Annotated in this window: 51 protein-coding genes and 1 pseudogene (1 of these 52 only partly in view); 29 read left to right on the plus strand and 23 right to left on the minus strand. The window is 72.0% G+C overall.

What is annotated here, in order from left to right; all coding sequences use genetic code 11:
• On the plus strand, positions 1-786 hold a 786-nt coding region (locus tag C8K30_RS28910; RefSeq protein ID WP_146197637.1), incomplete at its 5' end, for an HNH endonuclease signature motif containing protein.
• Between the two features lie 228 nt (positions 787-1,014).
• Here the strand turns inward: C8K30_RS28910 and C8K30_RS30850 are convergent.
• Positions 1,015-1,224, minus strand: coding sequence for an EF-hand domain-containing protein (locus tag C8K30_RS30850; protein WP_158281161.1), 210 nt, complete (start codon positions 1,222-1,224; stop codon positions 1,015-1,017).
• Between the two features lie 131 nt (positions 1,225-1,355).
• On the opposite strand from C8K30_RS30850, the gene C8K30_RS28920 reads away from it, so the two are divergent.
• Entirely contained in the window at positions 1,356-1,949 is a 594-nt protein-coding gene (locus C8K30_RS28920) for a hypothetical protein (protein ID WP_108496370.1), read from the plus strand.
• A gap of 13 nt (positions 1,950-1,962) precedes the next feature.
• Here C8K30_RS28920 and C8K30_RS28925 read toward each other — a convergent pair whose 3' ends face one another.
• A complete protein-coding gene (locus tag C8K30_RS28925; RefSeq protein WP_108496371.1) occupies positions 1,963-2,589 on the minus strand; it encodes an antibiotic biosynthesis monooxygenase in 627 nt (208 codons plus the stop codon).
• 113 nt (positions 2,590-2,702) lie between these two features.
• A complete protein-coding gene (locus tag C8K30_RS28930; protein ID WP_369941648.1) occupies positions 2,703-3,671 on the minus strand; it encodes a S1C family serine protease in 969 nt (322 codons plus the stop codon).
• Positions 3,672-3,812: 141 nt separating this feature from the next.
• On the opposite strand from C8K30_RS28930, the gene C8K30_RS28935 reads away from it, so the two are divergent.
• A complete protein-coding gene (locus C8K30_RS28935; RefSeq protein ID WP_108496372.1) occupies positions 3,813-5,138 on the plus strand; it encodes an FAD-binding oxidoreductase in 1,326 nt (441 codons plus the stop codon).
• A 211-nt stretch (positions 5,139-5,349) separates the two neighbouring features.
• Complete coding sequence (locus tag C8K30_RS28940; protein ID WP_108496373.1) at positions 5,350-6,612, plus strand: alpha-hydroxy acid oxidase; 1,263 nt, start codon at positions 5,350-5,352, stop codon at positions 6,610-6,612.
• Between the two features lie 118 nt (positions 6,613-6,730).
• Here C8K30_RS28940 and C8K30_RS28945 read toward each other — a convergent pair whose 3' ends face one another.
• From C8K30_RS28945 to C8K30_RS28960, 4 genes are all read right to left on the minus strand, one after another.
• Complete coding sequence (locus tag C8K30_RS28945) at positions 6,731-8,395, minus strand: thiamine pyrophosphate-binding protein (RefSeq protein WP_108496374.1); 1,665 nt, start codon at positions 8,393-8,395, stop codon at positions 6,731-6,733.
• Positions 8,396-8,572: 177 nt separating this feature from the next.
• Complete coding sequence (locus tag C8K30_RS28950; RefSeq protein ID WP_108496375.1) at positions 8,573-10,036, minus strand: NAD-dependent succinate-semialdehyde dehydrogenase; 1,464 nt, start codon at positions 10,034-10,036, stop codon at positions 8,573-8,575.
• Positions 10,033-12,009: an FAD-binding monooxygenase gene (locus C8K30_RS28955; protein ID WP_108496376.1), complete on the minus strand. Its 1,977-nt coding sequence runs from the start codon at positions 12,007-12,009 to the stop codon at positions 10,033-10,035. Before C8K30_RS28955 ends, C8K30_RS28950 begins: the two co-directional genes overlap by 4 nt.
• 45 nt (positions 12,010-12,054) lie before the next feature.
• Positions 12,055-13,434, minus strand: a complete 1,380-nt coding sequence (locus C8K30_RS28960) for an MFS transporter (protein ID WP_108496377.1) — start codon at positions 13,432-13,434, stop codon at positions 12,055-12,057.
• A gap of 196 nt (positions 13,435-13,630) precedes the next feature.
• Here C8K30_RS28960 and C8K30_RS28965 point away from each other — a divergent pair, with 196 nt between their 5' ends.
• Genes C8K30_RS28965 through C8K30_RS28990 form a run of 6 tightly spaced genes read left to right on the plus strand, consistent with a single transcriptional unit; the run spans position 13,631 to position 20,153 of the window.
• Positions 13,631-15,175 carry a fumarylacetoacetate hydrolase family protein gene (locus C8K30_RS28965; RefSeq protein WP_108496378.1) on the plus strand — a complete coding sequence of 515 codons (1,545 nt, stop codon included), beginning with the start codon at positions 13,631-13,633 and terminating at the stop codon, positions 15,173-15,175.
• The gene (locus C8K30_RS28970) at positions 15,172-15,939 is read left to right on the plus strand and encodes a GntR family transcriptional regulator (RefSeq protein WP_108496379.1); all 768 of its coding nucleotides are present in this window, start codon (positions 15,172-15,174) and stop codon (positions 15,937-15,939) included. The genes C8K30_RS28965 and C8K30_RS28970 overlap by 4 nt, the downstream gene beginning before the upstream one ends.
• Positions 15,936-17,444, plus strand: a complete 1,509-nt coding sequence (gene hpaE / locus C8K30_RS28975) for a 5-carboxymethyl-2-hydroxymuconate semialdehyde dehydrogenase (RefSeq protein ID WP_108496380.1) — start codon at positions 15,936-15,938, stop codon at positions 17,442-17,444. The genes C8K30_RS28970 and hpaE overlap by 4 nt, the downstream gene beginning before the upstream one ends.
• 2 nt (positions 17,445-17,446) lie before the next feature.
• Positions 17,447-18,562 (plus strand): 3,4-dihydroxyphenylacetate 2,3-dioxygenase, encoded by a 1,116-nt coding sequence (hpaD, locus tag C8K30_RS28980; protein ID WP_108496381.1) that lies wholly within the window; start codon positions 17,447-17,449, stop codon positions 18,560-18,562.
• Between the two features lie 23 nt (positions 18,563-18,585).
• Positions 18,586-19,371, plus strand: a complete 786-nt coding sequence (gene hpaH, locus C8K30_RS28985) for a 2-oxo-hept-4-ene-1,7-dioate hydratase (RefSeq protein ID WP_108496382.1) — start codon at positions 18,586-18,588, stop codon at positions 19,369-19,371.
• On the plus strand, positions 19,356-20,153 hold the full coding sequence (locus tag C8K30_RS28990; RefSeq protein ID WP_199230753.1) for an aldolase/citrate lyase family protein: 798 nt from the start codon (positions 19,356-19,358) through the stop codon (positions 20,151-20,153). The genes hpaH and C8K30_RS28990 overlap by 16 nt, the downstream gene beginning before the upstream one ends.
• Before the next feature lie 119 nt (positions 20,154-20,272).
• Here C8K30_RS28990 and C8K30_RS28995 read toward each other — a convergent pair whose 3' ends face one another.
• Complete coding sequence (locus tag C8K30_RS28995; RefSeq protein WP_108496383.1) at positions 20,273-21,694, minus strand: ricin-type beta-trefoil lectin domain protein; 1,422 nt, start codon at positions 21,692-21,694, stop codon at positions 20,273-20,275.
• Between the two features lie 178 nt (positions 21,695-21,872).
• Positions 21,873-22,307 carry a nuclear transport factor 2 family protein gene (locus C8K30_RS29000; RefSeq protein ID WP_108496384.1) on the minus strand — a complete coding sequence of 145 codons (435 nt, stop codon included), beginning with the start codon at positions 22,305-22,307 and terminating at the stop codon, positions 21,873-21,875.
• A 188-nt stretch (positions 22,308-22,495) separates the two neighbouring features.
• Here C8K30_RS29000 and C8K30_RS29005 point away from each other — a divergent pair, with 188 nt between their 5' ends.
• The 3 genes and pseudogenes from C8K30_RS29005 to C8K30_RS31525 form a co-directional block, all read left to right on the plus strand.
• Positions 22,496-23,512, plus strand: coding sequence for an NAD-dependent epimerase/dehydratase family protein (locus tag C8K30_RS29005; RefSeq protein ID WP_108496385.1), 1,017 nt, complete (start codon positions 22,496-22,498; stop codon positions 23,510-23,512).
• Positions 23,513-23,542: 30 nt separating this feature from the next.
• Positions 23,543-24,190 (plus strand): TetR/AcrR family transcriptional regulator, encoded by a 648-nt coding sequence (locus tag C8K30_RS29010; protein WP_108496386.1) that lies wholly within the window; start codon positions 23,543-23,545, stop codon positions 24,188-24,190.
• Positions 24,191-24,215: 25 nt separating this feature from the next.
• Positions 24,216-24,329 (plus strand): annotated as a pseudogene (locus tag C8K30_RS31525) (2-dehydro-3-deoxyglucarate aldolase); the annotation flags it as partial.
• Positions 24,330-24,340: 11 nt separating this feature from the next.
• On the opposite strand, the gene C8K30_RS29020 reads toward C8K30_RS31525, so the two are convergent.
• Positions 24,341-25,453, minus strand: coding sequence for an epoxide hydrolase family protein (locus C8K30_RS29020; RefSeq protein ID WP_108496387.1), 1,113 nt, complete (start codon positions 25,451-25,453; stop codon positions 24,341-24,343).
• Between the two features lie 62 nt (positions 25,454-25,515).
• On the opposite strand from C8K30_RS29020, the gene C8K30_RS31080 reads away from it, so the two are divergent.
• The 6 genes from C8K30_RS31080 (at position 25,516) to C8K30_RS29055 (ending at position 31,652) form a co-directional block, all read left to right on the plus strand.
• Positions 25,516-26,469 carry a YafY family protein gene (locus tag C8K30_RS31080; RefSeq protein WP_199230754.1) on the plus strand — a complete coding sequence of 318 codons (954 nt, stop codon included), beginning with the start codon at positions 25,516-25,518 and terminating at the stop codon, positions 26,467-26,469.
• A 164-nt stretch (positions 26,470-26,633) separates the two neighbouring features.
• Positions 26,634-27,509: a phosphatidylinositol-specific phospholipase C/glycerophosphodiester phosphodiesterase family protein gene (locus C8K30_RS29035; RefSeq protein ID WP_108496389.1), complete on the plus strand. Its 876-nt coding sequence runs from the start codon at positions 26,634-26,636 to the stop codon at positions 27,507-27,509.
• Between the two features lie 168 nt (positions 27,510-27,677).
• Positions 27,678-28,949 (plus strand): glycoside hydrolase family 71/99-like protein, encoded by a 1,272-nt coding sequence (locus tag C8K30_RS29040; RefSeq protein WP_108496390.1) that lies wholly within the window; start codon positions 27,678-27,680, stop codon positions 28,947-28,949.
• Positions 28,950-29,031: 82 nt separating this feature from the next.
• Positions 29,032-30,246, plus strand: coding sequence for a macrolide family glycosyltransferase (locus C8K30_RS29045; RefSeq protein WP_108496391.1), 1,215 nt, complete (start codon positions 29,032-29,034; stop codon positions 30,244-30,246).
• A 3-nt stretch (positions 30,247-30,249) separates the two neighbouring features.
• Positions 30,250-30,750: a hypothetical protein gene (locus C8K30_RS29050; RefSeq protein ID WP_108496392.1), complete on the plus strand. Its 501-nt coding sequence runs from the start codon at positions 30,250-30,252 to the stop codon at positions 30,748-30,750.
• Positions 30,747-31,652, plus strand: coding sequence for a hypothetical protein (locus C8K30_RS29055; protein WP_108496393.1), 906 nt, complete (start codon positions 30,747-30,749; stop codon positions 31,650-31,652). Before C8K30_RS29050 ends, C8K30_RS29055 begins: the two co-directional genes overlap by 4 nt.
• Here C8K30_RS29055 and C8K30_RS29060 read toward each other — a convergent pair.
• Positions 31,649-32,335, minus strand: a complete 687-nt coding sequence (locus tag C8K30_RS29060; RefSeq protein WP_108496394.1) for an alpha/beta fold hydrolase — start codon at positions 32,333-32,335, stop codon at positions 31,649-31,651. The two genes, C8K30_RS29055 and C8K30_RS29060, sit on opposite strands and share 4 nt — an antisense overlap.
• Before the next feature lie 186 nt (positions 32,336-32,521).
• On the opposite strand from C8K30_RS29060, the gene C8K30_RS29065 reads away from it, so the two are divergent.
• Both C8K30_RS29065 and C8K30_RS29070 read left to right on the plus strand, forming a co-directional pair.
• A complete protein-coding gene (locus tag C8K30_RS29065) occupies positions 32,522-33,094 on the plus strand; it encodes a dihydrofolate reductase family protein (protein WP_108496395.1) in 573 nt (190 codons plus the stop codon).
• A 14-nt stretch (positions 33,095-33,108) separates the two neighbouring features.
• Positions 33,109-34,059: a YafY family protein gene (locus C8K30_RS29070; protein ID WP_108496396.1), complete on the plus strand. Its 951-nt coding sequence runs from the start codon at positions 33,109-33,111 to the stop codon at positions 34,057-34,059.
• Between the two features lie 61 nt (positions 34,060-34,120).
• Here the strand turns inward: C8K30_RS29070 and C8K30_RS29075 are convergent, their stop codons facing one another.
• A complete protein-coding gene (locus C8K30_RS29075; protein WP_158281163.1) occupies positions 34,121-34,909 on the minus strand; it encodes a CHAD domain-containing protein in 789 nt (262 codons plus the stop codon).
• 172 nt (positions 34,910-35,081) lie between these two features.
• Between C8K30_RS29075 and C8K30_RS29080 the strand changes: the two genes are divergently transcribed.
• The gene (locus C8K30_RS29080; RefSeq protein ID WP_108496398.1) at positions 35,082-35,732 is read left to right on the plus strand and encodes a GntR family transcriptional regulator; all 651 of its coding nucleotides are present in this window, start codon (positions 35,082-35,084) and stop codon (positions 35,730-35,732) included.
• A gap of 2 nt (positions 35,733-35,734) precedes the next feature.
• Positions 35,735-36,754 carry a 1-aminocyclopropane-1-carboxylate deaminase gene (locus tag C8K30_RS29085; RefSeq protein ID WP_108496399.1) on the plus strand — a complete coding sequence of 340 codons (1,020 nt, stop codon included), beginning with the start codon at positions 35,735-35,737 and terminating at the stop codon, positions 36,752-36,754.
• A gap of 274 nt (positions 36,755-37,028) precedes the next feature.
• On the opposite strand, the gene C8K30_RS29090 is transcribed toward C8K30_RS29085, so the two are convergent.
• From C8K30_RS29090 to C8K30_RS29105, 4 genes are all read right to left on the minus strand, one after another.
• Entirely contained in the window at positions 37,029-38,885 is a 1,857-nt protein-coding gene (locus C8K30_RS29090; RefSeq protein ID WP_108496400.1) for a zf-HC2 domain-containing protein, read from the minus strand.
• A gap of 97 nt (positions 38,886-38,982) precedes the next feature.
• Positions 38,983-39,495: a DUF664 domain-containing protein gene (locus C8K30_RS29095; protein WP_108496401.1), complete on the minus strand. Its 513-nt coding sequence runs from the start codon at positions 39,493-39,495 to the stop codon at positions 38,983-38,985.
• 83 nt (positions 39,496-39,578) lie between these two features.
• Complete coding sequence (locus C8K30_RS29100) at positions 39,579-40,604, minus strand: L-idonate 5-dehydrogenase (RefSeq protein ID WP_108496402.1); 1,026 nt, start codon at positions 40,602-40,604, stop codon at positions 39,579-39,581.
• Positions 40,601-41,974 carry an MFS transporter gene (locus C8K30_RS29105; protein ID WP_108496403.1) on the minus strand — a complete coding sequence of 458 codons (1,374 nt, stop codon included), beginning with the start codon at positions 41,972-41,974 and terminating at the stop codon, positions 40,601-40,603. The genes C8K30_RS29100 and C8K30_RS29105 overlap by 4 nt, the downstream gene beginning before the upstream one ends.
• Positions 41,975-42,102: 128 nt before the next feature.
• On the opposite strand from C8K30_RS29105, the gene C8K30_RS29110 reads away from it, so the two are divergent.
• Positions 42,103-42,813 carry a GntR family transcriptional regulator gene (locus C8K30_RS29110; RefSeq protein ID WP_108496404.1) on the plus strand — a complete coding sequence of 237 codons (711 nt, stop codon included), beginning with the start codon at positions 42,103-42,105 and terminating at the stop codon, positions 42,811-42,813.
• A 17-nt stretch (positions 42,814-42,830) separates the two neighbouring features.
• On the opposite strand, the gene C8K30_RS29115 is transcribed toward C8K30_RS29110, so the two are convergent.
• Together C8K30_RS29115 and C8K30_RS29120 are read right to left on the minus strand one after the other, a co-directional pair.
• Complete coding sequence (locus C8K30_RS29115; RefSeq protein WP_108496405.1) at positions 42,831-43,499, minus strand: response regulator transcription factor; 669 nt, start codon at positions 43,497-43,499, stop codon at positions 42,831-42,833.
• Positions 43,496-44,743, minus strand: coding sequence for a sensor histidine kinase (locus tag C8K30_RS29120; protein WP_108496406.1), 1,248 nt, complete (start codon positions 44,741-44,743; stop codon positions 43,496-43,498). The genes C8K30_RS29115 and C8K30_RS29120 overlap by 4 nt, the downstream gene beginning before the upstream one ends.
• Positions 44,744-44,935: 192 nt before the next feature.
• On the opposite strand from C8K30_RS29120, the gene C8K30_RS29125 reads away from it, so the two are divergent.
• From C8K30_RS29125 to C8K30_RS29145, 5 genes are all read left to right on the plus strand, one after another.
• On the plus strand, positions 44,936-45,631 hold the full coding sequence (locus tag C8K30_RS29125; protein WP_165919770.1) for an ABC transporter ATP-binding protein: 696 nt from the start codon (positions 44,936-44,938) through the stop codon (positions 45,629-45,631).
• On the plus strand, positions 45,628-46,911 hold the full coding sequence (locus C8K30_RS29130; protein WP_108496407.1) for an ABC transporter permease: 1,284 nt from the start codon (positions 45,628-45,630) through the stop codon (positions 46,909-46,911). The genes C8K30_RS29125 and C8K30_RS29130 overlap by 4 nt, the downstream gene beginning before the upstream one ends.
• A gap of 196 nt (positions 46,912-47,107) precedes the next feature.
• Positions 47,108-48,607 carry an arylsulfatase gene (locus C8K30_RS29135; RefSeq protein ID WP_108496408.1) on the plus strand — a complete coding sequence of 500 codons (1,500 nt, stop codon included), beginning with the start codon at positions 47,108-47,110 and terminating at the stop codon, positions 48,605-48,607.
• Positions 48,608-48,702: 95 nt separating this feature from the next.
• A complete protein-coding gene (locus C8K30_RS29140) occupies positions 48,703-49,620 on the plus strand; it encodes a formylglycine-generating enzyme family protein (protein ID WP_233257555.1) in 918 nt (305 codons plus the stop codon).
• Between the two features lie 10 nt (positions 49,621-49,630).
• On the plus strand, positions 49,631-50,557 hold the full coding sequence (locus C8K30_RS29145) for an HAD family phosphatase (RefSeq protein WP_108496410.1): 927 nt from the start codon (positions 49,631-49,633) through the stop codon (positions 50,555-50,557).
• A 22-nt stretch (positions 50,558-50,579) separates the two neighbouring features.
• On the opposite strand, the gene C8K30_RS29150 is transcribed toward C8K30_RS29145, so the two are convergent.
• The 5 genes from C8K30_RS29150 to C8K30_RS29170 form a co-directional block, all read right to left on the minus strand.
• On the minus strand, positions 50,580-53,321 hold the full coding sequence (locus C8K30_RS29150; protein WP_108496411.1) for a LuxR C-terminal-related transcriptional regulator: 2,742 nt from the start codon (positions 53,319-53,321) through the stop codon (positions 50,580-50,582).
• 209 nt (positions 53,322-53,530) lie between these two features.
• Positions 53,531-53,944 (minus strand): hypothetical protein, encoded by a 414-nt coding sequence (locus C8K30_RS29155; protein WP_108496412.1) that lies wholly within the window; start codon positions 53,942-53,944, stop codon positions 53,531-53,533.
• A gap of 75 nt (positions 53,945-54,019) precedes the next feature.
• A complete protein-coding gene (locus C8K30_RS29160) occupies positions 54,020-54,517 on the minus strand; it encodes a DUF1269 domain-containing protein (protein ID WP_108496413.1) in 498 nt (165 codons plus the stop codon).
• A 165-nt stretch (positions 54,518-54,682) separates the two neighbouring features.
• Entirely contained in the window at positions 54,683-55,156 is a 474-nt protein-coding gene (locus C8K30_RS29165; protein WP_108496414.1) for a DUF1269 domain-containing protein, read from the minus strand.
• 283 nt (positions 55,157-55,439) lie between these two features.
• Positions 55,440-56,025: the 3' portion of a TetR/AcrR family transcriptional regulator gene (locus tag C8K30_RS29170; RefSeq protein ID WP_108496415.1), read on the minus strand. 17 nt of this gene lie beyond the right edge of the window; the window shows 586 of its 603 coding nt (coding positions 18-603); the start codon falls outside the window, past its right edge; it ends in the stop codon at positions 55,440-55,442.

Genomic DNA, 56,025 nt, shown 5'->3' on the forward strand with positions numbered 1-56,025 from the left:
CCCCACCTGAACGTGACCGTGTCGTGGTCGGAGCTGGTCACCCAGACCACCCGCACCCGCGACGGCCTGTGCCTGACCTGCGGACACACCACCCCCGCACACGGCACCCGGACAAGCACCCCAGGCACGGCGGGCACGGCGGGCACGGCGAGCACCCCGAGCGGAGGTCTCGCGGGCACCGCAGACGTGAGCGACCCCGGCACGGCCGGCGGGAGCGCAGCGGGTACGGCCGGCGGAAGCGCGGCGGGCGCGACGGGCACGGTAGGCGGAAGCGCGGCAGGCGCGGTGGTGTCCGGGCTGCTGACCTCGGGTAGCCCGGTGTTCACCGAGACCGGTGGTCGTGCACCACGAGCCCTGCTGCGCCGCCTCGCGTGCGACAGTGCGATCACGAGGGTCGTGTTCGGGCCCGACGGCGCCGTGCTGGATGTGGGGCGCGCGCAGCGGACCGTGACCGGGCAGATGCGGCGCGCCGTCATCGCCCGCGATGAGCATTGCGTGTATCCCGGATGTGATCAGCCGCCGTCACGGTGCGAGGTCCACCACGCCGTCAGGCACTGGGCCGACGGTGGTGATACGTCCGTCGCGAACAGTGCGTTGTTGTGCTGGTTCCATCACCAGCTGGTGGACGCGCGTGGCATCGCCATGCACTGGACCGGCAAGCCCACCACCAGCACCGTCGGGGCGCTGGTGGAGACCGGGTGGGCCTTCACCGACGCCCGCGGCCACCACATCCGACTACCCCAAGCCATCGACACCCCACCACCGACCGACGCCGAAGCCGCCTAACCCGCCGGGCCGGCGGCCCCGCGGCCTGACCAGCAGACCCGACCGGCAGACCTGACCACCAGGCCGGTGGACCAGGCAAGCCCAGCAGGCCCGGTCACCTGCCGAGCCGAGCCCGGCGAAGACCAAGAAGCACACCCGGTCCGCCTTGGCAGACCGGGCGTTACGGAGACCGCGCGGCCTAGGTGTCGCGGGCGAGGCGTGTCCGGGCGCCCGCGCGTGCAGGGCGCCTCAGGCGTCCCACGCCTCCGTGAACTCGGTGAGGTCGATCCGGCCGTCCTGGTCGTGGTCGGCCTTGCCGAAGATTTCGTCGAGGTCCTTGTCGGTGACCTCCTCGCCGCGGGTGCCCATGGCCTGGCGGAACTCGTCGGCGGTGATGCGACCGTCGGCGTCGCCGTCGAACTCGACGAAGGTCCGGGTCAGCTCGTCGTCGGCAGTCATGGGCAATACCTCCGCAATGTCAGGAACAAGTCGGGGAGTATGCAACCACAGATCGGTCCGTTCGGCCCGGATTGTGGCGTAGGTCCGATACGGTGCGGCGTGCAACCCGTCGACGTCCGGAGGGCCAGACCATGAGGCTGTACGCGGCCGCACCGGCACGATGTGCCCGCCAGGTGCTCGGCGACCTGATGTTGCTCGCCTGGATCGCGGGCTGGGCATGGGTGGGCCGTCAGGTCCACGAGTCGACGCTGGAGCTTGCCGGGCCCGGCCGGGCGACGGCGTCGGCGGCCGACGACATGGCGGGCCGATTCCACGACGTCGAGGGCCGGATCGGCGGGCTTCCGGGCGTGGGGGACGACCTCGCCGCGCCCTTCAGCGGCGCGGCGGAGGCGGCGGAGAGCCTCGCCGCCGCGGGTCGTTCCCAGGTCGAGACGGTCGAGGACGTCGCGCTGCTGGCCGGGATCGCGGTGTTCCTGATCCCGGTTCTGCTGGTCGCCGTGCTCTACGTGCCGCTACGGATCAGGTTCGTGCGGCGCGCGTATGCCGCACGGCACCTCGCCGGGTCGGATCCGGCGCTGCTGGCTCTGCGCGCCCTTGCGAACCAGCCGCTGCGGGCCCTGACCCGGATCTCCGACGACCCGGTGGGTGCGTGGCGGGACGGCGACCCCGCCGTCGTGCGCAGGCTGGCGGACCTGGAGCTGCGGGACCTCGGCCTGCGACGGTGACGGTGACGGTGGGTCAGGCCATCTCGGGAACGTGCAGGTGCGCGAACGCGATCTCCATCTCCTCGACGTCGTCGACGGTAGCGCCGAGCTCGCGGACGATTCGCTCGCGGATGCCGGCGGTGGCCTCACGGCTGGCCTCGACGGCTGCGCGGCTGTCGAAGGCGGCCGTGCCGACGACCCGACCGGCCTCGCGGTCGATCATCAGGCTGGCGCTGCAGAATCCGTCGAACTCCTGGATCTGCGGCAGGATGACCATCCGGTAGATGTCTATGGCCCGGTCGACCATGCCCGGGTCACCGCTGAGCCAGGTGAGGCGGGCGCAGGCGCCGTCGGGCGCGGCGTGATCGCGGTGGACGACGGCGACCTCCCACTGGTGGACCTTGCTGCCGCCGGTGGCGCCCAGGGCTCGCTCGGCGCGGTCGCGCAGCGGCCGCACGAGGTCCGCGCTCGCCTGCATGGCGTCCTCGGTCTGCCACGACGTCGTGGCGACGCAGCGCGCGGTCTCCCGGTCGACCAGCAGCGACATCCCGACACAGCCGTCCATCTCGCTGACTGCCGGGAAGACCTCCTCACGAATGGCCCGCAACCCGTCGCCGATCCTGGTGGGATCTCCTCGGACCTCGGTGGTACGCACGTACATGACGGACTCCCTAGTGCTCGGGGCAGCGTCCGGACGGCGCTGCCGTCCCTACCCACACTCCGCCGCCGGGTGACCCTGGTCAAGTCGAGCGGCGCCCGGCTGTTCCGGGACGCTCAGGCGAGCTCGCGGGGATACGCGATGACGTCGACGAGCGCGCCGTGCCGCCACACGGTGACCTCGATGCGGCGTCCGATCGCGCCCTCGACCAGAGCCTTCTGCACCGCGGTCACGGTGACCACCGGCTCGCCGTCGAGCTCGACCACGATGTCGCCGCGGAGCAGGCCGGCGTCCGCCGCGGGGCTGCCGGGCGTCACGTCCGCGACCTGCAGGCCCGTCGGTGTGCCCAGACGCGTGGCGAGGCGAGGCGGCAGAGGCGCCTGCGCCCCGGCGATGCCGAGCCACGCGCGACGGACGCGGCCCGAGGTCATCAGGGTCGTCACGATCTCGCGCGTGGTCGCGTTGATCGGCACTGCGAGGCCGACGCCGATGCCCGCCACCGCCGTGTTCACGCCGACCATCCGCCCGGTGCTGTCGGCGAGCACGCCCCCGCTGTTGCCGGGATTGAGGGCGGCGTCGGTCTGGATGACCTCGTCGACCACTCGACCGTTGCCCGTGGGTAGTGAGCGGCCCAGCGCCGAGACGATGCCCGCCGTGACGCTTCCGGCGAGCCCGAGCGGGTTGCCCAGCGCCACGACGAGCTGGCCGACGCGCAGCCGCGCGGCGTCCCCGAGCGGCACCGGTGCGGGCACGTCGGACCGGGCGTGCAGCACGGCGAGGTCCGACAGCGGGTCGCGGCCCACGACGTCGGCCCGCATGCGGGTCCCGTCGGCGAACGCGGCGTCCGCCGTCTCGGCGCCCGCGACGACGTGCGCGGAGGTGAGCAGGAATCCGTCGCTCGTGATGACGCTCGCGCTGCCCGCGCCCTGCCCCCTGCGGGTCGTGATGGTCAGGCTCGCGACGCTGGGCAGCACGGCATCGGCGACCGCGACGACGGCGCGCGAGTACGCGTCGAGCGCTTCGGCGTCGGTGTCGTCGGGGCGCAACGGCTCGGTTCCGTCGTCCGGTGGGGTGTCGAGGGCCACACCAGTGGAGCGTTCAGGGCGCCCGCGTTGTGCCCGTGTTCGCCGACGGCGGAGGCCCTGCGATGAGTTCGGCGACGACGGGCGGTCTCTCCTGTGCCAGGGCCGGGTGCGACCGGACCCCTTATGAGGAGGAACGAGAGCATGGACACGACCGACGCTTCCGCGGTGTCAGGGCTCGATCTCCGCTATCCGGGCGACGCCGGTTTCGACGAGGCGCGCACGGTGTGGAACGCGATGGTGGACCACCGGCCGGCCCTGGTCGTCCGGTGCCGAGAGGCCGGCGACGTCGTGGCGGCGCTGGCGCTGGCGCGACGGGAGGGCCTGGAGATCGGTGTCCGGTGCGGCGGCCACAGCGTCGTCGGGCACGGCGTTCCCGACGGCGGGCTGATGATCGACCTCACCCCGATGGGTGCGGTCCGGGTCGATCCGGAGCGCAAGCGGGCGTGGGCGCAGGGCGGCGCGCTGCTCGGGGCGCTCGACAGGGCTACGCAGCCGCACGGCCTGGCCACGACGGCCGGCAACGTGTCGCACACCGGCGTGGGCGGGCTCACCCTGGGCGGCGGGATGGGCTGGCTGGCCCGCCAGTACGGGCTGGCCTGCGACAACGTCGTCTCGTACGAGGTGGTGACCGCCGCCGGGGAGGTGGTTCGCGCCTCGGCCGACGAGCGGCCCGATCTGTACTGGGCGCTGCGCGGCGGCGGCGGGAACTTCGGCGTGGTGACCGAGTTCGAGTTCCGGCTGCACGACGTCGGGACCCGCGCGCTCAGCGTCGGGCTCGACTTTCCTGTCGGTGATGCCGCGTCCGCCGCGTTCCGGTGGCGCGACCTCAGTGCGTACGCCCCGAGGCAGGCCACGTACACCGCATCCGTGCACGACGGCGTCGCGACGCTCGGCTTCGTCTGGGTGGGCGACCCGGACGAGGGCCGGGCGCACGCCAGGGAGCTCGACGCGCTCGACGCGCTCGGCAGCCCGACGGACCGCCGGATAGAGGAGCTGTCCTACCTGGACCTCCAGACCCGGGAGGACACCACCGAGGGCCACGCCCTGCGGCGCTACTGGAAGGGCCACTACTTCCGCGAGCTGCCCGATGCCGCGCTCGAGGCGCTGCTGAGCCACGGACCTGACGTGCGTGCGGGGCTCCAGGCGTACGGCGGCGCCATCGCCGAGGTGCCGGACGACGAGACCGCGTTCAGCCAGCGCGACGTGCGGTTCGAGTACGTCGTGGCCGCGTCCTGGACCGACCCGGACGACGACGAGGACCGGATCGCCGCCGCGCGGACGAGCGCGACCCTGCTGGAACCGTTCGCCAGCGGGGTCTACGTCAACGTGCTCGGCGACGACGGCGCCGACGGCGTGCGGCGGGCCTATCCGCCGGAGAAGCTGGCCCGGCTCGCCGCGGTCAAGCGCACCTACGACCCGGACAACGTGTTCCACCTGAACCAGAACATCCCGCCCGCCGCGGCGTGACAGGCCGTGGCCCCGCCTCCGCGTGCGTGTCGGACGTTCGGGTCATTCCCGCGTCTGTCGGACGCTCAAGTCATCCTGGTGGCTTGAGCGTCTGCCACCCGCGCTGGCCTGCCTTGACGGCGAGGGCTCCACGCCTTAGCGTTTGAAACGATTCATGTTCTAGCGTGCGTGCACGCCACAGCGCGATGTCGCGCGGAGAGGGGGAGCACGCATGGTCAAGCGTCAGCTACCCAAGCCGGCCGAGCTCTTCGAGCTCATGCGGTTCAAGAAGCCCGAGCTGGATGCCCGCAAGCGGCGTCTCGACGCGGCCCTGACCATCGAGGACCTGCGGGACATCGCCCGGCGTCGTACCCCGCGAGCGGTGTTCGACTACACCGAGGGCGCGGCGGAGGGGGAGATCTCGCTCGCCCGAGCGCGCCAGGCGTTCCAGGACATCGAGCTGCACCCCTCGATCCTGCGGGACGTGTCAAAGGTCGACACGTCGACGACCGTGCTCGGCGGGTCCTCCGCGATGCCGTTCGGCATCGCGCCGACGGGCTTCACGAGGCTCATGCAGACCGAGGGTGAGACCGCCGGCGCCGGCGCCGCGGGCGCCGCCGGCATCCCGTTCACGCTGTCCACCCTCGGCACCACGTCCATCGAGGGCGTGAAGGCGGCCAACCCCGGGGGGCGCAACTGGTTCCAGCTGTACGTGATGCGCGAGCGCGAGGTGTCCTACGGGCTGGTGGAACGCGCGGCCGCGGCCGGGTTCGACAGCCTGTTCTTCACCGTCGACACGCCCGTGGCGGGTGCGCGCCTGCGGGACAGGCGCAACGGGTTCTCCATCCCGCCGCAGCTGACGCTCTCCACCGTCCTGGACGCGATCCCCAGGCCGTGGTGGTGGTACGACTTCCTGACCACGCCGAAGCTCGAGTTCGCCTCCCTCACCTCCACCGGCGGCACGGTGGGTGAGCTGATCGACTCGGCGATGGACCCGTCGATCAGCTTCGCCGACCTCGACGTGATCCGCGGGATGTGGCCCGGCAAGATCGTCGTCAAGGGCGTCCAGAACGTCGAGGACTCCAAGAAGCTCGCCGACCTGGGCGTCGACGGCATCGTGCTGTCCAACCACGGCGGACGGCAGCTGGACCGGGCGCCCGTCCCGTTCCGCCTGCTGCCCGACGTCGTGCGCGAGGTCGGCGACGACCTCGAGGTCATGATCGACACCGGCATCATGAACGGCGCCGACATCGTCGCCTCCGTCGCCCTCGGGGCCCGCTTCACGCTCGTCGGCCGCGCCTACCTGTACGGGCTCATGGCCGGCGGACGTGCCGGGGTCGACCGGACCATCGCCATCCTGTCCGAGCAGGTGGTGCGCACCATGAAGCTGCTCGAGGTCGCCTCCCTCGACGAGCTCGGCCCGCAGCACGTCACCCAGCTGCAGAGGCTTCAGCCCGTCCCGCCGAGCCCAAGGAGCGTCGTCAGGGACGCGTGACGACAGCGCCTGAGGTGCCGTGCGTCGCGCCGGCGCCTCAGGCCGACCTTGCCCCGTACACCACGAGACCCCGCGTGCGCGCCCTGTCCACCTCCGTGAAACCTGCGCGCCAGAGGAATCAGCGAGCGCGGCTCGCCCGCAGGATCTCCTCCTGGTACGGGGCGACGACCGACGCCGAGATGCGGCAGTCGAGCAGCAGGAACCGGCGGTCGACGACGGGCTCGGCGGCCCACGCCGCCACGCGGTCCAGGTCGTCGAGCGAGCGCACGACGACGCCCTCCGCGCCGACCGCCGTGGCGAGGGCCCCGAAGTCGGTCTCGGGGATCAGCATCGGCTCCTTGGTAATGCCCTGCCGTCCGTACACGTGCACCTCGGCGCCGTAGGCGGCGTCGTTCCAGACGACGGCGATGCCGCGGCCCCCGGCGGTGCGGACGGCGGTCTCGAGGTCGGCCAGCGCCATGAGCCCGCCGCCGTCGCCGGTGGTGAGCACCACGGCGTCGTCCGGGCGGGCCGCGGCGGCGCCGGCGACGCTGGGGAGGCCGAGCCCGATGGACTGGTACGCGGTGCCGACCATGACCATGCGGTCGGGGGAGGCGACGGGCCAGTACATGTTCGCCCAGCCGATGAAGTGCCCGCCGTCGGAGACGACGACGCGGTCGGCGGGCAGCAGGTCGGCGAGGCGGTGCGCGACGGTGCGCGGGTCGAGGCGCCCGTCGGGCGCGATCCCGTCCGCCGGGCCGGTCTCGTAGGTGCGGGCCGCGGCGACGTCGACCGTCTCGCGCCACCCGGACGGCTTCGCCCGCAGGGTGTGCAGCTCGTCCATCAGGGCGCGCGCCACGAGCGCGGCGTCGCCCCGGATGAAGCCGCCGACGTGCCGGTGCGTCGCGGCGGGCGCGATGTCGACCTGGACCACGCGCGTCCCGGGCGCGAACAGCTCGCCGAACCGCATCGTGAACTGGTTGAGCGAGGCGCCCAGCACGACAGCGACGTCCGCCTCGCGCACGAGCGCCATAGCTCCCTCGGCGCCGAAGCCGCCGGCGACGCCGAGGTCGTACCGGCCGTCGGGGAAGATGCCGCAGCCGAGCGCCGTCGTAGCGGTGAGTGCCCCCGTCGCTTCGGCGAGCTCGCCGAGCACGTCGCCCGCGCCGGCGAGCCAGGCGCCGCGACCCGCGAGCAGGAGCGGCCGCTCGGCGTCGGCGAGGTGGCGGGCGAGGTCGGTGATGGCGGCCGCGTCGAACGGGCCGGCCGGGGCCATCGGGCTGGGCAGCACGGGCTGCGGGGCGTCCGGGATCGGCCCGGCCTCCAGCGCGGCGACGTCGTACGGGATCGCGAGCACCACGGGCACCCGGTAGGTCAGGGAGTGCTCGATCGCGATGACGCTCGTGGCCGCGGCGTCCGCGCGGCCCACCGTGTAGGTGCGGGCGCCGACGGCGGCCGCGAGCGCTATCTGGTCCACGTCCCAGGGGCGCGGGCCCGACGTCGGCTCGTCGCCCGCCAGCAGCACCAGCGGAACCCGGGCCTGCGCGGCCTCGGCGAGCGCGGTGAGCGAGTTGGTGAAGCCGGCGCCGTAGGTGGCGGTCGCGGCGGCGATGCGGCCCGACGCGCGGAAGTGGGCGTCGGCGGCCACTACGCCACCGGCCTCGTGCCGGACGGCGGTGAACCGCGCGGTGGTCGAGCGCTCGAGGGCGTCGAGGAACCAGGCGTTGCCGTTGCCCATGACACCGAAGACGTGGTCGACGTGCTGGGCGAGGGTGTGGGCGACATGGGCGGACACGGTGGGCACGGGGCCTCCAGGGAGAACAGTGACGGATGAGTGGTGCGGTCCGTATGTGTCCCGTGCGGGCGCTGGGCCCGGTGCGCGCCCCTTTTTCGAGCGCAGGCGGTGTCGTCCGCCTTGACGCCCTGAGTATATCGCCGCGGGTATGTCGCCGTGGGTCCGCCGGCCCCGTACCGGCTGCCGTCAGGCCGGGGTCAGCGTGTACTTGGTCTGGAGGTACTCGTGGATGCCCTCGGCGCCGCCCTCGCGGCCCAGGCCGGACATCTTCCAGCCACCGAACGGCGCCGCGGCGTTGGAGACGACGCCGACGTTGAGCCCCATCATCCCGGTCTCCAGGCGCTCGATCATGCGTTGGCCGCGCGACAGGCTCTCGGTGTAGACGTACGAGACGAGCCCGTACTCCGTGTCGTTGGCCAGGGCGACCGCCTCGTCCTCGGTGTCGAACGTTGCGATGGCGAGCACCGGGCCGAAGATCTCCTCCCGCAGGATGTCGCTGCCGGGCGCGACGCCGGTCAGGACCGTCGGCTCGAAGAAGCTGCCCGCACCGTCGATGCGCGAGCCGCCGGTGGCGAGCTGAGCGCCCCGGGTCACCGCGTCGTCGACCAGCGCCTCGGCCTTCGCGACGGCCTTGTCGTCGACCAGGGGGCCGATGGTCACGCCGGGCTCGGTGCCGCGGCCGATCACGAAGCCGTTCACCGCGGCGGTGACGCGGCGGGCGAACTCGTCGGCGACGGAGGTGTGCACGATGAAGCGGTTGGCGGCGGTGCAGGCCTGCCCGATGTTGCGGAACTTGGCCGCGAGCGCGCCCTTGACCGCCTCGTCCAGGTCGGCGTCCTCGAAGACCACGAACGGGGCGTTGCCACCCAGCTCCATCGACGTGCGCAGGACGCCGGGCGCGGCCTGGGCCAGCAGCCTCTGGCCCACCGGGGTGGACCCGGTGAAGGAAAGCTTGCGCAGCCGCGGGTCGGCGATGATCGGGCCGGAGACGGCGCCCGAGCTGGACGTGGTGATCACGTTGACCACGCCGTCGGGCAGGCCGGCGTCCTGCAGCAGCCTTGCGAGGTACAGGGTGGTCAGTGGCGTCAGCGCCGCGGGCTTGACGACCACGGTGCAGCCGGCAGCCAGGGCCGGCGCGATCTTGCGCGTGGCCATGGCCAGGGGGAAGTTCCACGGGGTGATGAGAAAGCAGGGCCCGACGGGGTGCTGGCTGACGATCATGCGGCCCGTGCCCTCGGGGTTCGGCCCGTAGCGGCCGGTGACCCGTACGGCCTCCTCGGCGAACCAGCGCAGGAACTCGCCGCCGTACGTCACCTCGCCGCGTGCCTCCGCGAGCGGCTTGCCCATCTCGAGGGTCATCAGGAGGGCGAAGTCCTCGCGACGCTCCTGCAGCAGGTCGAACGCGCGCCGCAGGATCTCGCCGCGCACCCGGGCGGGTGCCGCCGCCCACTCGGCTGCCGCGGCGACCGCGGCGTCCAGCGCGGCCATGCCGTCCTCGGCGCCGGCGTCGGCGATGGTCCTGATGGTCTTGCCGGTCGCCGGGTCCTCGACGGTGAGGGTGGCACCCGACGCGGCGGGACGCCACCGGCCGCCGACGAGGAGCCCGTCGGGGACGGCGGCGAGCAGGTCGGACTCGTGGGTGCTGGTCATGCGTTCTCCTCGGTGTTCGTGCTGTCCTGCGGCAGCAGCGCCCCGGCGAAGAACTCCCTGAGCTCGTCCGTCGCGGTCAGGGGAAGGACGGCGGCCACGTACTGGTCCGGGCGGACGACGACCACCGCACCGCCGCGGTCGATGCCGCGGAGCTCGAAGATGTCGTGGGCTGGGTCGGTGGCGTACACCTTCTCGTAGTCGACCAGCCCGAACGGGCCGACCCGGGGCCGGAAGACGTCGGGCACGTCGGCGAACTCGACGGCGAAGTGGTCCTGCTGGTAGACGACCTTGACGTCGAGCACGGAGTCCGGGTCGGTCCCCGCCGGGGTGTGCCGCAGCAGCGGCGAGCCGGGCGCGGTGCCCAGCCACTGCGCCCAGTCCCGCAGCGCCGACGGCTCGCCCGGCGCGGCGGCGTCTGCGAACGCGTAGACGCGCCACCGTCCGTCGGCGCGGGCGTGGTGGCCCAGATGGGCTGGGTTGCCCTCGGCGACGCGCTCCACCGGGGCCGACTTGAACCGTTTGCCGATCGGGAAGCCCGGGGCGAGGCCCTGATGGGCCTGGTCGGCCACGATCATCGACGGCTGGTACTGCGTCATGAACCCGGCGGGGAACTCCGCCGTCTTGACGTAGAAGTCTTCGAGGTAGGTCGCGTCGGGCAGGTCCTCGGGGGGCGTGGCCATGAGGCGCGACCATTCCCGGTCGAAGTCGATGAGGTTCTGGGCGACGACCTGCCGCTCGGCCGAGTAAGTGGCCAGCAGGGTCTCCGGCGCACGGCCGGTGAGCACGTGCGCCAGCTTCCAGGCGATGTTCCAGCCGTCCTGCATCGACACGTTCATGCCCTGCCCGGCCTTCGCGCTGTGGGTGTGGCAGGCGTCGCCGGTGAGGAACACCCGGGGCGTGCGGGTGCCGGTGGCCTCGGTTTGGACGTCGTCGAACCCGTCGGTGACCCGGTGGCCCACCTCGTACACGCTGTGCCAGGGCACGTCCTTCACGTCCAGCGTGTAGGGGTGGATGATCCGGTTGGCCCGGGCGGCGATCTCCTCCAGGGGGGTGGCGCGGACGCCGCCGTCGTCGTCCGGAGGGACCTCGCCGAGGTCGACGTACCAGCGTGCAAGGAACCCGCCCTCGCGCGGGATGAGCAGGATGGACCCGCCGTCGTGCGACTGGATGGCGCACTTGGTGCGCACGTCCGGGAAGTCGGTCACGGCGAGCACGTCCATCACGCCCCAGGCGTGGTTGGCCTTGTCGCCCACGGCCTTGCGGCCGATCGCCTCCCGGACGGCGCTGTGCGCCCCGTCGCAGCCGATGACGTAGGCGGCCCGTACCGTGCGGGTGCTGCCCTTCCGGGGCCCGGCCGTGTGCCGCAGCGTGACAGTTACCGGGTAACCGCCCTGCTCGCGTGTGTCCGGGTCCGGCGTGCCCTGCCCCGGCGTGCCCTGCCCCGGCGTGCCCTGGTCCGCCACCCTGAGACCCACGACCTCAAGGCCGTAGTCCGGGGTCACCCGGGCGGGCGCCTTGGCCGCCACCTCGGCGAAGTAGTCGAGTACCCGCGCCTGGTTGACGATCAGGTGCGGGAACTCGCTGACCCCGTCCGGGTCGTCCGGCGGGACGGCGGCGCGGACGATGTTCTCCGGGTTCTCGGGGTCGGGCTTCCAGAACGCCATCTCGGTGATCCGGTAGGCCTCGGTCGTGATCCGCTCGGCGAACCCGAACGCCTGGAACGTCTCGACGCTGCGCGCCTGGATGCCGTCTGCCTGGCCCATCTCGAGGCGCCCGGCCCGCCGCTCGACGACGTGCGTGCGGATGCCCGGGAACTGCGCGAGCTGAGCGGCTGCGATCATGCCCGCCGGGCCGCTGCCGACGATGAGCACGTCGACCTCGTCCGGCAGCTCGGCGGGCCGGTCGAGGCCGTACCCCGCAGCGGGCTGCAGCCATGGGTCGCCGGTCACATAGCCGTGGTGGTGGAACTGCATCGTTCGTCCGTTCTGCTCGTGGTGCCGTCGCGGGGTGTGGGCCGCTCAGGCGTTGGCCAGGCCGTAGATCGGGCTGGTGGCCTGCAGCTCCTCGTGGTCCGGGCCGAGCGGGATACCCGTACGGTCGCGCAGGATGAGCGTCGCGGCCAGCCCGAGCACGGTCATGCCGGCGAGGTAGTGGGTCACCGAGGTCGTCGTGCCGCTGGACTGGACCAACGCCGTGGCGATGGTGGGCGCGAACGCGCCGCCGAGGATCGACCCGATCGCATACGAGATCGAGACGCCGGAGAACCGGATCGACGCCGGGAACAGCTCGGCGTAGAACGCCGCCTGCGGACCGTAGGTCAACCCCAGGCCGACGGACAGGAGGACCAGGCCGAGCAGCAGCGACTCGAACGTTCCGCGGTTGACCAGCGGGAACAGCAAGAGCACACCCGCGAGCTGCACCACGAAGCCGATCACGTAGGTGGTGCGGCGGCCGAGGCGGTCGGACACGGCCCCCGCCGTCCACGTCGAGGCGAGCCAGACGACGGCGGAGACCGTCACCGCCCACAGCACCGGCCCCTGGCCGAGCCCGACGGGACCCGCCGGGTCGGACGCGTAGCGCTGGATGTAGCCGCCTGTGGTCATGTAGCCCACGGCGTTGTTGCCGGCGAAGACGAGCGCGGCGACCAGCACCAGCGGCGTGTGCTTGCGGAAGAGCTGCAGCAGCGGCTGGCGGGTGGTCTCCGCGCGCTGGGCGATCTCCACGAACACGGGGCTCTCCTCGACGCTGCGGCGCACCCAGTACCCGATGCCGATGAGCACGACGCTCAGCAGGAACGGGACGCGCCAGCCCCAGGCGAGGAACGCGTCGCCGGGCGCGACGGCGGTCATGACGGCGAGGACACCGGACGCGAGCAGCAGGCCGAGCGGGACGCCGATCTGGGGCGAGGCGCCGAAGAGCCCGCGGTGGCGCACCGGCGCGTGCTCGCAGGACATGAGCACGGCCCCGCCCCACTCGCCGCCGGCCGAGATGCCCTGGAGGATCCGCAGCAGCACCAGCAGGATCGGAGCCGCGACGCCGATCTGGGCATACGTCGGCAGCACGCCGATGAGCGCGGTCGCCATACCCATGAGCACCAGGGTCAGGACGAGCACCACGCGCCGTCCGTACTTGTCGCCGAGGTGCCCGGCGATGAACGCGCCGAGCGGGCGGAAGAGGAAGCTGACGCCCACCGAGCCGAACGCCAGGAGAGTGCCGAGGCTCGGACCCGCGGGCTCGAAGAACAGCTGGCCGAAGACGAGGCCGGCCGCGGAGGCGTAGATGAAGAAGTCGTACCACTCGACGGTCGTGCCGACGACGGTCGCGAGGACGACGCGGCGGCGCTCGCGGGACGAGGAGGTACGGGCCGCGGTGGGCCCGTCCGGGATCGGACGTGTCATCGCATGACTCCCTTGTCATCCGGGCCTGCCGTCGTCGGAAGGCGCGTCGTGGTGGTTGGGCCGGGGGCCGGCATTGCCGTACTACCGCCGACCATATACGATCTGAGATACGAAATGCCAGAGGTCGTGGAGGACTGACGAAACGACGAGCAGCACGACTGGCAGAACGACTGACGGTCGACGGGCAAGGGAGCTCATGGGTACTGAGGCGCACGGGAACGGTCCGCTCGCGGAACGGCCGGGGAAGATCGTCGCGGTCCACATCGCGTACGTCTCGCGCGCCGACCAGCGCGGACGACGGCCCGCCGCGCCGTCATACTTCCTCAAGCCGGCCAGCTCGCTCGCCGCCTCCGGGGACGTGGTCGAGCGGCCGGCCGGCACGGAGCTGCTCGCCTTCGAGGGGGAGATCGCGCTGGTCATCGGCGAGCCGGCCCGGCACGTGCCGGTCGAGGAGGCCTGGGGCCACGTCGCCGCCGTGACCGCCGGGAACGACCTCGGCGTGTACGACCTGCGGTGGGCCGACAAGGGCTCGAACGTGCGCTCCAAGGGCCGCGACGGCTACACGCCGCTCGGCCCCGCGCTCATCGACGCCCGCACGGTCGACCCGGCCGCGCTGCGGGTACGCACCTGGGTCAACGGCAAGCTCGTGCAGGAGGACACCACCGACGAGGACGCGCTGCTGTTCCCGTTCGCGCAGATCGTGGCAGACCTGTCCCAGCACCTGACGCTGGAGCGGGGCGACGTCGTCCTCACGGGCACGCCCGCCGGTTCGAGCGTCGTCGGGCCGGGCGACGTCGTCGAGGTCGAGGTGGATGCCCCGACGGCGCCCGGCGCGCCGACGTCGGGCCGCCTGGTGACCACCGTGGTCCAGGGCGAGGTGCCGTTCGGCGACGTCGGCGCGGGACCGAAGATCGACGACACGCAGCGGGCCGAGGCGTGGGGCAGCCGCGAGGCCGCGGGCCTCGCGCCCGAGCCGGAGCCGTTCGTGCTCACCGAGGCGCTCGCCGACAAGCTGCGGCGCGCGCCGGTCGCCGGGCTCTCCGCCCAGCTGCGCAAGCGCGGGCTGAACAACGTGATCATCGAGGGCGTGCGGCCGAACACGCCCGGCGCGACGATCGTCGGCCGCGCGCGGACGCTGCGCTTCGTGCCGAACCGCGAGGACCTGTTCGCCGCGCACGGCGGCGGCTACAACGCGCAGAAGCGCGCGTTCGACGCCGTCGGCGCAGGCGAGGTCATCGTCATCGAGGCGCGCGGCGAGACCGGCTCGGCGACCCTCGGCGACGTCCTCGCGCTGCGCGCCAAGGTGCGCGGGGCCGCGGGCGTCGTCACCGACGGCGGCGTGCGCGACTTCGGCGCCGTGGCCGCCACCGGGCTGGCCGTCTTCTCGAAGGGCCCGCACCCCGCGGTGCTCGGCCGCCGGCACGTGCCGTGGGACACCGGCACGGCCGTGGCCTGCGGCGGGGCGACGGTGCTGCCGGGCGACGTCGTCGTGGGCGACGCGGACGGCGTCGTCGTCATCCCGCCGCACCTGGCCGAGGAGGTCGCCGACGCGACCCTCGCCCAGGAGGACGAGGACGCCTGGGTCGCCGAGCAGGTCGCCGCCGGCCATCCGGTCGACGGGCTGTTCCCCCCGAACGCCGAGTGGCGGGCGCGCTACGAGTCGTGGAGGTCCCGGGCACAGGAGTCCCAGGCGCAGGAGTCCCGGGCGCAGAAGCTCCAGGAACAGCGGGAGTCGCGATGACAAGCGGAGACGTGACGACGTCGGCCGTCGAGGTAGCGTTCGCCGGCGCACTCAGCAAGTCCCAGCTCGCCTACGACCACCTGCACGACCGCATCGCGCGCCGCGACCTCAGCCCGGGCTACCGCCTCGTGCTGCAGAGCATCGCCGACGAGCTCGCGATGAGCGTCGTGCCCGTACGCGAGGCGATCCGGCGGCTGGAGGCCGAGGGCCTGGTGACCTACGAGCGCAACGTCGGCGCCCGGGTCGCGATGATCGACGAGCACGGGTACGTCGACGCCATGCAGGCCCTCGGTGTCGTCGAGGGAGCGGCCACCGGCCTCTCGGCACCCGGCATCTCCGCCCGGGACCTCGAGCGGGCGTCCGAGGTGAACGACCGGCTGCGCGCCCTGCTCGACCACTTCGACCCGCACGCGTTCACGGCGCTGAACCGGCAGTTCCACTCGGTGCTGTTCGAGTCGTGCCCCAACCAGCTGCTGCTCGACATGGTCCACCGCGGCTGGGCCCAGCTGTCCGGGCTGCGCGACTCCACCTTTGCCTTCGTGCCCGGCCGGGCCCACGACTCCGTGGCCGAGCACGTCCACATCCTCGACCTGATCGCACGCGGGGCCGACCCGCTCGAGATCGAGATCGCCGCGCGCAACCACCGCTGGGCGACGATGCAGGCCTTCCTGGACTCCCGCGCCGACGCTCGCACCCCCGCTCGCACTGACCCTCGCACCGACGGCGCCGCGCCCCACCAGACCCGACACCGGGAGACACGATGACCGACCAGCCGACCCGCCACGTGCCAGCCGGCTTGCCCGGCCGCATCCAGCACTACATCGGCGGCAAGTTCGTCGACTCGGCCGACGGCGGCACGTTCGACGTGCTCGACCCGGTGACCAACGAGGTCTACGTGCGGGCGGCGGCCGGAAAGGCGGCAGACGTCGACCACGCCGTGGCCGCGGCGCGCGACGCGTTCGTGAACGGTCCCTGGCCCAGGATGCTGCCGCGCGAGCGCTCGCGGATCCTGCACCGCATCGCGGACATCGTCGAGTCCCGCGACGCGCGGCTGGCCGAGCTGGAGAGCTTCGACTCCGGCCTGCCCATCACGCAGGCGCTGGGCCAGGCGCGCCGGGCGGCGGAGAACTTCCGGTTCTTCGCCGACCTGGTAGTGGCCCAGTCGGACGACGCGTTCAAGGTGCCCGGCCGCCAGCTCAACTACGTCAACCGCAAGCCGATCGGCGTCGCCGGCCTCATCACGCCGTGGAACACGCCGTTCATGCTGGAGTCGTGGAAGCTCGGCCCGGCGCTGGCGACGGGCAACACCGTGGTGCTCAAGCCCGCCGAGTTCACGCCGCTCTCGGCGTCGCTGTGGGCCGGCATCTTCGAGGAGGCAGGGCTGCCTGAGGGTGTGTTCAACCTGGTCAACGGCCTCGGCGAAGAGGCGGGGGACGCGCTGGTCAAGCATCCGGACGTCCCGCTGGTCTCGTTCACGGGGGAGAGCCGCACCGGGCAGCTCATCTTCGCCAACGCCGCCCCGTACCTCAAGGGCCTGTCGATGGAGCTGGGCGGCAAGTCCCCGGCGATAGTCTTCGCCGACGCCGACCTGGACGCCGCGATCGACGCGACGATCTTCGGCGTCTTCTCCCTGAACGGCGAGCGCTGCACCGCCGGCAGCCGGATCCTCGTCGAGCGCCCGGTCTACGACGAGTTCGTCGAGCGGTACGCCGAGCAGGCGAAGCGGGTGGTCGTGGGCGACCCGCAGGACCCGAGGACCGAGGTCGGCGCGCTCGTGCACCCCGAGCACTACGCGAAGGTCGTCTCCTACATCGAGATCGGCAGGACGGAGGGCCGGCTCGTGGCGGGCGGCGGGCGCCCGGAGGGCTTCCCGGAAGGCAACTACGTGGCGCCGACCGTCTTCGCGGACGTGCCGCCGTCGGCCCGGATCTTCCAGGAGGAGATCTTCGGCCCGGTAGTGGCGATCACGCCGTTCGACACCGACCAGGAGGCGCTCGCCCTGGCCAACGGCGTCAGGTACGGGCTGGCCGCCTACGTGTGGACAAACGACCTCAGGCGCGCGCACAACTTCGCGCAGGCGATCGAGGCGGGCATGGTCTGGCTCAACTCGAACAACGTGCGTGACCTGCGCACGCCGTTCGGCGGGGTCAAGGCCTCCGGCCTCGGGCACGAGGGCGGCTACCGCTCGATCGACTTCTACACCGACCAGCAGGCCGTGCACATCACGCTCGGTCCGGCGCACAACCCGACGTTCGGCAAGGGAGCCTGACGATGACCGACCCGATCCCCACGCCCCTGGCACCGCCACCGGACATCCTGCGGTGCGCGTACATGGAGCTGGTCGTCACCGACCTGGCGGCCTCCCGGAACTTCTACGTCGACGTGCTGGGCCTCGTGGTCACCGAGGAGGACGACGACGTCGTCTACCTGCGCAGCCTCGAGGAGTTCATCCACCACAACCTCGTGCTGCGCAAGGGGCCGACGGCGGCCGTGGCCGCCTTCTCCTACCGCGTGCGCAGCCCCGAGGAGCTCGACCGGGCAGTCGCGTTCTACACCGAGCTGGGCTGCCGGGTGGAGCGCCGCGCGGACGGCTTCACCCGGGGGATCGGCGACTCGGTGCGGGTGACCGACCCGCTCGGCTTCCCCTACGAGTTCTTCTACGACGTCGAGCACGTCGAGCGCCTCGCGTGGCGGTACGATCTGCACACCCCCGGCGCGCTCGTGCGCCTGGACCACTTCAACCAGGTCACCCCGGACGTGCCGCGCGCCGTCAAGTACATGGAGGACCTCGGCTTCCGCGTCACCGAGGACATCCAGGACGCCGAGGGCACCACCTACGCCGCGTGGATGCGCCGCAAGCCGACCGTCCACGACACGGCGATGACCGGCGGCGACGGCCCGCGCATGCACCACGTCGCCTTCGCCACGCACGAGAAGCACAACATCATCGCGATCTGCGACAAGCTCGGCGCGCTGCGCCGGAGTGACCGCATCGAGCGCGGGCCGGGCCGGCACGGCGTGTCCAACGCCTTCTACCTGTACCTGCGCGACCCGGACGGGCACCGCGTGGAGATCTACACGCAGGACTACTACACCGGCGACCCCGACAACCCCGTCGTGACCTGGGACGTGCACGACAACCAGCGCCGCGACTGGTGGGGCAACCCGGTGGTGCCGTCCTGGTACACGGAGGCGTCGCTCGTCCTGGACCTGGACGGTCACCCGCAGCCCGTGGTCGCCCGGACGGACACCTCGGAGATGGCGGTGACCATCGGCGCGGACGGGTTCTCCTACACGCGTCCCGAGGACTCCGCGCGCGCCGAGGCCGAAGCCGACGTGCTGCCGTCGTGGAAGCAGGGCGAGTACAAGCTGGGACACCAGCTGTGACCCGTTCCTCGAAAGGAGAGCGCATGCTGGACGACGCGACGATCACCACCATCGCCGACGAGCTGGCCCGCGCCGAGGCCGAGCGCAGCATGGTGCCGCTCCTGACCGCGCGGTACCCCGGCATGACGGTCGAGGACTCCTACGCCGTGCAGAACACGTGGCGCCGCCGCGGCATCGAGGCCGGACGGCGCCCGGTGGGCCGCAAGATCGGGCTCACGTCGAAGGTCATGCAGGCCGCGACGGGCATCACCGAGCCGGACTACGGGGCGATCTTCGCCGACATGGTGTTCGAGAACGGTTCCGTCATCGAGCACCGGCGATTCTCGAACGTGCGGATCGAGGTGGAGCTGGCCTTCGTGCTGTGCGAGGGCCTCAAGGGGCCGGACGTCACGGTGTTCGACGTGCTGCGCGCCACCGAGTACGTGGTGCCCGCCCTGGAGATCCTGTCGTCGCGCATCGAGATGGCCGGGCGCACCATCGTCGACACGATCAGCGACAACGCGGCGATGGGCGGCATGGTCTACGGCGGCAACCCCGTGCGGGTCGGGGAGACCGACCTGCGCTGGGTCTCGGCTCTGCTGTACCGCAACGAGGCCATCGAGGAGTCCGGCGTCGCCGCCGCCGTCCTGGGCCACCCGGCCAACGGCGTCGCCTGGCTCGCGAACAAGCTCGCCCAGCACGACGACGCGCTGGAGCCCGGCGAGATCGTCCTGGCCGGCTCCTTCACCCGGCCCGTCTGGGTGGAGCCCGGCGACACCGTGCTGGCCGACTACCGAGAGCTGGGGACCGTCTCGTGCCGATTCGTCTGACCCTCCCGCCCACGTTCCGCGACCGCATCGCCGGGTCCGACCGGCCCCAGGTCGGCATGTGGGTGTGCAGCGGCAGCCCGGTGGTGGCGGAGCTCTGCGCCGGCGCCGGGCTGGACTGGCTGCTGATCGACGGCGAGCACTCGCCGATCGGCCTGGAGACCATGACGGCCCTGCTCCAGGCGGTCGCGCCGTACCCGGTCACCCCGGTCGTGCGGGCGCCGTCGGGCGACACCGTGCTGCTCAAGCAGATCCTCGACCTGGGCGCGCAGAACGTGCTCGTGCCCATGATCGACACGGCCGACCAGGCCCGCGCCGTCGTGCGGGCCGTGCGCTACCCGCCCCGCGGCGTGCGCGGCGTGGGCAGCGCGCTGGCGCGCGGCGCGCGCTGGAACCGCGTCGAGGGCTACATGCGGGACGCCGACCGGTATGTGTCGCTGTTCGTGCAGGTCGAGTCCGCGACCGGTGTCGAGAACGCCGCCGCCGTCGCGGCGGTCGACGGGGTCGACGGTGTGTTCGTCGGGCCGTCCGACCTGGCCGCCTCGATGGGCCTGCTCGGACAGCAGACGCATCCGGACGTGACCGCCGCGGTGCGCAAGACCTTCGAGGCCGTGCGCGCCGCGGGCAAGCCCGTCGGCGTCAACGCTTTCGACCCGTCCGTGGCCCAGGCCTACCTGGATGCCGGGGCGTCCTTCGTGCTGGTCGGGGCCGACGTCGCGCTGCTCGCCCGGGGCTCGGAGGCCCTGGCGGACCGGTGGATCGGCGACGGCGGAGCGGCGGGCTGACCGCGCGCGCCCGGGGTGAGTCGCACCGCGGTGAACCGGGCGGCGGGGACACGGCGCCGTAGCCATCACGGCGGGCGGCCACTCCGGAAGTCCGGAGCAGCCGCCCGCGTCCGGCCCCGTTACGGCGTGCGCCGCCACTGCTGGGTCGTGGCCGCCGCGTCACAGCTCGCGAGGTCGAGTCCCCAGGAGTCGGCCGGGGTCGCCAGGCACAGGGTCGGGTCGGCGACACTGCTGATCGTCGCGTCGGCGTTGAGCTCCCACTGCTGCTCGGGCGTGCCCGAGCAGTCGTCGATGATGAGCGCGCCACCGACGGTGAGCGCGCCGCTCGGCGCGGCGCACATGTCGCCGTAGACCGTGAGCTGCTTGTCCGCGGTCCAGTTGAACGACTGGTTGCCGCCCCCGTTGCAGTACCAGAGGCCGAGCGTGGTGCCGGGCGTCGTCGAGAAGCCGGGCACGTCGACGCACACGTTGTGCTGGACGCTGACGAGCGGCTCACCGGGCGGTGCGGGCGGCAGGTCGTTCAGGGCCTCGTACTTGAGCAGTCCCCAGCCCCACTGGATCTGGGCCAGCCCGGAGGCGTTGGTGACCTCGAGGTCGCCGTCGCCGACGACCTCGGTCAGCGTGTAGGCGTCGCCCGTGCGCAGGCCGGGCCAGTAGACGAGCCCCATGCCCTGCTGCCGTGCGACCTCGGTGAGCGCGCCGAGGTACGAGGTGTAGACGTCGCCCTCGTGGTTGCCGTAGTTGAGGCCCGTCGTCATCGGCGAGCCGGCCTCGCTCACGACCGTGCGCCAGCCGTACTCACCGATACGCGGCAGCAGGTTCGCCTTCCACTCCGCCTCGGTGGTGCTGTTGGCCCAGAACCCGTAGAAGTGCAGCGAGAGCAGCGTCCCCTTCAGCTCCTTGGCGGCGCCGACGCCCGTGACGTTGTCGTTGTAGCCCGTCCCCGAGATGATCACGCGACCGCGGGGCACGTCGTCGTGGTCGGCGAGCCAGCCTGCGGTCAGGTCCACCCACGAGTCGAGGGAGTAGCCGAACGGCTCGTTCATGGGCTCGAAGTACACCTTCGGGTTCCGCCCGTACTCCGCGACGACCGTGTCCCACATCGCGTCGAAGGCGGCGGGGTCGTCGACCTGGCCGTCCTTGGCGTCGTTCGCCTCCCAGTAGCTGAGGATGACCTTGAACCCGTTCTCCGTGGCGGCGTCGATGGCGCCCTGGTACGAGTCCCACCAGTCCGTGCCGACGCTCGAGGGGTTGATGGGCAGCCGCACCGTGTTGGCGCGCACCTCGTGCCGAAACTCGAGGAGGGTGTCGGTCGACTTGGCGTACGTCGTTCGGTAGTCGTCCTCCGTGCTCAGGCCGGAGGGCACCACCTCGTCGTTCGCGTAGTTGTCGCGCGGGTCCGCCCAGTTGACCCCGCGGAACTCGCTGGTGCCGGACGGCCCGACCGACGGGGCGGCGACAGCGGGGCCGGGAATCACCGCCACCGCCGCCGCGAGGAGGCCGACGGCCGCCAGGGCGCCGGTCCGGAAAGCTCGTGTCATGGGGGGACTCCGATCTGGTGGCGCGTCCTTGCGCCGCCGTCCGAGGCATCGAGGCGGCCAGTGCCGGCCCGATGCCGATGTTTACGCAAACAATCGCACGAGGATCAACGGTCGCGCAAGAACACTTCGCCCCGAGATCCTGCTCGGGCGAGTGGTGTGATGACGCGGCTGGGGTCGGTCAGGGCTCGAGGTCGACCACTCCTCTGCCGCTCCGCATGTCGAACGGCACCGACACCTGGTCGTGCGTGATCAGCCAGTTCCCGTCGACCTTGCGGAAGCAGAGGGTGACCCGGACCCACATGCCGCTCGTTGCCGCTCCGCTCTCCAGCGTGCCGCTGAGGCGACCGAAGCCGTGCCCGAATGCGACGGTCCCGTCGACGGTGAGGGTCAGGTCGCGGACCTCGTAGTGCACGTCGCGGAAGAAGGCGAACACGTTCGCCCAGTTCTTCAGCTTCGCCTCCAGCCCCACGTGCTGCAGCGGCGGCTCGACGTCGAAGGACACGACGTCCGCCGCGTATATCTGCCGAAGGCCGTCAAGATCCTTGGCGTGCAATGCTTCGGCGATCCTGTCGACCTTGCGCCGGATCTCGTCGGCCTCGTGTTGCGTGGGCATCTTTACGCTTCCCTTCCATCGGATGAAGTCCCGGACTCACAGCTGTACGACGGAGCAGGCCCGTCAAACGTGATCGCCACGACCGGGGCGACAAAACGGAGGACTGATCTCCTCTTCGTGTACGCTAACTGGAGAAGCCATCTCCGGAAAGCAATACAGAGCGAACAGAGCGAACAGGAAGAGCAGCCATGGCCGAGACAGTTCTGGTGACCGGCGGCACGGGATACGTCGCCGGCTGGTGCATCGTGACCCTCCTGGAGCGCGGCTACGACGTCCGCACCACGGTGCGGAGCCTGACGAGGGCGGACGGCGTCCGGGAGGCGGTGGCGTCAGTGGTCGACCCCGGCGGGCGGCTGAGCTTCGTGGTGGCCGACCTCACCTCGGACGACGGCTGGGCGGACGCCGTGCGGGGCGTCGACCACGTGCTGCACGTGGCGTCCCCGCTCGGCGACGAGAACCCGCGGGACGCGGACGCGCTGATCGTCCCCGCGCGGGAGGGTACGCTCCGGGTGCTCCGTGCCGCCACGGCGGGCGGGGTGCGGCGGGTCGTGATGACGTCGGCCGCGAACGCCGCCTCGCCGTCGTCGTACACGGCCGAGGGGGTGACCGACGAGACGCTGTGGACGGTCGACGACCCGTCGCTCCCCGCGTACCGGCGGTCCAAGACGCTCGCAGAGCGGGCGGCGTGGGACTTCATGGCCGGCTACGACGGCCCGACCGAGCTGACGACCGTGCTCCCGGGGGCGGTGTTCGGCCCGATCCTCAGCGCGGGAAACCTGGGTTCGGTGCGAATCGTCGCCCGCATGGTCCGGGGCGACCTGCCGGGCGCGCCGCGGATCGGTCTCGAGGTGGTCGACGTCCGCGACCTGGCCGACCTCCACGTCCGCGCCATGACGGCGCCGGACGCCGCCGGTGAGCGGTTCCTCGGCACCGGCGAGTTCGTCTGGATGCGCGACATGGCCCGGACCCTTCGTGAGGGGCTGGGCGAGGCGGGCCGGAGGGTGTCCACGCGGCAGATCCCGGACGCCGTCGTGCGGCTGACCGCCATCTGGGACCGGTCGCTGCGCTCGATCACCGTCTCGCTGGGCAGGCGTAACCGGCACACGACCGAGAAGGCCCGGCGCGTCCTGGGCTGGGTTCCCCGGCCCGCCGCTGAGACCGTCCTGGGCTGTGCGCGCAGCCTCATCGAGCACGGGGCCGTCTGAGGTGAGTGCCACGGCTGAGATCATGCGGTCATGAACGAGGAGCGCGCGCGGCCGGTCCGCAAGGACTCGGCCCGCAACCGGGCCCGGCTCGTCGACGCGGCGCGCGAGGTGTTCGCCGAGCGGGGGTTCGGCGCCACGCTCGACGACATCGCCCGGCACGCGGGCGTCGGGACGGGCACCGCCTACCGGCACTTCCCGAACAAGCAGGCGATCGCTGCGGAGGTGCTGGCCGAGGCGACGGGCGCCATCGCGCAGGACGCGCGCGACGTCCTGGAGATCGAGGACTCGTGGCTCGCGCTCGTCACGTTCTGCGAGCGCACCGCGACCCGGCAGGCCGCCGACCGCGGGCTGTACGAGACGCTGACGGGGCAGGGGAACCAGGACGAGCAGGCGAAGATCTGGCCGCGGGTCGTGGCCTCGGTGAGCGAGCTGTTCGACCGGGCTCGTGCGGCCGGCGCCATCCGCCCGGACGCGGCGGCCCAGGACATCGCGGCGATCTTCGCGATGCTCGGGCCGGCGTTCGAGATGAGCCGCGCGATTACGCCCGACCTGTGGCGGCGCTACCTCGCGCTGCTGCTCGACGGGCTGCGGCCGGCGGGACAGCCGCAGCTCCCCGTGCCGCCGCCACCGGTCGAGCAGCTGGACGCGGTCCTGTTCGCGGGCAAGCGGGGCGCCTGAGAACCACTCACCTCGGTGGGGGACCTCCATGGGCCTGCTCGGACAGCAGGCGCATCCGGACGTGACCGCCGCGGTGCGCAAGACCTTCGAGGCCGTACGCACCGCGGGCAAGCCCGTCGGCGTCAACGCCTTCGACCCGTCCGGCCGAGGTCAGCGGAGCCGGCCGAAGAAGGTGCGGATGTCGTCGATCAACAGGTCCGGCGCGTCGTGCGCGGCGAAGTGGCTGCCCGTGCCGTAGGTGTTCCAGGACACGATGTTCTTGTGGTCGCGCTCGGCGAACGCGCGGATCGACTGGAAGTCCCAGGCGAAGTTCGCCAGCCCGAGGGGCACGGTCGTGGGCTCGGTCGGCTTGTCGGTGGCGTGGAAGTCCTCCCAGTAGAAGCGGGCGGACGAAGCTGCCGTGTTGGTGAGCCAGTAGATCATCGTGTTCGTCAGCACGTAGTCGGGGTCGAGGTTCGGGCCGAGCAGCTGCGCGTTCCAGCCGAGCTGGCCCACGGGCGAGTCGGCCAGCGCGTGCGCGAGGGTCTGCGGCGCGGTGGACTGCAGCTTGTCGTACGCGCCGCCGTTCTCCAGCCACCACCCCAGGAACTCGACGTTCTTCTGGTCCTGCTCGGACAGGCCTTCCAGCTCGGCCGGGTCACCGGACGGGAACGAGAAGATCTGGGTGACGTGCACGCCGATCACGTGCTCGGGGTCGTAGCGGCCGACCTCCGGCGAGATCAGCGAGCCGCCGTCGTTGCCGTGCGCGCCGTACCGCTCGTACCCGAGGCGGCTCATCAGCTCGGCCCAGGCCTTCGCGACCCGGTACCGGCTCCAGCCTCGCTCGGTCGTGTGGCCGGAGAAGCCGAAACCGGGCACCGACGGGATCACCAGGTGGAACGCGTCGGCCGGGTCGCCGCCGTGGGCCCTCGGGTCGCTCAGCCGGTCGATCACGTCCAGGTACTCGACGATTGTCGTCGGCCAGCCGTGCGTGAGCAGCAGGGGCGTGGCGTCCGGCTCGGGCGAGCGGACGTGCAGGAAGTGCACGTTCTGCCCGTCGATCGTCGTGGTGAACTGCGGGTACCGGTTGAGCTTCGCCTCCCACGCACGCCAGTCGTACTCCTCGCGCCACCGCTGGACAAGGCTCTGCAGGTACTCCAGCGAGACGCCGTAGTCGGCGCCAGCGTCGGGCAGCTCGTTGGCCCAGCGGACCCGAGACAGGCGCTGGGTCAGGTCGTCGAGGTCGGCCTGGGGGATGTCGATTCGGAACTCGTGGATGCTCATGTGACCAACTCTGTCCGCCCATTAGGAAGACTTCGTTCCTCTTGGCCTGCGAACCTTGAGCAATGTTGGAAACCTCAGCCCGCCTCCTGCGGCTGCTCTCCCTCCTGCAGCTTCCGCGCGAGTGGACGGGCGTCGATCTCGCCGACCGTCTCGGAGTGAGCGGGCGGACCGTGCGCACTGACGTCCAGCGCCTGCGCAGCCTCGGCTACCCGGTGGTGGCCACGCGCGGGAACGTCGGCGGCTACCGTCTCGGTGCCGGCGCTGCCCTCCCGCCGCTGCTGCTCGACGACGACGAGGCCGTCGCCGTCACGGTCGGTCTCCGGACGGCGACCGGCGGCGCCGTCGCAGGGATCGAGGAGGCGTCCCTGCGGGCGCTGGCCAAGCTGGAGCAGGTGCTGCCCTCCCGGCTGCGGCGCCGGGTCAACACCCTGCAGACCTTCACGGTGCCGGTTCCCAGTGACGCGGCAGGGCCGAGCGTCGAGACCTCGGTCCTGACGACTCTGGCCGCAGTCTGCCGCGACCGGGAGCGGCTCCGGTTCGACTATGAGGACCATGCGGGCGCGGCCACCGTGCGCACCGTCGAGCCGTACCGGCTGGTCAACTGGGGCCGCCGTTGGTACCTGTTCGCTTGGGACGTCGAACGCGGCGACTGGCGGACCTTCCGCGTCGACCGGATCCGGCCTCGCGTCCCGACCGGCCCCCGGTTCACGCCGCGCGACCTGCCCGACGACGTCGCTGCGTACGTGTCGAGCCGGGTGTCCGCCGCCGCCTGGCGGTACCGCGCGCGGGTCACCGTGTCTGCCCCGGCCGAGGTCGTGGCCGATCGGATCAGCCCGGCAGTGGGGACGGTCGAACGCGTCGACGAACACACGTGCGTCCTGCACACCGGCGCCGACACGGTCGAGACCCTCGGCGCCTACCTGGGCTTGCTCGGCGAGGACTTCCACGTCGCCGGGCCGCCGGAGCTCGTCACCCACCTGCGCCGGCTCGCCGGCCGGTACGCGCGATCCACCTGATCACCGCGGGCCACCGGTCGAGCCGAGGTACGCGCGACCGGGGCTCTCACGCCGTCCGCGTGGGGTTCCGTTCGTCGTCGGATCCAGGTCGTCCCCTGTTCACCTGTCGGTCAGCGCCCGACGCTTGCATGAGCTGACTCGCTCGCCGGTACAAGGAGACGACCATGCACGGAAGAACAATCGTCGGCGCGGCCCTGGCGGCCGCCACCCTGTTCGCGGGGGTGGCCATACCGACGTCGGCCGCACCGCTCGGGGCAGGTGCCACCCTCGGTGACCCACACGACGCCGCGCACGCCCACAACGACTACGAGCACGAGCGCCCGCTCTACGACGCGCTGGCCAGCGGCTTCACCAGTGTCGAGGCGGACGTGTGGCTGGTCGACGGCGAGCTGCTCGTCGCGCACGACCTTGCGGACGTGGACCCGGACCGCACCCTGGAGAGCCTGTACCTGGACCCGCTGCGCGATCTGGTACGCGACAACCGCGGGAGCGTCTACCCCGGCTGGGACGGCAGCCTCCAGCTTCTGATCGACATCAAGTCCGACGGCGAGCCCACCTACGCCGCGGTCCACGAGGCGCTCGCCGAGCACAAGCGGATCCTGGAGCGTTCGGTGCGCGGCCACGTGCGGCCGGGTCCGGTTACCGCGGTCATCAGCGGCAACCGGCCGCTGGAGACCATGCGGTCGCAGGCCGTGCGGTACGCGTTCTACGACGGGCGGTCCGGCGACCTGGGCTCGGGCCTCCCGGCGAGCCTGATGCCGCTGGTCAGCGACAACTGGACCAAGCTCTTCACCTGGCAGGGCGAGGGCGCGATGCCCGCCGCCGAGCGCGAGCGCCTGCACGCGTTCGTGGACCAGGCGCACGACGCCGGGTATCGCGTCCGCTTCTGGGCCACGCCCGACCAGGCCGGCCCGGCCCGCGACGCGGTGTGGACCGAGCTGGCCGACGCCGGGGTGGACCACATGAACACCGACGACCTGGCGGGCCTGGACGAGTTCCTGACCGAGCTGGACGCCGCCCCGGGTGGCCGGTCGAGGTGACGTTCGCGGGGCGCTCGGCGGGATTACTTGACTCAGGAAATTAGGTAGTTTCGCCGATGCGCCGGCGCCCCCGGTCACGGGATGCTCGCCCCGAACGATGCGACGCGGACCTGACCCGGGGCGCACGACGACGACGTCGTGGCGCCACCTCGACGATCGGAGAACCTCATGACCATCTCCAGGCGTTCCTTCCTCAGCCTCTCCGCAGCCGTCGCGGCGACGGCGGCCGCTGCGCCCTCGGCCGCCTCTGCCGTGCCGATGGTCCCGGACGCTTTCGGGGCGGCAGCCGTCGCCGTGAGCCCGCCCGGCGACGTCGTCGGAAAGATCACTGCCGGCTACCAGGGCTGGTTCGCCTGCCGGGGCGACGGTGCCCCGATCAACCTGTGGTGGCACTGGGCCCGCCAGGCGGACCAGCCGCCGTCGATCACGAACTCCGCGATCAAGTCGTGGCCCGACACCCGCGAGTACGCGACCACGTACGGGACGGGGTTTCCCGCGCTGAACGACGGACGCCTTGCCCACCTCTTCTCGTCGTACGACCAGCAGACCGTCGACGTCCACTTCCGCTGGATGGCGGAGAACGGGATCCACACGGCGGCGCTGCAGCGGTTCAACCCGTTCGGCGGCGAGGGGCCGACGCGCGACGCCGTCGCCGACCGGGTGCGCTCCGCGGCGGAGCGGACCGGCCGGAAGTACTACATCATGTACGACGTCAGCGACTGGCTCTCGATGCGGACGCAGATCACGCAGGACTGGGCGACGAAGATGTCGGCCCACACCGGCTCCTCCGCCTACGCACGGCAGAACGGTATGCCGGTGGTGGGGATCTGGGGCTTCGGGTTCAACGACCCGCAGCGTCCGTTCACCCCGGAGGAGTGCCAGGAGGTCATCGACTGGTTCAAGGGCCAGGGCGTCTACGTCATGGGTGGCGTGCCCACGTGGTGGCGCACGCTGGGTGAGGACTCCCGGCAGGGATTCGCGGACGTGTACCGCTCGTTCCACATGATCTCGCCGTGGCTCGTCGGCCGGATCAGCAACGTCGGCGGTGCCGACCAGTTCTACGACGTCGCGACCGTTCCCGACCTGGCGGAGTGCAACCGGCTGGGCATCGACTACCAGCCCTGCGTGCTGCCCGGTGACCTGCAGGAGCGGCACCGTGCGCACGGCGACTTCATGTGGCGGCAGTTCTACAACCACGCGCGGGCGGGGGTGGCGAGCGCCTACATCTCGATGTTCGACGAGTACAACGAGGGCAACCAGATCGCCAAGACCGCGGCGACGGCGGGGGACGTGCCGGCGGGCTCGGGCATCTGGGCGCTCGACGAGGACGGGACGGCCTGCTCGTCGGACTACTACCTGCGCCTGACGAACGACGGAGGGCGCATGCTGCGGGGCGAGCTGCCTGTCACCTCGCTGCGGCCCACGCCTCCCCAGCCGTAGTCCCGGAGCGTTGTCACAGATCCGTCCTCCGCCCGGTCTACCTAGCGACACCGACCGTCGGTGATTGCGAGGAGGGTGGGCCATGAGCACGATCGCGTTCCTCAACATCCCGCTGCACGGGCACGTCAACCCGACCCTGCCGGTCGTCGCCGAGCTGGTCCGTCGCGGCCACCGGGTCACCTATTACACGTCGCCCGCGTTCTCGAAGGAGATCGAGGCCACCGGCGCGACCGTCTTTCTCTACCCCGGCGGAGACCAGCCGCTCCCTGACCCGCCCATGCCAGTCACGATGCTGGACGGGCTGGCGGGCGCCGCCGTCGGGCTGCTGCCTGCAGTGCTCTCCGACCTGCGTCGCGAACGGCCCGACCTGATCGTCCACGGCGCCGCCTGTCCCTGGGGCGCGGTCGCGGCCCGCGAGCTGCGGGTGCCGGCGGCCTCGACCTTCACCACGTTCGCGTTCAACCGGAGCGCGCCGAGCCCCACCGGCGCGTCGTGGGCGCTCCTGGCACAGGCGGCGACCCGGCCGCGGAACGTCGGGTCCTACCTCCGGTCCCGGTGGACGCTGTCCCGCCGGTACGCGGCGCGTGGCCTGCCGCTGTTCGACCTGGCGAACGTCCGGCAGCCCCTCAACCTGGTCTTCACCTCGCGTGTGTTCCAGCCGCTGGCGGAGGTTCTCGACGAGTCGTACCGGTTCGTGGGGCCCAGCCTCGGCGCTCGCCTGCCCGACCCCGCCTTCCCCGGAGACCTGCTGCGCGACCCCGTCCTGTACGTCTCGCTGGGTACGGTGTTCGACGCCGCACCGAGCCTGCTGCGCACCTTCGCCTCAGCGCTCGCGCCGCTGGGCGGCACCACGATCATCTCCACGGGACACACCGATCCCGCCGCGCTGGGACCGTTGCCGGACAACGTGCTCGCGCACCGCTTCGTGCCCCAGACCGAGGTCCTGGCTCGCGCCGCGCTGTTCGTCACCCATGGCGGGATGAACAGCGTCAACGAGGCGATGTACGCGGGAGTCCCCATGCTGGTGGTGCCGCAGGGGGCCGACCAGCCGCTGGTCGCCGGACGCGTCGTCGAGCTCGGCGCGGGGCTGTCGATGCGCACGGGGGACGTCACCGAGGAGTCGGTCCGTGGTCTGGCCCGGAGTCTGCTGGACGAGCCGCGGTTCCAGGTCGCGTCGGCCGCCATGCAGCTCGCCCAGCGCGAGGCCGGAGGGTACGCGCGCGCCGTCGACGAGCTGGAGCAGTACCTGCACCGGATCGGCGAGGCCGCGCCGCGAGCGTCGAGACGGGAGCGCTGACCGGTGTCGCCCTCGGTGATCACCCTGCTGCTGCTCGCCGGGCTCTCCGAGTCCGCCGGGCGGATCCTGCCGTTGCTCGCCCGCCGCGCCGCAGTGTCGCGGACCCGGGTGCCGCCGCCCATCGTCTTCGGGATGCTCCTGACCGGCGCCGTGGTCGAGTGCGCCATCTTCGCGCTCTGGCCGCTGACGGCGTCGGCCCTCGCCGAGCTGGTGGCCGGACCGGTTCCGGGCACCGCGCTGACCTGGACGCCCGCCCTCGTCGCCCCGCTGGTCCTGACCGCCGTCCTCGCGTTCCCGCTGATCGGGCCGCTGCTGCACGGGCTGCTGATCGTCGGGGTCGGGCTGAGCCTGGTCGACCCGCTCGCCACGGCGTCGGGCCTGGCGTGGTGGCCCGCCGCGGCCTGCGTGGCCGGCGCGGGGCTGGGGCTGGCCGCCGTCGTCAGCCTGCTCCGGCACCTGGTCGCGCGGATCACGTCCACCATGGCGCTGGAGGTGCCGGCATGAGCGTGCTCCTGCTGCTCGTCCTGGTGCTCGGTCCGATCCTGCTCGCCGAGGGGCTGCTCGCGCGCTACGAGGTGATGGTCTACACGGCCGGCTGGCGCAGGCCGACGCCCGAGCTCCCGCAGGGCATGCCGTATGCCCGTGGCGCCGACCCGGACCGCCCGCCGGATGCCTACCTGGTCTACCTGGACGGCATCGGGAAGCGTCGCTTCACGGACACCCGCGACGGCGGCCAGCTCGTCAAGGCCGTGCTCGACGGGGCGCCCGAGCTGCGCGTCCTGGGGCAGGTGCAGCCCTACTCGCCGGTGGCCGCGCCGCTCGTCGACCGGCCCGTGTGGGAGTGGCTGCGCCATCACGTCGGGCTGCTGCTGTTCCTGCACAACGCGATGCAGACCTTCGTCGCGGCCGACAGCCGCTACCGCCCGCTGTACAACCGCGCCGTGGGCGCCCAGATCGCCGATCAGCTACGGCAGGCCGGGTACGAGCCCGACAACGGCATCCCCGTGGTGCTCCTCAGCTACAGCGGGGGCGCGCAGGTCGCCACCGGCGCGGCGGACGAGCTTTACGCCGAGCTGCGCGCCCCGCTCCTGCTCATCAGCATCGGCGGGTTCCACAACGGCGCGAACGATCTCACCCACGTAGCGCGCATGCACGTGCTCACCAGCACCCGGGACCGGATCGAGCGGGTGAGCGCCTGGATCTTCCCCGAACGCTGGCGGCTGTTCCGGCGCAGCGCGTGGAACCGCGCCGTCGACGCGGGGAAGGTCGTCGTGCACCGGCTCGAGCCGGCCACCCACGTCGGGCCGCTGAGCTACATCAGCCCGACGGCGAAGCTGCCGGACGGCCGCAGCCACCTCGACCGCACCACCGAGCTGGTGCTGGCGACCGTCCGGGCCTTCCCCTAGACGCTCTCCGCCGCCGACGCCAGCACCGCCGCGAGCTCGGCCGGCCGGCTGAACATGGGCCAGTGGCCCGAGTCGAGGTCGACGAGGTCGACGTGCTTGGCCCGGGCGAGCTCGGGTACGTCGCCGGCGTCGATCCACTCCTTGGCCTGGGCGGGCGTGAACTCCGGGCACACCACCACGACGGGGACGTCGAACCGGCGCTCGTCGGTCAGGTGCACAACGGCCCGGGCGACCCCCTCGGGGACGGGGACGGCCTTGTCGGCGAACGTGCGCCGCGCCGCGTCGTCGAGGTCGGCGGAGTCCGGCCCCGCGAACGGCTCCCAGCCGGGGAACTGCATGACGCCGTCCGTGATCTCGAACAGGTCGGCGTAGAGCTTGCCGTCGTCCCAGGGGAAACCGCCGACCAGGGCGACCCCGGCAACCTGCTCGGGCCGCGCGTCGACGGCGAGCCAGGCCAGGGTGCAGGCGGCGGAGTGCCCCACGACCAGGGGTTTCTCCGACGCCGCGTCCACGGCCGCGAGCACGGTGGCGACCTGGTCGTCGAGCGTGGCCGACGTCGACCCGTCGCCCTGGCCCGGGAGCGGGACCGGCACGGGGTGGTGGCCGAGCGCCTCGAGCTCGGGCACGACGTCGTCCCAGGCCGAACCGTCTAGCCAGAGGCCTCCGATGAGCAGGATGTCCATGATCGTTTCTCCCGTGCTGATCCGTGGTGAGCCGGCGTGCGGCCGGCGACTCCTACGCTAAGACCGGTTCCGGACGTTCTGCTTCCGGATCAGTTCCCGGGGTGCCGATGAGTTTCCCGCGACCCCCTCGTCTGTCCCCGTAGAGCGCCGCACCAGGCGGCCACCACAAAACAAGGAGAACCTCAAATGCGCACCATCGTCGCCACGCACTTCGTCTCGCTCGACGGCAAGGTCGACCCGACCGGCGGCGACCCCGCGCTGCACGACACGGCGTGGACCTTCAAGACGGTCGACTCCCTGCCGGAGATGTACGAGCTCAAGAGCCAGGAGCAGGAGGAAGCCGGCGCACTGCTGCTCGGCCGGACCAGCTACCAGATGTTCGCGCCCGTCTGGCCGAAGATGGACGAGTTCGTGCGCTACAACACTCTGCCCAAGTACGTCGTCTCCACCACGCTCACCGAGGACGACCTGGTCGACAACTGGGGCGAGACCACCATCCTGCGCTCGCTGGACGACGTCGCGAAGCTCAAGGAGACCGACGGCGCCGAGATCCAGGTGCACGGCAGCGTGAGCCTCACCCGGGCGCTCGCGGACGCCGGGCTCGTCGACGCGTACCACCTGCTCGTCTTCCCCGTGCTCCTGGGCCAGGGCAAGCCGCTGTTCAGCGACGCCGACAAGGCCGCCCAGAAGCTCCGGCTGGTCGAGCACGAGGCGTACAAGAACGGCGTCCAGAAGCAGATCTTCGAGGTGGTGCGCTGACATAGCCTGCAGGGGTGCCGTCCGAGACCAGCCCCACCGCCCGCGCGCTCCGCGCGCTGGAGATCCTGCAGACCCGTCCGGGTACGACGGCGGACGACCTCGCCCAGCGGCTGGGCGTCACGGAGCGGGCCGCCCGGAGGTACGTCGAGATCCTCCGCGAGGCGGGCATCCCCGTCTCGTCGACGCGCGGCCCGCACGGGGGCTACCGCCTCGGGCGCGGGACGCGGCTCCCGCCGGTCACGTTCACGCAGACCGAGGCGCTGGGCCTGGTCATGGCGGTGCTCCACGCGCACCCGGACGCCGACGACCTCGTGAGCACCGCCCTCGGCAAGGTCATCCGGGCGCTGCCCGAGGACGTCGGCCGGCAGGCGGCCACGCTGCGCGAGCACGCGTCCGCCACCCCCGACCGGTACGCCGCCCGCCCGGACACCGCCATCACCAGTGCGCTCGTCGCGGCCATCGCCGCCCGACGGCGCGTGCTGGTCACCTACCGGGGCGAGTCCGGCAGCGAGTGGGTCGCCGAGGTCGATCCCTGGGCCGTCGTCGTCCGCTACGGGCGCTGGTACCTCCTGTGCCACTCCCACCGCGCCGGCGCCGTTCGCACCTACCGCGTCGACCGGGTCCTCGCCGTCGAGCACACGAACCAGGGGTTCGAACCGCCCGCCGACCTCGACCCCGTGACCGCGCTCGAGGAGCACCTCGGCACCGGGTGGCAGTTCGCCACGCGCGTCGTGTTCGACGCCCCGCTCGCCGACGTCGCGCCCTGGGTCGGGGCGCAGATGGGGCGGCTCGAGGCGTCGGGCGAGGGGTGCGTGCTGGTGGGCACCACACGGAACCCGGCGATGTACGCGGGGGAGTGGCTCGCGACCGTGCCCTTCCCCTTCCGGGTGGAGGAGGGGCCCGAGCTGCGGGAAGCGGTCAAGGCGCTCGCGGAGCGGCTCGCCGCGGCGGTGGCGGAGCCCTGACCCGGCTGCCGCCGACCTGGCCGGCCGTCGACCGGATCGCTCGCCCGCGGGCAACCGGCCCTCACGAGCGCGCGCACGCCTCCAGCTCGCCGAGCGCGGTCGGCAGCTCCGCCAGGGCGGTGAGCGCGCGTTCCTGGGAGAGGTCGACGAGGGTGTCGTACGCCTCGGAACCGTCCGCGTGCTCGCGGACGTGGTCGGCCAGCAGCAGGGCGTCGCGGTGGTCGCCGAGCACGGACTGGATCCGGTGGCCGGCGGCGCCGAGGTCCTTGGTCCTGCTGCCGAGCAGCCCGACGGGCGCCTGGGTGATCGCGTCGCACGTGTGCCGCAGGCGGCGCGCGGCCTTCCGCAGCTCGTGGGCGGTCTCGGGATCCCCGAGCCGGCGGGCGGCGTCGAGCGTGCGGGCGGTCTGACGGCGCACGGCCCGGCGTGCCGCCTTCTTCGCCGGCCGCGACGCTCGTTCGCCGAGCCGGGGTGCTGCGGCCCATTCGGCCAGCAGCCTGGCGAGGTCGCGGCTCCGGCGTGAGCGGGTCCAGCGGACCGCGTCGGCGTGCGCCTGTGCCTGCGCTGCCCGGAGCGGGTCGACCAGCGCGGAGCGGGCAGCATCGGGGAGGCCGACGGCGTCCGCGGCCGCTGCGGCCTGCTCCGCCCGGACCTCCAGGTCGCGCGCCTGGCCCAGCACGTCGCCCCACTCCTTGAGCCGGGACCGGAGCTTGGCGGCCGCGTCCTTGTCGAGGTACCTGCGGAACGCGGCGAGGACGTTGCGCAGGCGACGCACCGAGGTGCGCAGGCCGTGCACGGCGTCGGGCTCGTCGGCCAGCGCTGCCGGGACACCGTCCTGGATCTGGCGCACCAGGTCGCCGACCGCGAGGGTGAGCAGATCGCCCGCGGTCTCGGGACGGGGCGTGGGGGAGGTGGTGATCCGGCCAGGCTATCGCGCACGGCCGGCCGGGCGGGGCCGCACCGACCGTGGCGACCAGCTTACGCGTTTGCTCGGCGGGCGCGATCGGTATGTAATATATTGCATGCCCATTCCGGAGAACGCGCCGGCGATCGATCGTCGTCTCCTGCGTGACGACGTCTACGGCCGCCTCCGTGACGCCATCGTCGACGGCAGCCTCGCGCCGGGGGAGCAGCTGCGCGACGCCGAGCTCGCGGCCGGGCTCGGGGTCAGCCGCACCCCGGTGCGCGAGGCGCTGCTCCGCCTGGCGGAAGCCGGGCTGGTCGTGGCCCGGCCCGGCCGCTCGACGGCGGTGAGCTCGCTGGACCTGCGCGCCGTCCGGGACGCCCGCGACGTGGTCGCCGCGATGCACGGGGTGGCCGTGCGGGAGGCGGTCGGAAGCCTCACGGAGGACGACCTCGAAGCCATGCGCGAGGCCAACCGCCAGTTCCGCACGGCGATCGACAAAGGCGACGTCGATGCGGCGATGCGCGCCGACGACGCCCTGCACGGCGTCCCCGTGGCGGTCGCGACGAACCGGGCGCTGGTCTCGGTCCTCGACCAGTTCACGCCGGTACTGCGCCGCGCGGAACGACTGCGGTTCTCCTCACTGGATGGGCGCGCGTCCTTCGCCCGGCACGACGAGCTGATCCGGCTGTGTGCCGCCGGGGACGCGGACCGGGCGGCGGCGGTCGCCTTCGACACCTGGCACACCCTGCCCACCGACGAGGAGTAACCATGGCTCTGTCCGACTTCCCCCGCCACCAGCTGACCTTCGGACCGAGCCCGGTCCATCCGCTGCCGCGGCTGAGCGCTTACCTCGGGGGCGCGTCGGTCTGGGCCAAGCGGGAGGACTGCAACTCGGGCCTCGCGTACGGCGGAAACAAGACCCGCAAGCTGGAGTACATCGTCCCGGACGCGCTCGCGCAGGGCGCGGACACGCTGGTGTCGATCGGCGGGTACCAGTCCAACCACACGCGTCAGGTCGCCGCGGTGGCCGCTTCGCTGGGCCTCAAGGCGGTGCTGGTGCAGGAGAACTGGGTCGACTGGCCCGACCCCCTCGCCGACCGCGTCGGCAACATCATGCTCAGCCGGATCATGGGTGCGGAGGTCCGGCTCGACCCGGCCGGCTTCGGCATCGGCTTCAAGGACTCCTGGACCCGCGCGATCGACGAGGTGAGGGAGCGGGGCGGCACGCCCTACCCGATCCCGGCGGGGGCCTCCGACCACCGGCTCGGCGGCCTCGGGTTCGCGCGCTGGGCGTACGAGGTCCAGGAGCAGGAACGTGAGCTGGGCGTCTTCTTCGACACCGTCGTCGTCTGCGCGGTCACCGGCTCGACCCACGCCGGCATGATCGCCGGGTTCGCCGCGCTCGAGGAGGCGGGCGGCCGGCCGCGCCGGGTGATCGGGATCGACGCCAGCGCGAAGCTCGACGAGACCCGGGACCAGGTCGCGCGGATCGCACGCGCGACGGCCGAGCTGATCGGCGTCGGGCGGCCGCTGCGGGACGACGAGATCACCGTCCTGCCCGGATGGGCCGGGGACCTGTACGGGATCCCGGTGGAGTCGACGCTCGACGCGATCCGGCTCACCGGCCGGCTCGAGGGCGTCATCATCGACCCGGTCTACGAGGGCAAGTCGATGGCCGGCCTGATCGACCTCGTCACCAGTGGCGAGATCCCGGACACGTCCACCGTCCTCTACGCCCACCTGGGCGGCCAGCCGGCCCTGAACGCCTACAGCGGGCTGTTCCGGTGACGTGTCGGGCCCACAGGTCACCTTGGTGACCCGTGGGCCCGGCACGGACGTGGTCAGGTGAGGGGCGCTCGGATGACCTCAACGCCGAGGGCCTCGATCCGGTCGGCGTCGGCGTCGGCGAGCGTCCGACGTCGGACCGCACGTTGTCGCGCTCGCGGGCCGCTTCCAACGCGATCTGGCCTGAAATGAGCGCTCCACGCATTCCGGATCGTGTGTGGAAGCGGACCTTCGGCAGGGTGTCGACCCCAGCCCGTCCGCGCGCGGCAGACGCCGCTCAGTCGGTGCTGCGGGTCCAGCGCTCCCAGAGCCACAGGATGAAGACGATCAGCAGGAAGGCAGGTATGCCTGCGACGCCGAGCCTGGCGAACCAGCTCGTCAGCTCGGCGCCGATGCCGGGCCTCGCGCCGTCGGCGGTGGTGGACCCTTCGCTACCGGCGTCCTCGTCGTTGGTGGCGTTGCCGCCACGGCCGTCGGTGCCGTCGGTGTCGTTGCTGCCACCGCGACCGCCACCGTTGTCGGTGTCGTCGGTGTCGTCGGTGCCGGACTGGTCGCCTGCGGCGCCGTCGGACGGGTCGGCTCCGGGCGACGCGTCCGACCCGCTGCCCTCCTCGGATGCGCCCCTCGGGATGCCGAGCTCGGCGAACCAGTTCGTCAGCGCATCACCTAGACCCGGGTTCGCGCCGTTGCCGGTGCTCGGTGCCTCGCCATCGTCGCTGCCGTTCTCGCCTTCGTTGCCGGACGCGCTGCCTCCAGGACCGGTGTCAGACGGGTCAGTCCCGGATGGTGAGCCCGACTCGGGATCCTCCTCGGACGCGTGGTTCGGTCCGGCGTCCGACGGCGGGGCGGGCGGCTGCTCCGCCTCGTCCGGCGTCGCCCCGGCCGCTTGGGCGTCGTCCTCGTCGGCCGGTCCCTCTGCAGAGCCACCGCTGCTGCTGTCTCCGTCGCTGCCTCCCTCTCCGTCGCCGTCGCTGTCGCTGTCTCCGCTAGTGCTGCCAACCTTGCCGTCGGCGGCATCTGTCCCGCCGTCGGTGCCACTGGCGCTGTCGCCTGCGCCGCTGTCGGCCCCGCGGTCCGCAGCGCCACTTCCGGCCCCGCCGTCCGCACCGCCTGCTCCACCGCTCGCAGCGCCACCGTCCGTGTCGGCTCCACCGCCACTGCCTGCACCACCGCCGCCTCCGCCTTCGCCACTGCCCGCACCGCCGCTGCCTGCACCGCCGCCTCCGCCGGCCCCGGGGTTGGCGGCGGATTCGGCAGCGGGGGGATCGTCGGGCTGGTTTGCGATCAGGGCCGCGGCACCGCCGCCGATCCCGAGCGCGGCAAGCACAGCCGCCGCGATGGCCGCCTCCTGCTTGCCGAACGAAGGCTTCGGCGCGCCCGCGCCGGCCGCCCCCGCCCCGGCGGCGGCACCGGCGCCCAGTGCGCCCAGCGCGCCGGTGGCCACGGCACCAGCGACGAGGTGCTGGCCGAGGTCACGGAGCATCCAGGAGACCTCCCGCACGTCCATGAAGGCCCGGGTGCACTCCGCGCAGCCGTCCATGTGCGCTTCGACGTGGCCTCGGCGGCGGGGCAGGAGGCGGCCCTTGAGGTAGTCGTGCATGGCGGCGCGGGTGGTGCGGCACTCGGGTTCGTTGACGGCCTGGGCATGGGCGGCGGCGAACGCTCCGGCGAGGCGTTCCTCGGCGCGGCGCAGCCGCATGGTCACGGCGTGGGGTCGGACGCCGAGGTCGCCCGCGATGTCGGTGACGGCCCTGTCATGGACGTGGCGGTCGAAGAGGATCTTGCGGTCGTCGTCGGCGAGCTTGGACAGGGCGGAGCGGAGCATGGTGACGTCGGCCTGGCGTTCGGCGCCGGCGACTGGGGGTGTGAGGCCGTCGAGGGTGTCGTCCTCGACCGGGCGGGTGCGTCCGGCCTCGCGGGTCATGGAGATGGCTTCGTTGACCGCGGCTCGTCGCCAGTAGGGGGCGGGGTCCTCGATGGTGGTGCCGGTGGAGACGAGGCGGACCATCTTCTCGAGGGCGCGGCTGGCGGCTTCCTCGGCGTCGATGCCGGGCACGCGTGCTGCGACGGAACGCACCACGTTCGGGCGGTGCACCACCCAGTCGTCGAACCGTGCCTCGCTTGCGGCAGTCATACCGGTCTGCCCCCTTCCCGCACGGGATAATTCCACCGGGGTCGGGGGCGCGCGCGATGAATCGCACGATTTGCGTTGACGCACGATTTGGTCGGTCTCAGCGTCGCCGCAGCGCGAGACCCCGGACGTACGACGCCTGGCCGGCGTGCTGCATGTCGTCGTTGATGATGCTGATCAGCCGGACGCCGAGCGTGACCGGCGGGTTCCACGACTCGTCGACGACCCGCGTGAGATCGTCGTCGGACAGGCGGGCCAGGTACCGCACCGTCTGGTCGTGCACGGCGTCGTGGTACCCCGTGAGCAGGTCGCCGGACGGTACGCGGACGGCAGCGACGTCGTCGGCGTCGTGCCCGTAGCCCGTGTCCTCCGCCGGGAACGGCAGGCCGAACCTGCGGTCCCAGCCGTCGTCGGACCAGACCTGGCTGGTGCCCGCGGCGTCGGCGATGTGGTCGTCCTGGACCCGGGTCAGGTGCCAGACGAGCCAGACGATCGAGTTCGCGCCGTCGTCGACGCGGTACGCGAGCTCGTCCGCGGTCAGCCCCATGACCGAGCTGTGCACCGTCTTCTGGATCCGGCCGAACGCGTCCACCAGCAGATCCGTACCACGCATTGATCGTCCCCTTTCAGGCCGCGGCATCCACGGACACGATGCCACAGCGGCCCCGGCGAGCGCTGGGGTTTCAGGCGTGGCGATCAGGTGGCGGAGAGCCGGATCATCACCTTGCTGCTCCCCGGTCCCGCCGCCGCGGCGAGCGCCTCGCCGGCCTGGCCGATGTCAAAGCGGTGGGTGACCACGCCGGACACGTCGAGCCCGTCGCGCAGGGCGCCCAGGGCGTCGCTGATCTCCTCGACGAACCGGTAGGCGCCGATCCAGGTGATCTCGCGGGTGACGAGGTCGCCGAGGACCGCGGGGGCGGCGGAGCCGGGGAGGTTGCCGACCTGGACGAGGGTTCCGCCGCGGGCGGTGGCCCGCAGCACGCCGCCGAGGGCCGCGGGGGCTCCGGAGGCCTCGAAGACGAGCTCGCAGTCGTCGGGCAGGCGGTCGCCGTGGCCGACGTCGAGCACCCGGTCTGCGCCCAGCTCCTTGGCCACTGCCAGGGAGCTGGGCGAGACGTCGGCGGCGGTGACCGACGCGGCGCCGCGGAACTTCGCGGCGGCCACGACGAGGCAGCCGATCGGCCCGGCGCCGTTGACGACGACGTCGCGGCCGCGGACGTCGCCCGCGCGGTTGACCGCGTGCATCGCCACGGCCAGCGGCTCGGCGAGGGCACCGTGCTCCGTGCTGACGCCGTCGGGCAGCTTGCGCAGCTGTTCGGCAGGGACGGCCCGCAGCTCGCTGAACCCGCCGTCGGTGTGCGGGTGGAAGGCCGCCGACCCGAAGTACCTGACCTGGGAGTGGAGGTTGGTCCGTCCGGCGAGCCGCTGCGGCAGGACGGATCCCGCCGCGGCCCGCGCCGGGTGCACGGTGACGGGCAGCCCTGGGTCCCAGCCGTGGACCCCTGGCCCGCTCGTGACCACCCGCCCGGCCACCTCGTGGCCGAGGACGAGCGGGTCGCGCAGGACGGCGGTGCCCGAGGCGCCGTGCTTCCAGTAGGACACGTCCGACCCGCAGACGCCGCCCCACTCCATCGCGACGACGACCTCGCCGGGCCGGGCAACGGGGTCGGGGCGCTCCTCGACCCGGAGGTCGCCGGCGCCGTGCACGACTACCGCCCTCATGCGGCGTCCTCGAGCTGGACGAGGTCGCGGCCCCGGGTCTCGGGGGCGAGGCGGGCGGCCACCAGGGTGATGGTCGAGTAGACGACGAGCATCGCGGCGATCGGCCACCAGCTGCCGGTGGCTGCGGTGAGCGACGCGGCGACGACCGGCCCGATCGCGGTGGCGAGGATGCCGCCGATCTCCTTGGAGAGCGCGAGCTGGGTGAACCGGGTCCGGGCGCCGAACAGCTCGGCCATCGTCACGCTCTCCAGGGCGAACAGGCCCAGGACGCCCAGGTTCAGGCCGGCGATCATGCCGAACAGGAGCGCCGCCGTGCTGCCGCTGGTGATCATCAGCATCATCGGGAACGCGAACGCGATGGTGAGCAGGGACAGCGCGGTGTACATCGAGCGCCGGCCGAAGCGGTCGCCCAGCAGGCCGACCAGGGGCACGGTCACGAAGCCCACGATGGAGCCCCACATGATCGCCTCGGTGGGCAGGGCCCGGTCCATGGCCAGGCTGGTGGCTATGTAGCCGACCAGGAAGGTCTGCACCAGCCCGGAGTTGCCGGCCTGGCCGAACCGCAGGGCCAGCGCCAGGAAGAACGCCTTGCCCTTGCGCTGCGCCAGGGCGGCCTCGAGCACCGGTGCGGCGTCGGCCTCCTTGACCTCGGCGCGGGTGAGGGCGACGCCGTCGACCACGTCGGGCCGGGCCTCGAAGACCGGGCTCTCCTTCACGTTCCGGCGGATCCAGACCGCGAAGATCATCAGGACGAAGCTGAGCAGGAACGGCAGCCGCCAGCCCCAGCTCAGGAGCTGCTCCTCGCTGAGCACGACCAGCAGCAGCGCCCACAGGGCCGACGCCGCCAGGGTCCCGGAGTTGGTGCCGAGCGAGACCAGCGAGGCGACCAGGCCGCGCCGCTTGACGGGCGCGTACTCCGCGAGCATGACGGTGGCGCCCGCGATCTCCGCCCCGGCGCCGAAGCCCTGCACCAGGCGCAGCAGAACCAGCAGGATCGGCGCCGTGATGCCGATCGTCTGGTACGTCGGCAGGACGCCGATCAGCGTCGTCGACACGCCCATCAGGGCGATCGTCAGGAACAGCACCCTGCGCCGTCCGATCCGGTCGCCCATCCGGCCGAAGTAGACGGCGCCCGCGAGCCGCGCCACGTACCCGACCCCGTAGGTCGCCATCGCGGCGATGAGGGCGATCGCCGGGCTGACGCCGGGAAAGAAGATCTGGTTGAAGACGATCGCGGCCGCCAGGGAGTACAGCTGGAAGTCCATGAACTCCATGGCCGTGCCGAGCCAGCCGGACACGGCCGCCTTGGTGAGGTCCTTGGTCGACCGGGTGACTGCGTTTCCTGGTGGTGTCATAGCGATGTCCGCCATGGGGATGCTCCTTGCCTTCTTGACTGACGTCGTTGTCCGACGGCCCGACGGCCGATGTGTGGCAGCGCTTGTATGTAAGCAGCGTCGACAAGGCGTGTCAACCGCCCCGGTGTGGGAGACTCCTTCGCATGGGGCAAGTCTCGAACCGGTCCAACCGACGCGTCGTCTACGAGACGCTGCGCCGCAAGGTGCTGACCCTCGAGCTGCCGCCCGGCGCCTCCCTGTCGGAGAACGAGCTCGCCGCATCCCTCGGGGTCAGCCGCACGCCCGTCCGCGAGAGCCTGATCCTGCTCGGCGAGGAGGGCCTCGTCCGGGTGTTCCCCAAGGTCGGGTCCTTCGTGTCCCGGGTCGACGCCGCGCGCGTCGCGGACGCTCAGTTCCTCCGCGAGGCCGTAGAGCTGGCCGCGTTCGACGACATCCCGGCAACCCTCGACCCCGACCTGCTCGCCGAGCTGCGAACCAACCTGGAGCAGCAGCGGGCGCCCGGCCTCGACCTCGAGACGTTCTTCGGGCTCGACGAGGCATTCCACCACGGGCTGCTGCGCCTCAGCGGGCACGGCAGCGCCTGGTCGACAGTCGTCGCGGCCAAGGGACACCTGGATCGGGCGCGCCGCCTCGGCCTGCACGAGACCAACGGCATGGACCGGTTCGTCGACGAGCACCACGCCATCCTCGACGCGGTGGTGGCCGGCGACATCTCCGGCGCACGCACCAGCCTGCGGTCCCACCTGCGCGCCGTCTTCGACGACATCGAGAAGACCCGCCGGCGCTCACCCGAGCTCTTCGCCGCGGACGACGGCACCGTCCCGGTCCGCCGCAGCATCGCCGTCTGGGAGTAGCGCCCACAACCAAGGGGCTAGCGGCCGCCCGGCTGGACCAGGCCGTTCTCGTACGCCGCTATGACTAGCTGCGCGCGGTCGTGGGCGTTCAGCTTTGTCATGATGCGGTTGACGTGCGTCTTGGCGGTGTGCGGCGAGATCGCCAGCAGGTCCGCGATATCGCCGTTGGACCGGCCCGTGCCCACCAGCGCGAGCACCTCCGACTCGCGCTCCGTCAGATCGTCCAGCGCACGCGGCGGCTCGCTCGTGTGCAGGCGGGCCGAGTGCACGTACCGGTCGATCAGGGTGCGGGTCGCCGTGGGGGACAGGAGCGCATCACCCCGGTGCACCGCCCGGATCGCGGCCGCGATCTCCTCGCGCTCCGCCCCCTTGCCGATGAAGCCGCTCGCCCCCGCGCGCAGCGCCGCCACTATGTACTCGTCCTCCTCGAACGTCGTCAGCACCAGGACCCGCACCGCCGAGAGGTCCGGGTCCGCGCAGATCTCGCGCGTCGCGGCGATGCCGTCCATGCCCGGCATGCGGATGTCCATCAGGACGAGGTCCGGACGGCGCTCGCGGGCGAGGGCCAGCGCCTGGTGCCCGTCGGCGGCCTCGCCCGCGATCGCGAGGTCGCCGCTGTGCGTGATGAGGTCGGCGATCGCCGAGCGGATGAGCGCCTGGTCGTCCGCGATGAGGACCGAGATCATGAACCTTCTCCGGTTGAGGGCGGTACGGCGGCGGGCGCCTCGGCGTCGGGCCTGCGCGGGTCGGTCGGCAGGTCGACGTCGAGCTGCCAGGTGCTCAGCCCGGTCCGGCCGTAGCGGAGCGTGCCGCGCACCGACTCCACGCGCTCGCGCGCCCCGACGAGGCCGTGACCGGCCGCGGCGCCGTCCGCCGCCGTCGGGCCCGGTTGGGCGGAGCGGGCGGGCTGGGCGGACTGGGCGGGTAGGGCGGGGATGGGGTTGGACACGGTGAGGTGCAGCCTGCCCGGCACGTACTGGACGACGACGTGCGCGCGGTGCTCGGTGCCGTGCTTGTGGGCGTTGGTGAGCGCCTCCTGGATGACGCGCAGCGCGACGACGTCGACGGCAGCAGGCAGCTCGCGCGCCTCGCCGAGCCGGCGGACCGTCACGTCGAGGCCGTGCCCGCGGAACTCCCGCAGGATGTCGTCGAGCTGGGCCAGGCTGACCGGCCCGGTACCCGACGAGCCGGGGTCACGCAGCGTGGCCAGCAGGTCGCCGATCTGCGCGAGCACGGTCCTGGAGGCGCCGCGGATGACGGCGAGCGAGTGCTGGGCGTCGTCCGGCCGCTCGCGCAGCGCGGACGACGCGACACCGGCGTGCAGGTTGATGACGGCGATCTGGTGCGCGACGGCGTCGTGCAGGTCGCGGGCGATGGCGAGCCGGTCCTCCGCGACCCGCTGGTGGGCGAGGGCCTCCCGGGTGGCCTCGGCGCGCTCGGCTCGCTCGGTGATGGCGAGGAACCGCTCGCGCTGGACCCGGCCCAGGTCGCCCAGCGCGCCGAAGAGCAGGATGAGGAGCAGGAACTGCATGGCTCCGCGCCCGACGGCGATGCCGCCCGCGACCCCCACGAGGACGCCGGCGGAGAGGACCACCCACAGGGCTCGCCGGCGGGGCAGCCTGCCGGCAGCGGTGAACGCGGCGATCGCCGCCGCAAGCACGACCCCGGGGTTGAACAGCCCGAGCGGCACGGTCAGCCAGACCAGGCCCACGATCGCCGCGACGGTGGTGACGGGCAGCCGGCGGCGCAGGAGGAGCAGCGCGGCCGCGACGAGCGTGATCGCGACGACGTCGCCGTGCCATTCGACGCCCACGTCCTCGCTGACCGGGAGGGGGCCTGCACCCACCACGACGGCGGACGCGACGGCGTGGCCGACCCATGCCGGGGGGCGGGGCACAGGGCCCAGCCACACCTCGTTGCTTCGTGGCATCTCGTCCCCCTTGCTCGCGGCGCCATGCCAAGCATCCCGCACGCGACATGCCCGCGCGTCCCGCCCGGGTGGTATCCGGGAGTACTACCAGCGCGGTACACAAGAGTCATCGCTGGACTGATTCGCGCGGGCCCATCGAGGACGAGAGTTGGTCACGTCAACACCTCCGGCAACACGAGAGAGGCGGCCGACGTGGCATCCCCACTGCTTTCCGTCAGCAACCTGCACAAGACCTACGGGTCCGGCCCGAGCGCCTTCGAGGCGCTCAAGGGCATGGACCTGGACATCGCCCAGGGCGAGTCCATAGCGATCATCGGCAAGAGCGGCTCGGGCAAGTCGACCCTGATGCACCTGCTCGCCCTGCTCGACCGGCCGACGTCGGGGACCATCACCCTGGACGGGACGGACACGTCCAAGCTCTCCGCCAAGCAGCTCAACCAGACCCGGAACAGCGCCTTCGGGTTCGTCTTCCAGCAGTTCTTCCTCAACGCCCAGGCCAGCGTCCTGGACAACGTGACGCTCCCGCTGAAGATCGCCGGGGTCTCGCGGCGCGAGCGCACCGCCCGCGGGATCGCCGCCCTCGCCCAGCTCGAGCTGGACGACAAGGCCGGCAACAAGGCCAACGACCTGTCCGGTGGGCAGAAGCAGCGCGTGGTCATCGCGCGGGCACTGATCAACCAGCCGCGCGTGATCTTCGCCGACGAGCCGACCGGAAACCTGGACACGGCCACCGGCGCGGTAGTGGAGGACATCCTCTTCGACCTCAACCGGCGCCAGGGCATCAACCTGGTCGTCGTCACGCACGACGAGGACCTCGCCTCCCGCTGCGACCGCAGCATCTACATCCGCGACGGCCTGATCGCCTCGCCCGCGGGGGTGGCGGCATGAAGACCGTCGACATCGTCACCACCGCCTTCCGCAACGCCTTCCGGTCCAGGCTGCGGACCAGCCTGACCGTGCTCGCCATCTTCATCGGCGCCTTCACGCTGTCCCTGACCAACGGCCTGGGCACCGGCATCAACCAGTACATCGACGACACGGTCGCCTCCGTCGGGGTCGACGACGTCATGACCGTCACCAAGGCGAGCGAGACCGAGCCCACCGACGGCGGCCCCGTCGAGTACGACCCCAACCAGATCGCCGCCGAGGGACCGCCCGGAACGACGGCGACCGCCCTGACCGACGACGACATCGACACCATCGCCGGAATCGACGGCGTGCAGAGCATCGAGCCGGTCAAGAACATCACCACCGACTACGTCCAGTACGACGACGGGGACAAGTACCAGCTCGCGGTCTCCCAGTTCGTGCCCGGGATGAAGGTCGAGCTCGCGGCCGGCCAGCAGGTCGACCTCGACGCCGCCGACCCCGAGCTCGTGCTGCCCGAGAGCTACCTCGAGCCGCTGGACCTCGGCACCGCCGGGGACGCCGTCGGGCAGACCGTCGTGCTGGCCGTCACCGACGGCACCGGAACCCAGGTGACGACCGAGGCGACCGTCGTCGGCGTCGCCGAGCCCGGCGTGATCAGCATGTCCGGCGCGATTCCGAACGACACCCTCACCAACAAGCTCTACGACCTGCAGACCACTGGCGCGCCCGAGGCGGAGGCCACGCGCTACGCGCAGGCCTCGGTCACGTTCGACGCCGCCGCAGGCGACGAGGCGACCCAGGCCCTGAAGGACCGGCTGGAGGACGCCGGCTACACCGCCAGCACCCTCGAGGACCAGCTCGGCACGATCACCTCGGTGATCGACGCGATTGTGCTCGTCCTGAACGGGTTCGCCGTGATCGCGCTGATCGCCGCGGGCATCGGGATCGTCAACACCCTCTTCATGGCGGTCCAGGAGCGCACGCGCGAGGTCGGGCTCATGAAGGCGATGGGGCTCTCCAGCGGCCGCGTCTTCTCCCTGTTCAGCATCGAGGCGGTGGTCATCGGCCTGGTCGGCAGCGCCCTGGGCGTGCTGGCCGCGATCGGCGTCGGGCAGCTCGTCGGCGGCATCTCCGGGGACCTCCTGGCGAACCTCCCGGGGCTGACGCTGATCGCCTTCGAGCCGGTCACGGTCGCCGCCGTCGTCCTGGGCGTGATGGCCATCGCGTTCCTGGCCGGCACGCTGCCCGCCCTGCGGGCGGCCAGGCAGGACCCGATCTCGTCGCTGCGCTACGAGTAGACGGCGCCGCCCGCGTCGGGCCAGGCGTACGGGTCACAGGAGTGGCCCGTACGCCTGACCCGTCGCTGCGGCGGTCCCAGCGGGCGACGGGACAGGGCGTGCAGGGCCCTTCACCCGTTCTGGGGGAGGCAGGGCGTCAACGCCCCGGCGAGCATGAGATCGGGCAGCTCGCATCGCCGACTCAGGGGGAGACGTCATGGCCGATACGCCGAACATCCTCGTCATCTGGGGCGATGACATCGGGATGACCAACATCAGCGCCTACTCCGCCGGGGTGATGGGTTACCGGACGGAGAACATCGACCGGATAGCCGCAGAGGGCGCGCTCTTCACCGACTACTACGGGGAGCAGAGCTGCACCGCCGGCCGGGCGGCGTTCATCACCGGGCAGAACCCGTACCGGACCGGGCTGACGAAGGTCGGCATGCCGGGCGCGAAGGTCGGTCTGCAGCCCGAGGACCCGACGATCGCCACGGCGCTCAAGGAGCAGGGCTACGCGACCGGCCAGTTCGGCAAGAACCACCTCGGCGACAGGGACGAGCACCTGCCGACCATGCACGGATTCGACGAGTTCTTCGGCAACCTCTACCACCTCAACGCCGAGGAGGAGCCGGAGCTGGACGACTACCCGACGCCGGAGGAGTTCCCCGACTTCCGCAAGAACTTCGGTCCGCGCGGGGTGCTCCACACGTGGGCGAACGGGGACGGCACGCAGCGCATCGAGGACACCGGCCCGCTGACCCGCGAGCGCATGCGAACCGTCGACGACGAGTTCCGTGACGCGGCGCTCGCCTTCATGCGGGACAAGGCCGGCAGCGACCAGCCGTTCTTCGTCTGGTTCAACTCGACGCACATGCACTTCCGCACCCATGGCAAGCCGGAGAGCAAGGGGCGGGCCGGCCGGTGGCAGTCGGAGTACCACGACACGATGCTCGACCACGACGACGTCGTCGGCAGCCTGCTGGACGAGCTGGACCGGCTCGGCATCGCCGAGAACACGATAGTCATCTACTCCACGGACAACGGCCCGCACATGAACAGCTGGCCCGACGCCGGGATGACGCCGTTCCGCAACGAGAAGAACTCCAACTGGGAGGGCGCCTACCGCGTCCCGGCGATGGTGCGCTGGCCAGGCCGGATCCCGGCGGGCACCGTGCTCAACGGGCTCTTCAGCCACAACGACTGGTTCGTGACGCTGCTGGCGGCGGCTGGCGAGCCCGCCATAGCGGACAAGCTCAAGGAGGGCACCGAGCTCGCCGGCACCCGGTACAAGGTGCACCTGGACGGCCACGACCAGCTCGCCTATCTGACCGGTGGGACCGCCGAGTCACCGCGCAGGCACTTCTTCTACGTCTCCGACGACGGAGACCTCACCGGGCTGCGCTTCGACAACTGGAAGTTCATCTTCCTCGAGCAGCGCGCCGCCGGCACCCTCGACATCTGGCTCGAACCCTACGTGGAGCTGCGTGCTCCGAAGATCTTCAACCTGCGGACCGACCCGTTCGAGCGCGCCGACATCACCTCCAACAGCTACTTCGACTGGATGCTGGACCACGTCTGGCTCCTCGTTCCGGCGCAGGCGTACGTGGGCCAGATGCTGACCACGCTGAAGGAGTTTCCCGCCCGCCAGAAGCCGGCGACGTTCAACATCGACCAGGTGCTCGCCAAGCTCGAGTCGGGCGTCCCGAGCGCATGACGGCGCACACCGGCCAACTTCGCTCGCACGGTGCCGGTCCAGCGGACGACGCCCGCGCCGCCGACGTCGTCCGGCTCGACGGCGGGGTGTTCCGGATGGGCTCCGACGACCACTATCCCGAGGAGACGCCCGCGCACCCCGTGCGGGTGGACGGGTTCCGGATCGACCGGTTCGCCGTGACCAACGCGCAGTTCGACGCGTTCGTCGCGGCCACCGGATACGTGACCGTGGCCGAGCGTCCGCTGGACCCGGCGCTCTATCCGGGCGCGCCGCCCGAGAACCTCGCGCCCGGGTCGATGGTGTTCACCCCGACCTCCGGGCCGGTCGACCTGCGGCACCTCAGCCAGTGGTGGGCCTGGGTCCCGGGCGCGTCCTGGCGCCGTCCGGAGGGGCCCGGCTCCGGGATCGACGACCGCGGGGACCACCCGGTGGTCCAGGTCGCCCATGAGGACGCCGCGGCCTACGCCGCGTGGGCAGGCGTCGACCTGCCGACGGAGGCCCAGTGGGAGTACGCGGCCCGGGGCGGTCTGGAGGGCGCGGTGTTCACCTGGGGCAACGAGCCCCGGCCCGCGGGCAGCATCCTGGCGAACACCTGGGACGGGCCCGATTTCCCGTGGCGGTCCACCGGCGAGTCGGGCTGGTCTCGCACTGCGCCGGTCGGGTCGTTCCCGCCGAACGGGTACGGCCTGTTCGACATGGCGGGGAACGTCTGGGAGTGGACCGACGACTGGTGGACCGACCGGCACACGGACGCCGTGCCCGAACCGTGCTGCGCACCCGTGAACCCCCGCGGCGGGGACGCCGAGGCCAGCCGCGACCCGCGCCAGCCGCAGTTCGCGGTCCCGCGCAAGGTCGTCAAGGGCGGGTCCTTCCTCTGCGCCGACACCTACTGCCTCCGCTACCGCCCCGCGGCGCGCCGGCCGCAGCCCGTCGACACCGGGATGAGCCACGTGGGCTTCCGCTGCGTCCGCGACGACATCGCCCCCGCCATGCCGTCGGGCGCAGTCTGCTGAGGGCTGTGCCATGACCGACGTCGAACCACTCCCGTCCTGGCGGCCCGGCCGGACCCGGGACACGCTGCTCGGCTTCCTCGCGGACGCCGCGTCGATCGATCCCGAGGACCGGGTCGCCTACTTCGACAACGACGGCACGCTGTGGTGCGAGCGGCCGACGTACGTGCAGTACGAGTTCTACCTCGACGCGCTGCGGCGTCGGGTCCGCGAGGATCCGACGCTCGCCCAGGGGGCCGAGTTCCGCGCAGTGCTCGAAGGCGACATCGCCGCGGTCGGGGAGATCGGGCTCGAACGCATCGCTCTGGCGCTGGCGGGCCTCTTCCAGGGCATCGAGCCCGGTGCATTCACACAGGAGGTTCGGACGTTCCTCCGCACCAGCACCCACCCGACCCTGGGCCGCTCCGTGAGCGCGGTCCGCTACCGCCCGATGCTTGAGCTCCTCGACGCACTGCGGGAGCTGGACTTCTCGATCGGCGTCGTGACCGGGGGCGGCACCGAGTTCGTCCGTTCGGTCAGCCGGGAGCTGTACGGCGTGCCACCCGAACGAGTGGTCGGGACCATGATCGCGTACGAGCTCGGGCAGGACGTCGCAGGACGGCCGGCCCTCCAGCGCACCGCCCGTGTTCTTGGCGACGTCAACGAGGGCGCCACCAAGGTGACGAACATCCAGACATATCTCGGCAGGCCTCCGGTGCTGGCCGCGGGGAACTCGGCCGGCGACACGGAGCTCCTCGAATGGGCCGCTGCTGCCGACGGGCCGCACCTGTCGCTCCTGGTCGATCACGACGACCCGGACCGGGAGTTCGCGTACGTCAGCGAGGCGCAGACCTTCGCGGCCGGCGAGCCGATCACGGCGACGGCTCAGCGGCTCGGCTGGACGACCGTCAGCATGAAGCACGACTGGGACACCGTGTTCGCCGAGAACGGTCACGGCTAGCCGGGGCGCTCGCGCCCCGCCGTCAGAGCAGGTGGAAGCTCCGCGCGATCTTGAGCGCCTCGCTGCGGCGGGACGCCGCCAGCTTGGTGTACAGGCTCGACACGTGCGTCTTGACGGTGTTCTCCGAGACGAACAGCGCGGCGGCGATGTCCGCGTAGGTCGCGCCGCGGGCCAGCTCGTTGAGGACCTCCCGCTCGCGCGGGCTGAGGGCCGGCGGGACGAGGGCGTGGCTCACGTCGTCGAGCTCGCGCGGCGTCGCGGTCGTCGAGGCAAAGAGGGCAGTCACGTCGGGCCGCCTGGTCGCCCTCGCGGTGAGCTCGTGCACCCAGGGGGTGGTCGGATGCTCGGCCAGCCGCCTCAGCAGCGTCCCGACAGGCGTGCCCTGCCGTGCCCAGCCGAGGAAGGGCACGGCGTTCCGGCGGGCCTCGGTGACCAGGATCGCGTCCGTGAGGCAGTCCCGCGAGCGCGACTGGTCGCCCAGCGCGTCGTGCAGCTGCGCCTCGCACACCAGCGCGAGCGCGCGCGTGGGCGGCTGGGAGTAGGCGGCGTCGGCCGCGGCGGCCTCGAACGCGGCGGCCGCGCCCCGGCGGTTGCCGTCGCGGTCTGCGCGGAGACCCTGGACGAGCGCCGCCTCGCCGACCGCGCCGAGCGAGTCGAGAGTGCTGTGCAGCAGCTTGAGCGTCTCGCGGTCGCTCGCCAGCGTCGCGACGAACGCACGCTCCACGAGCAGCGCGACCCGGAGGTGCTCGGGAAGCTGGTCGTCCGTCAGCCGCAGGCACTCGCCGGGGCCGGTGAGGATGCGCTGAGCCTCGGCCACGTTGCCGGCGAGGACCTCCTGCCGGGCGCCCAGGACGCGGAACCAGAAGCGGGTGCACAGGTCGGCGCCGTGGCAGCGGTCGTCGATGACCGGCGACTCGGCCGGCCGGGTCGGAGTCGGGACGTCGAGCAGACGCGCGAGGAGCTGAGCGAGGCCCGCCCGCGTCGCGACGAACGGCAGCGTCCGCGCCCCCGGGGCGTCGGCGGCGACGAGGACCTCGTTGGCGAGCTCGACGCACGCGTTCTCGCGACCGCGCATGTACTGGGTGAAGGCGAGGTGGCTCAGGGCGCAGGTCCCGAGCGGCGTGAGTCCCTGGCTGCGCGACAGGCTGATCGCGAGGGTCAGGCTGGTCTCGGCCTCGGTGAGCTCACCCAGCCAGTTCTGCGCCACCCCGAGCTCGTTGGCCAGCACGGGCAGGACGTCGGCGTTTGCCTCGCGCACGGCGGGGCGCGTCTGCGACGCGACCACAACGCGCTTCGCGTGGCCGACGGCGGCGTAGGCCGGTTCGAGCCCCAGGGCGACCCGCCACAGCCGGACACAGGCGACCGCCGCGTCGAGATCGTCCGTACGGGCGCCACGCCAGGAGCGGGCCGTCCCCCGCCGGGCATCCAGCAGCCGCTCTCCCCAGTGACGCGCCCCTTCGACGTCGTCCCGGATCCAGCAGCCGAGGGCGATCGCGAACCAGACGTCCGGACGGCTCTCGACGATCTCGGGCTCGGCCCGGACGAACTCGCCCACCTCGTCGCGCTCGCCCTGGTTCAGCATCATGCGAATGCCGTCGCGCGCGAGGACTTCGGCGGCCTCGCTGGGTGCTCCCACGCGGACGAGGCGGGCGAAGGCCTCGGACAGGTCGCCCCGCGCCATGTCGAGCCGGACGGCGCGGATCACCGTAGAGCGGGCGCGCGCCGCATCGACGCCGCCGGCGGCAAGCCGGTGCCGGACCACCTCCGCCAGGAGCGGATGGACCCGGAAGCCGCCCACGGCCGGCGAGTCATGGTGGTCCTCACGGATCACCAGCAGGCCGGTGTTTTCCAGCTCGGCGAGGATCTCTCCCGCGTGCTGGTCGTGCGTGAGGTGGGCCGCCGTCGGCACACTGACCATCCGCTCGCCGGCGATGCACAGCAGCAGGTGCCGCTGCCGCGGGGTCAGGGTGCTGAAGACCTCGCCCGCCACGCTCGCGGCGATCGGGATCACGTCGTGGGCCAGCAGGCGGGCGGCGGTCGCCTGGTCCGGTGCGGCGCTCAGGCTGCGGGCGGCCAGGACGGCGGCGGCGCACCAGCCGTCGGCGTGCTCCCTGACGGCGTCGATCACCTGCTTGTTGTCGGTTCGGGCGTGCGCCGTCACGAGGGAAGCACACTCGGTGTCGGTCAGCCGCAGCAGGTCACCCCGCAGGAACGTGAAGTTGCCGAGGAGCTCCGGGACGAGCCGGGTCAGTGGCAGGACCCAGTGGCTCAGCAGGAGGATCCGCATGGACTCGGGGGCGGTGCCGAGGCGCCCGTCGATGCGGCGCAGCGTTGCGGGCGGGAGCAGGTGGGCGTCGTCGACCACGACCAGGGGCGGCGACGTGCCCGGTTCCTGAGGCGGTCCGGGGCCGTCGAGGGCGGCGTCGAGGCGTTCGGGCGTCCACGAGGTGTCGGCGCGGATCCAGACGGCGTCCTCGGCGGGTGCCGGCGCCGCGTGCCTCAGCCATCCGGCCACGCCCAGCGTCTTCCCGGCTCCGCCCGGGGCGACGAGCACGGTGACGGAACCCTTGACCGCCTCGTCGAGCCGCTGCCACAGGCGCAGCCGCGGTACGTAGATCCGCGGCAGGCATGGCGTGAGACCGTCGTCGGCCGGTCGGCGAGCCCCGGCCGGCGCGTGCGGCGAGGGCGGCACGTGCGTCAGCCGCGGCCCCCGCGACGCGAGGGCGACGCCACGACGGGCGGCGGGGCGCTGATCGGAAGGCATCCGCGGCGTCCTCCACTCGAAAGGCGAAGTGGCAGTCGCCCCCGAACTGCCGGTCCGTGACGAAGGGTCGTCACGGACCTGAGTCCGCGCATTCCATGACGTCAAGGACCGGGCGTCAGGGATTCATTCTCGCGCTTACTGCCCATGATGCGCGCAAATACCGTCTGCCGCCTGAGCGGGGACAATTTCACCCGTCTGTATCCCGGTGGTCAGTATGTACCGCCTCGCGCGAGGAGGGAGGACAACGCCCAGATCACCGCGATGTTGAAGGCGAGAATTACCAGGCTCCAAATGGGGTAATAGGGCAGGAATGCAAAGTTCGCGAGGCTCGCGACGACGGCCAGGATTATTCCGGTCACGTATGCCCAGGTCTGGCGCGCGAGCACACCCGCTCCCGCGACGAGCGCGAGCACGCCCACGACGATGTGGATCCATCCCCAGCTCGTCACGTCGAGCTGGTAGACGTATTCGATCCCGGTGACGTACACGTCGTCCGCGGCGACCGCGGCGATCCCCTGGAGGACCTGGAACACGGCCACGGTGATGAGCACCGTCCCCGCGAACGCCGAGGCGGTCATGTCGACGGACTTCGTGGCGCCGTAGGTGGGGTCGTACGGTCCCATGGGGACGTTCCCCGGGCCTACCGGCTGGGGTACGGATGGGTTTGCGCTACTCATGATTACTCCCTGATCAGTGGGTCAGTCCTCGCCGAAGACCTCGCGGAGCGCGGCCTCCTGCTCGGTGCTGAGGTTGGTGAAGATGAGCTCGGGCGGCTCCTGGCCGGCGAAGACGTCCTGGATCTTGTCGACGACGGCGTCGGAGGACATGACGAAGAGCGCCGACGTCCCCGGCGTGATCTCGTCCCGGACGCGGTTGATGAAGCCGTCGTCGATCCCCACGTCCGTGAGGGAGCCGCTCAGGGCGCCCGTGGCCGCGCCGATCGCCGCACCGAGCAGCGGGACGAAGAAGAGGAGGCCGAACAGCATCCCCCAGAAGGAGCCGCCGAGGGCCCTGGCGCCGGTCATCGAGGCGAGCTGGTGGGTCTTGGGCTTCTTGGCCCCCGTCTCCCATCGCACGGTCGCCGCGTCGTGGATCGTGATGAGGTTCTGCTTCGCGAGCTGCTGGATCGTCTGTGAGGCCGTGTCCGCACCGTCCGCGCTCCTGAACTTCCAGACGGTGAGCGTTGTCTGGGCCATGTGCGGCTCCTTCGTGCGAAGTGGTCTGACGCTGCCACTCCACCGCGTCCGCGAGCCCCGGACCTCACCCGTTACCGGTGAGCCTGCTCCTGGTCACGGGCGCGAAGATGCGCGGGGACGGGATCTCCGTCGTCTGACTCGTGATGCTGGGTCGATCGCCAGCCGTCAGAAGACGATCCTGCCCAGTCCCGCCCGGTGCTGAAGGTTGGTGAGGATGAGCTCAGGCACCTCCTGGAGGGCAAAGGCGTCCTGGATCTTGAGCACGACGGCGTCGGAGGACATGACGAAGAGCGCCGACGTCCCCGGCGTGATCTCGTCCCGGACCCGGTTGATGAAGCCGTCGTCGATTCCCACGTCGATGAGGGCCCTGGTCAGGGCGTTGTTGTCCGTGCCGAGCAGCGAGCCGAAAAAAAGGAGACCGAACAGCTTCCCCCAGAAGGCGTCTCCGAGGGCGCCCGCGTCGGTGATCGGCTGGAGCTGGGAGGTCCGGGGCCGCTCTGCGCCCGCCTCCCACTCCACGGTCGCGGCATCGTTGATGACGACCAGGCTCTCGCGGGCGAGCTGTCGGAGGGTCCGTGAGGCGATCTCGGCGCTGCCCGGACTCTTGAACCTCCAGGCTGCCAGTGCAACTTGAGACATGTATGAGTCCGCCCTCTCGTGACGAGAGCCACCACGCGCGAGCCAAGGACGACCGCCCCCGCGGAGATGTTCCCGAAACCCGGTAATGACGTGCGGTTACGTGCGCGACTTGAGGTCCAGACTCCTTGAGTCCCCGAATCGTAGAGGCTCGATGAATGTGCTCGACCCTACGCACCGGATGAAATTTGCTCGCCCGGAACGGGTCCGGTTTTCTCCATCCGGAATTGCCTTGTGCTTTTGGCGGGGTTTCGGGTGTTCTGCGGACCGGGGGCCGCGCCCCGGGTCACTTCTCCAGGAGTACGCGGACCTGGTCCCGGATCTCCTGCACGACGTCGTCGACCGGGCTGGCGACGTTGATCGTGGCCGCCATGCTGACGAACATGATGGCCGAGACGATGTGCGCCCGGGTCGCCGCGTCGCTCGCGCTGGTGCGCCCGTCTCGTCGAAGGACGGCGGCGATCGCTTCCTCGGTCTGCGCGGTCAGGGTGAGGGCGTCGCGGTGGTGGGGTTCGGCGGGGTCGCCGAAGACGATCTCCCGCAGGTAGGTCCGCCCGTTGTCGACCTGCTTGCGGTTGCACTCCACGACCGGGCGGACGATCGCCAGCACCGCGTCGAGCGGGTCGGAGAGGTTCTCGGCTGCGGCCCTGCCCTCGTCGAGCGCGTCGGCGTAGGTGGAGTTCTGCACGAGCAGCAGGAGCTCGCCCTTGGTCTTGGCGTAGAGGAACAGCGTGCCCGCGCCGATGTCGGCCTTGTCGGCGATCTCCTGGGTGGTGACCTCGTCGACGCCGCGCTCGGCGAAGAGCTCAGTGGCGGCGGCGGTGATGCGGTCGAGCTTCTCCTGCTTGTTCCGCTCGCGCCTGCCGGGCGAC

The organism is Promicromonospora sp. AC04 (genome assembly GCF_003058225.1).
Taxonomy (GTDB): Bacteria; Actinomycetota; Actinomycetes; order Actinomycetales; family Cellulomonadaceae; genus Promicromonospora.

Coding starts and splice junctions, on each gene's coding strand:
- C8K30_RS30850 (WP_158281161.1), bottom strand. CDS start 1,224: ATGACTGCCGACGACGAGCTGACCCGGACCTTCGTCGAGTTCGACGGC.
- C8K30_RS28920 (WP_108496370.1), top strand. CDS start 1,356: ATGAGGCTGTACGCGGCCGCACCGGCACGATGTGCCCGCCAGGTGCTC.
- C8K30_RS28925 (WP_108496371.1), bottom strand. CDS start 2,589: ATGTACGTGCGTACCACCGAGGTCCGAGGAGATCCCACCAGGATCGGC.
- C8K30_RS28935 (WP_108496372.1), top strand. CDS start 3,813: ATGGACACGACCGACGCTTCCGCGGTGTCAGGGCTCGATCTCCGCTAT.
- C8K30_RS28940 (WP_108496373.1), top strand. CDS start 5,350: ATGGTCAAGCGTCAGCTACCCAAGCCGGCCGAGCTCTTCGAGCTCATG.
- C8K30_RS28950 (WP_108496375.1), bottom strand. CDS start 10,036: ATGACCAGCACCCACGAGTCCGACCTGCTCGCCGCCGTCCCCGACGGG.
- C8K30_RS28955 (WP_108496376.1), bottom strand. CDS start 12,009: ATGCAGTTCCACCACCACGGCTATGTGACCGGCGACCCATGGCTGCAG.
- C8K30_RS28960 (WP_108496377.1), bottom strand. CDS start 13,434: ATGACACGTCCGATCCCGGACGGGCCCACCGCGGCCCGTACCTCCTCG.
- C8K30_RS28965 (WP_108496378.1), top strand. CDS start 13,631: ATGGGTACTGAGGCGCACGGGAACGGTCCGCTCGCGGAACGGCCGGGG.
- C8K30_RS28970 (WP_108496379.1), top strand. CDS start 15,172: ATGACAAGCGGAGACGTGACGACGTCGGCCGTCGAGGTAGCGTTCGCC.
- hpaE (WP_108496380.1), top strand. CDS start 15,936: ATGACCGACCAGCCGACCCGCCACGTGCCAGCCGGCTTGCCCGGCCGC.
- hpaD (WP_108496381.1), top strand. CDS start 17,447: ATGACCGACCCGATCCCCACGCCCCTGGCACCGCCACCGGACATCCTG.
- hpaH (WP_108496382.1), top strand. CDS start 18,586: ATGCTGGACGACGCGACGATCACCACCATCGCCGACGAGCTGGCCCGC.
- C8K30_RS28995 (WP_108496383.1), bottom strand. CDS start 21,694: ATGACACGAGCTTTCCGGACCGGCGCCCTGGCGGCCGTCGGCCTCCTC.
- C8K30_RS29000 (WP_108496384.1), bottom strand. CDS start 22,307: ATGCCCACGCAACACGAGGCCGACGAGATCCGGCGCAAGGTCGACAGG.
- C8K30_RS29005 (WP_108496385.1), top strand. CDS start 22,496: ATGGCCGAGACAGTTCTGGTGACCGGCGGCACGGGATACGTCGCCGGC.
- C8K30_RS29010 (WP_108496386.1), top strand. CDS start 23,543: ATGAACGAGGAGCGCGCGCGGCCGGTCCGCAAGGACTCGGCCCGCAAC.
- C8K30_RS29020 (WP_108496387.1), bottom strand. CDS start 25,453: ATGAGCATCCACGAGTTCCGAATCGACATCCCCCAGGCCGACCTCGAC.
- C8K30_RS31080 (WP_199230754.1), top strand. CDS start 25,516: ATGTTGGAAACCTCAGCCCGCCTCCTGCGGCTGCTCTCCCTCCTGCAG.
- C8K30_RS29035 (WP_108496389.1), top strand. CDS start 26,634: ATGCACGGAAGAACAATCGTCGGCGCGGCCCTGGCGGCCGCCACCCTG.
- C8K30_RS29040 (WP_108496390.1), top strand. CDS start 27,678: ATGACCATCTCCAGGCGTTCCTTCCTCAGCCTCTCCGCAGCCGTCGCG.
- C8K30_RS29045 (WP_108496391.1), top strand. CDS start 29,032: ATGAGCACGATCGCGTTCCTCAACATCCCGCTGCACGGGCACGTCAAC.
- C8K30_RS29055 (WP_108496393.1), top strand. CDS start 30,747: ATGAGCGTGCTCCTGCTGCTCGTCCTGGTGCTCGGTCCGATCCTGCTC.
- C8K30_RS29060 (WP_108496394.1), bottom strand. CDS start 32,335: ATGGACATCCTGCTCATCGGAGGCCTCTGGCTAGACGGTTCGGCCTGG.
- C8K30_RS29065 (WP_108496395.1), top strand. CDS start 32,522: ATGCGCACCATCGTCGCCACGCACTTCGTCTCGCTCGACGGCAAGGTC.
- C8K30_RS29080 (WP_108496398.1), top strand. CDS start 35,082: ATGCCCATTCCGGAGAACGCGCCGGCGATCGATCGTCGTCTCCTGCGT.
- C8K30_RS29085 (WP_108496399.1), top strand. CDS start 35,735: ATGGCTCTGTCCGACTTCCCCCGCCACCAGCTGACCTTCGGACCGAGC.
- C8K30_RS29090 (WP_108496400.1), bottom strand. CDS start 38,885: ATGACTGCCGCAAGCGAGGCACGGTTCGACGACTGGGTGGTGCACCGC.
- C8K30_RS29095 (WP_108496401.1), bottom strand. CDS start 39,495: ATGCGTGGTACGGATCTGCTGGTGGACGCGTTCGGCCGGATCCAGAAG.
- C8K30_RS29100 (WP_108496402.1), bottom strand. CDS start 40,604: ATGAGGGCGGTAGTCGTGCACGGCGCCGGCGACCTCCGGGTCGAGGAG.
- C8K30_RS29105 (WP_108496403.1), bottom strand. CDS start 41,974: ATGGCGGACATCGCTATGACACCACCAGGAAACGCAGTCACCCGGTCG.
- C8K30_RS29110 (WP_108496404.1), top strand. CDS start 42,103: ATGGGGCAAGTCTCGAACCGGTCCAACCGACGCGTCGTCTACGAGACG.
- C8K30_RS29115 (WP_108496405.1), bottom strand. CDS start 43,499: ATGATCTCGGTCCTCATCGCGGACGACCAGGCGCTCATCCGCTCGGCG.
- C8K30_RS29120 (WP_108496406.1), bottom strand. CDS start 44,743: ATGCCACGAAGCAACGAGGTGTGGCTGGGCCCTGTGCCCCGCCCCCCG.
- C8K30_RS29130 (WP_108496407.1), top strand. CDS start 45,628: ATGAAGACCGTCGACATCGTCACCACCGCCTTCCGCAACGCCTTCCGG.
- C8K30_RS29135 (WP_108496408.1), top strand. CDS start 47,108: ATGGCCGATACGCCGAACATCCTCGTCATCTGGGGCGATGACATCGGG.
- C8K30_RS29140 (WP_233257555.1), top strand. CDS start 48,703: ATGGGCTCCGACGACCACTATCCCGAGGAGACGCCCGCGCACCCCGTG.
- C8K30_RS29145 (WP_108496410.1), top strand. CDS start 49,631: ATGACCGACGTCGAACCACTCCCGTCCTGGCGGCCCGGCCGGACCCGG.
- C8K30_RS29150 (WP_108496411.1), bottom strand. CDS start 53,321: ATGCCTTCCGATCAGCGCCCCGCCGCCCGTCGTGGCGTCGCCCTCGCG.
- C8K30_RS29155 (WP_108496412.1), bottom strand. CDS start 53,944: ATGGGACCGTACGACCCCACCTACGGCGCCACGAAGTCCGTCGACATG.
- C8K30_RS29160 (WP_108496413.1), bottom strand. CDS start 54,517: ATGGCCCAGACAACGCTCACCGTCTGGAAGTTCAGGAGCGCGGACGGT.
- C8K30_RS29165 (WP_108496414.1), bottom strand. CDS start 55,156: ATGTCTCAAGTTGCACTGGCAGCCTGGAGGTTCAAGAGTCCGGGCAGC.